The following is a 56,058-nucleotide window of genomic DNA, read 5'->3' on the forward strand; positions in this document are numbered from 1 at the left end:
GCAGCAAGCGGGCCAGCGTCGTCACCGACCACATCGAGACGTTCACCCCCGACGGCATCCGCCTCACCTCCGGCCGCGAGCTGCGGGCCGACGTCATCGTCACCGCCACCGGCCTGAAGATGGTCGCCGTCGGCGGGCTGCGGCTCACCGTCGACGGCAAGCCCGTCGACCCGAGCAATGCCACCGTCTACAAGGGAATGATGCTCAGCGGCGTGCCCAACTTCGCCTGGTGCGTCGGCTACGCCAACAACTCCTGGACGCTGCGCGCCGACCTGACCTCGCGCTACGTCTGCCGGCTGCTCAACCACATGGACCGCCGGCACTACACGATCTGCACCCCGACCCTGTCCCCGCGCGACTCCGGCGGCGGCCGCCCGATCCTCGACCTGACCTCCGGCTACATCAAGCGCGCCGAGGCCATCCTGCCCAAGCAGGGCGCACGCCGCCCGTGGCGGTCACGTCAGACCTACATCCTCGACCACCTCGACCTGACCTACACCCCGGTCGCCGACGGCGTCATGCGCTTCGCGAGGGCGTGAGCAACCTCAGCCCGAAACCAGCGGACGGTCGTCGCCGACCCGGCGCCTCCGCAGCAGCAGCACACCCGCCGCGGCCAGCACGATGCCGATCATGTTGACCACCAGCTGCACGACCGAGCCGAGACAGCGGTCCCACTCGCCGAGCACCGCGGCCACCACCGCGTAGCCGGCCGCCGGCACGGTCGTCACCGACACGAACACCCCGACCAGCGCCGCGGACTTGGCCGAGGTCATGGCCAGCATCCCGGCCGCACCGGCCAACAGAGCCACGATCAGCGAGTACGGCCCGACCTGGTAGACGAACTCGACCTGGTGGGCCGACAACACGGCCGTGCGATCGAACAAGCCGACGAATTCGGCCAGAACCGTGACACCGGCCGTGACCAGCATCGCGACCGGGAATCCGAGGGCCAGGGCCAGGCCGGCTCGTCGGAGCAGGTCACCGCGCCGGCGCACCAGCCCGACGGCGAGCGCGGCCAACGGGCCGAACTCGGGCCCCACGATCATCGCGCCGACGATGGTGACCGGCGAGTTGGTGACCACGCCGACCGACGCGAGCACGCAGGCCAGCGTGAGGAAAGCTTGGAAGGTGACACTCGGCTTGGCCTCCTCGCCGGTCTTGGCCAGCAGTTCCTCCCACACCACGGCGTCGGCGCCATCGCCGGGCGCCGCATGCTCGGCGCGGTCGACGGCGTCGGACAGCACCGTGTCCACCGCCTCCAGGGTGATCCCGCCGACGTGATCGACGTCGAGCCGACACAGCTCGGCGACGACCGCGTCGGCCGCCTCCCGCGCCACGGCAGCCTCGACGACGTCACCGGCGCCGTCCATCGCGACGCCGCGCAGCAGCACCACGTGCGCGGCGCCGACCTGCCGCCGCAGGGCCTCGAGCACGGCGTCGGTCCGTCCGTTCGGGACGATCACTCTCAAATGGAACACGTTCCGACGATATCGCCGAGGGCCTGCTACCAACGGTCGACGTGCAGAACCTCGTCGAGGGGCTGGCGCGGGGCGGGCTTGAAGTCGGTGCCGGTGTAGTAGGCGGTGGGGATGAGGGCCGCCTGGTGCACGTCGGCGGGGAGGCCGAGGATGTCGGCGACCTCGGACTCATAGCTGAGGTGCAGCGTGGTCCAGGCGGTGCCGAGGCCACGGGTGCGGGCGGCGAGCATGTAGCTCCAGGCGGCGGGCAGGAGCGAACCCCACAGCCCGGCCTGGTTGCCGGACGGGAGCCCGCCGGCGACGCGAAGGCAGGGCAGCACGAGCACGGGGACCTGCCCCATGGTGTCGGCCAGGGCGGCGACGGAGGAGTGCACCCGTTGCTGCACGGCGGAACGGTCGGGGTCGTCGGCGAACAACTTGCCGGCCGCGCCGGCGGATTCCAGGTACTCGTGGCAGGCGCGCCGGTACACGTCGCCGATCGCGGCCCGCTGCGCCTCGTCGGTGACGACGATCCACTGCCACTGCTGGCGGTTGGAGCCGCTGGGCGCCTGCAAGGCGATGGTGAGGCATTCCCGAACCACGGCCAGGTCCACGGGCCGGGTCAGGTCCAGCCGCTTGCGCACGGACCTGGTCGTGGTCAGGACGGCCTCCGCCGACATCTCGCTCATGCGGTTATGACTACCAGCGGCGTCCAGGCACCGCTGCTTCGAACGACCTGTAGCGGAGCTTCACAACAGCTTGTCGAGGGTGATCGGCAGGTCGCGGACGCGCTTGCCGGTGGCGTTGTGCACGGCGTTGGCGACGGCCCCGGCCACGCCGACGATGCCGAGCTCGCCGATGCCGCGGGCCCCGAGCGGGCTGAAGACCGTGTCGGGGTAGTTGAGGAACCGGACGTCGATGGGCGGGATGTCGGCGTTGACGGGCACGAGGTAGGCGGCCATGTTGGCGCCGGCGTAGCGACCGGTGTCGGGCTCGACCCGGCTGTCCTCCAGCAGCGCGCCGCCGATGCCCATCACGACGGCCCCGAGCACCTGGCTGCGCGCGGTCTTCTCGTTGACGATGGTGCCGCCGTCGATCACCGACAGCCATCGCGTCACCCGCGGCTCGCCGGTCCACCGGTTGACGCGGACCTCGCAGAAGTGCGCCCCGAACGACATGTAGCCGTAGCCCTTGGTGGTGCCGCTGGGCAGCGCGGACGTGCCCTCGACGGCCGGCATGTCCAGCGCGGTCAGCAGGCTGCCGAAGCTCATCGACACGCCGTCGGCGCTGACCATGCCGGCGTTGTAGACCGGTGTCTTGCCGTAGAAGGGCGATTGCGGATTCTGTGCGGCCTGCGCAAGCAAGGCGGACTTCGCGGCGTCGGCGGCAACCATCAATGACGGCCCGTTGCTGGATGTCGACGTGGAACCACCGGCCGGTGTGGCGGGCGGCAGCAAGGAGTCGCCCAGCTCGGCGCGGACGGAGCCCACCGGGATGCCCAGGGCCTGCGAGCCGAGGATGGCGAACACCGTGAGCTGGCCGGTGCCGAGGTCGGCACCGGTGCCGGAGACGACGGCGGTGCCGTCGGCCTGCAGCCGGACCTTCATAGACGACTTCGACCGCGAGGCCGGATAGGTGGCGGTGGCCATGCCGAGGCCGACGAACCAGTCGCCGTCACGCACCGAGCCCGGCACGGGATTGCGTTCGGCCCAACCGAAAGCGTTTGCGCCGACCTGGTAGCACTCGTCCAGGTGCTTGCTGGACCAGGGGTTCCCGCTGTTGGGCACCTTGGCCGCGTAGTTCTTCTGCCGCAGCGCCAACGGGTCCACGCCGAGCTTGACCGCCAGCTCGTCCATGGCGCTTTCCAGCGCGAACGCCCCGTGCGTCTCGCCCGGCGCCCGCATCGGCGTCATCGCCGACACGTCCAGCGGCACGAACGCCCGCGTGATGTGCAGGTTCGGCGACGCGTAGGCGGTGAGGGAATGGTTGGCCACGTTCTCCATGGACGGCCCGGACTGCGACTTGCCGGAGATGCCCTCGTGCTTGATCGCCACGAGCGTGCCGTCCTTGGCCGCGCCCAGCGTCACGGTCTGGTGCGACGGCGGCCGATGACCCGACACGGCAAAGGTCTGCTCCCGGGTCAGCGCGACCTTCACCGGCCGGCTCAGGGCCCGAGCCGCCGCGGCGGCCAGCGGGACGTGGGCCCAGTTGCCGATCTTGCCGCCGAAGGCCCCGCCGACGTAGGGATTCACGACGTGCACTTTGGACTGATCGACACCGAGCGCCCGCGCGATGTGGCTGGCGACGTTCATCACGCCCTGCGTCGCCGTGTACAGCGTGAGCCGGTCGTCTGTCCACACCGCGACGGCCGCGTGCGGCTCCATCGGATTGTGGTGCTGGTGCGGGGTCGTGTAGACGGCTGAGACCGTGACCTCGCTGGCCGCCAGGGCGGCGTCGATGGAGGTGACGCCGGGGGCCAGGACCTCGGCGACCGGGCTGCTCGTCGGGGTCGCGGTCGCGACACCGGCGGCGAAGTTCACGTTGCCCGGCTTGACGTCGTACGTCGTCGACACGAGCGAGGCGGCGTCCCGGGCGTGCTCGAAGGTGTCGGCGACGACCATGCCGATCACCTGGCCGTTGTACCGCACGTTGTTGTCCTGCAACACCGGCGCGGTCTCGTCCGTGGAGCCGTCGCCGTACCCGTAGAGCTTCAACGGGCTGAACGGCGTGTACACGGCGAAGACACCCGGCGCGGCCTGCGCGGCGGTGACGTCCATCGCGGTTACGGCGCCGAGGGCGATGGTGCTCGTCAGCAGGTATCCGTAGGCAGTGGCGGCATTGTCGGCCGCGTAGACGGCACCGCCGGTGACCTTGAGGTGAGACTCCACACGGGACAGTGAGACGGTCATCGCGCACCTGCCAACGCCCGTGCGATGGTCCGCTGCACCAGCGGCACCTTGAAGCCGTTGCCCGCCAACGGCTGAGCCCCCACGACCGCCAACTTCGCCGCCTCCAGGTAACTGTCCTCGGTCGCCGGCTTGCCGCGCAGCGCCTTCTCCACGGCCTGCAGCCGCCACGGCCGCGTGCCGACGCCGCCGACCGCGACCCGTGCGTCCCGCACCACTCCCCCGTGCACGTCCACCGCGACAGCGGCCGACGCCAGGGCGAACTCGTACGACGACCGGTCGCGCACCTTGACGTAGGTCTGCGGCCAGTCGCAGGCCGGCACGATCACCTCGGTGATCAGCTCCCCCGGCCGCAGCTGGTTCTCCACCGACGGCGTGTCGCCGGGCAGCCGGTAGAAGTCGGCCAGCCGGACGACCCGCTCGCCGTGCCGGTCCTGCAGCCGGATCGAGGCGTCCAGCGCGACCAGCGCCACCGCGAGGTCGCTGGCGTGGGTGGCGACACAGGACGCGCTGGTGCCGAGAATGGCGTGCATCCGGTTGTCCCCATGGACGGCGGGACAGCCGCTGCCCGGTTTGCGCTTGTTGCACGGCATGCGCACGTCACGGAAGTAGTCGCAACGGGTTCGCTGCAACAGGTTGCCACCGATGCTGGCCATGTTGCGCAGCTGCGGCGAAGCGCTCAGCTGCAACGCCGTGGACACCATGGACCAGCGCGCGGCCACCTCGTGGTGCACGGCGACGTCGGCCATCCGCTCCAGCGCGCCGATCCGCAGGCCCAGCGGCGTGCACTGGATCCCGCGCAGCGGCAGGGAGTTGATGTCGACGACGTGCGCCGGCGTCATCACCTCCAGCTTCATCAGGTCCACCAGCGTGGTGCCGCCGGCCAGATAGGACGTGCCGTCGCCGCCGTGGGAAAGCGCTTGCCGAACGGTGCCGGCGGAGCCGAAGTCGTACGCCTTCATCGGCGGTCACCCCGATTTTGATCGGCACGGCACTGCTTGATGGCGTCCACGATGTTCGAGTAGGCGCCGCACCGGCAGATGTTGCCGGACATCGCCTCCCGGATGTCCTCGTCGGTACGGGCGGAGCCCTGGCTCACGACCTCGACGGCCGACATGATCTGCCCGGACGTGCAGAAGCCGCACTGGAATCCGTCGCAGTCGACGAAGGCCTGTTGCACGGGATGCAACGAATCGCCGTCGGCGATCCCTTCGATCGTCGTGACCTTCTTGCCCACACAGGCAATCGCCAGCGTCAGGCAGGACACCACGCGACGGCCGTCCACATGGACGGTGCAGGCCCCGCACTGGCCGCGGTCGCAGCCCTTCTTGGTGCCGGTCAGCCCGAGCCGCTCACGCAGCGCATCCAGCAGCGTGACCGTCGGGTCTGCGTCGATCTCGTACACCTTGCCGTTGACGCTCAACCGGATCCGGTCCGGCGGCGTTGTGTCGGCCCAGGCCCGACCGGGTGCCAGCGTCACCGTGCCGGCGACGGAGGCGGCCGCCGCGCCGCCCAGAAAACCGCGCCGGGACACACTTCCTGCCATGCGACCTCCCAGATAGGTGGTCGACGCGGCGGAGTCGACGTCACTGTCGGTGAGGCTAGCAGCACGCGCGATTGACAGTCACCGACGTGCGTAGTGAGATGACTCCACCGCCGCGTCCCCGTGATCGAGGAGGACGACATGAGGGTCGCTGCGACGTTGGTCGCCAGTCTGACCTTGAGCACGACCGTGTTGGTCGGACAGGCATCGGCCGACACGGTGCCCGCAGCCTGCCCGGTCGTCGCGCCGATGTACACCGCCGCCGACTACTGGCTCGCGCATGGCACCGACCTGGCCTCCGCCAGCTGGCGCAATGCCGTCTTCCACGTCGGCAACCTGGCCATGGTGTTGACCAGCGGCCAGTCCAACCACAAGACCCTGCCGTGGGCGCAGGCGCTGAAGTACCAGCTGGACACCGATCCGGCCAACGAGTTCAACCCCGCGAACGAGGCCGCCGGGGAGGCCTATCTCGACCTCTACACCTACTTCCACCCGGACCCGCCGATCCTGGCCGCGCTGCGCCAGCGCGTCGCCGACGAGGTGGCCAGCGTGCAGCAGGGCCACGTCAAGTACTGGAACACGGTCGACGCCCTGAACCAGGCGTGGCCCCAGTTCGTTCGGCTGGGCGTGCTGGACAACAAGCCGGAGAACATCCAGGCGGCGCAGGAGCTGTTCCACTACACGGAGAAGCGCGCCGGCGGCTTCGGCCTGTTCAACGAGCTCACCGGCCTCTGGTACCACGACGCGAGCCAGGTCGGCTCGCTGCAGTTCTGGTCCCGTGGCAACGGCGAGGCCCTCGCGGCGCTGGCGACCGTGCTGCAGTGGCTGCCGAAGGACGACCCGAACCGTCCGGAGTACGTGCGGGTGTTCCAGAAGATGGCCAACACCCTTCGGCTGGTTCAGCGATCCGACGGTTTCTGGAACGTGGACCTGCTCAACCCCTTCGACCACCCGGGCCCGGAGAGCAGCGGCACCGCGTTCTTCACCTACGCGCTGGGCTGGGGCGTCAACAACGGGATTTTGGACGCCAAGAAGTTCACGCCGACCGTGACCAAGGGCTGGAACGCGCTGACCACCAAGGCGTTGCAGCCCAGCGGCCTGTTCGGCTACGCGCAGGGCGACGCGACCGGCCCGCGCGGCGCGCAGCCGGTCAAGGCGACCGACACGGCTGCCTACGCGGTCGGGGCGTACCTGATGGCGGGGCAATAGGTGGCGAAGCTGACCCCCGGCTGCTGATCTTGCCGCTACTCTGCGCGGTATGACCGCGTTTGCCGCTTTGGACGTGCCCGGCGGGTTGTTCCCGCCGGGCACGCTCTGCTGATGGGGGCGCGTAGAGCGCTGATCGTGGCCACCGGCTCCTACGAGCACCGGGGGCTGCGCCGGTTGGCCGCGCCGGCGCACGACGCCGACGCGCTGCGGGCCGTGCTGGCCGACCCGGAGCTCGGCGGCTTCGAGGTGGACGTGGCGCGGGACCTGCCGTCGCACCAGATCCAGCGCCGGGTGGCGGACTTCCTCGCCGGCGCCGGCCGGGACGACGTGCTGCTGCTGCACTTCTCCTGTCACGGGCTGAAGAACGCCGCCGGCGAGTTGTTCCTGGCCGGCACGGACACGGTGCCGAACCGGCTGTCCGCGACGGCGGTGCCGGCCCGGTTCGTGAACGACGAGCTGGCCGAGTGCCGGGCCGCGCACGTGGCAGTGCTGCTGGACTGCTGCTTCGGCGGCGCGTTCGCCAAGGGCACGGTGTCACGGGCGGTCGACGAGGTCGATGTCGAGCAGTCGTTCCCGCTGCGGCCGGGGCGCAGCCGCGTGGTGATCACGGCTTCGTCGGCGACGGAGTACGCCTTCGAGGGCGAGGAGCTGGCGGAGTCGGGCCGGTTACGGCCGTCGCTGTTCACCGAGGCCGTCGTGGAGGGCCTGCGGACCGGCGACGCCGATCTCAACGGCGACGGCTCGGTGGACCTGGACGAGCTCTACAAGTACGTCTACGCAAGGGTTGTCGCGGCGACGGCGCATCAGACGCCGCATCAGTCCGGCGGCGGTCACGGCGCTTCGCTGCTGGTCGCCCGTACTCCGCTGGCGCGCCGGATCGCGCCGGTCGACGTGCCGGAATCCCTTTCCGCGCGGGCGAAGGATCTTGACGCTGGCATCCGTTTGGCGGCGGTCGGCGAGCTGCGGACGTTACTGGTCGGCGACGACGTGGCCGTTGCCGCGGGCGCGCTGACGGTGTTGCAGACGTTGACCGGCGACGACAGCGTGACCGTGCGCACCGCCGCCGTGGAGGCGTTGGCGGTGGCGCAGTTGCGGGCGTCGCCGTCGGTGGTCGAGCTCGGCGAAGCCACGGAACAGGTCGTGGCCTTGGCCGGTGCGCCGCTGGCGCGGATCTTCCACGTGACGACCGGAACCCGCTGGCTGCGGGTGTCGCAGGAGGGTGCTTCGGTGGTCGTGCGCGCCGATCCGGCCGCCTACCCCGAGGGCTACGGCGAGCTGCGCGGCGACTTCACGGTGACCAGCCGGCTCGGGCCGATCGTGGTGCCGGTGGTGTGCCGGCCGGCGGGGCGGTTGTGGGCGACGCGGGCGACGATTCCGGCGCCGGACCTGACGTGGTTCCGGGACTGGCGCGTGCTTTTCGGCGTCGCGGTGGCGCTGCTGGTGGTCGTGCTCGGGGCGGCCGGCGACATGCTGGGCCACTCGACCTTCCTCGGCTTCGTCTACGAGGCGCTGCGCTGGGGGCCGCTGCTCATCAGCATCCCGCTGCTGGAGCGGTCGGGACCGCAGCGCGTCGTCGGCCACGGCGTGGTGACCGCCAACGCCGTGTTTCTGCTGGTCGACGGCCTGGGCAGCGTGCACTCCGTGGGCAACGTGTGGTCCTGGCTGCAACTGGCCCTGGCGGCGACGCTGGTGGTGGTGCTGGCGATCCGGCTGTGGCCGTTCGACCAGGTGCCGCGTCGGGTGACACTGGTGCCGCCGACACAGCGGCCCCTGGCCTGGGTGACCATCGGCGCTACCGTGGTCGAGCTGATCCTGCTGTTCGCGGCCGTGCCGTACGTGGATGCCGCGGGCTTCGACAGCTCGTTCACCATCGGTGGCGTGCTCGGGCTGGTCGCCGGCCTGCTCGCGGTCGTGCCGTGGGCCGGGTTGTGCCTGCTGGCCGTCCTGGCGCGGACGGTGACCGCGCCGCAGCGCCTGTTCCTCACCACCGCGATCGTCGCGTACGCCGGGCCCGAGGTGTTCTTCATGCTCGGGTCGCTGCTGCTCGGCGCCAACTTCACCTACGTCGGTGACGACGTGTGGGGGCCCGATGTCACCGCCCCGTGGTTCGCGCTGCTGCACGGCGTCGTCACGGCCGCGCTGGCCGGCTCCGCCGTGGCGAGAGTTTACAGGCGGGTGTGACCCGGGTTACCTTCTGGAAGCGCTTCCAGAATCCGTGGGCCGCCACCCGCCCCTGCGAAAGGCCCCTCCATGTCCGGAGCACAGCTGCGACGGCTGGCCGTGGCGGCGCTGGTCGGCGCGGCGGCGATGCTGCTGCCCGCCGCCACCGCGCACGCCGCGACCACGACCTGCGAGCCCCAGGGCTCGATCAGCGCGAACGGCGGCGAGTACACCATCCAGGCCAACGAGTGGAACTCGTCCGACCGGCAGTGCATCACCTACACCGGCGGCACCGCATGGTCGGTGAGCACCGCGAACTTCACCCTGTCCGGCGGCGCACCGGCCACGTACCCGTCGATCTACAAGGGCTGCCACTGGGGCGCCTGCACCGCCAACAGCGGCATGCCGATCCAGGTCAGCAAGATCGCCAGCTCCACGTCGTCGTGGAGCACCACGCAGCCGGCCAGCGGCGCCTACGACGTGGCCTACGACCTGTGGACCAACTCGGCGCCCACCACCGGCGGCCAGCCCGACGGCAGCGAGATCATGATCTGGCTGAACAGCCGCGGCGGCGTCTCCCCGTTCGGCGCCAAGGTCGCGTCGGCGAACATCGCCGGCCTCAACTGGGACGTGTGGACCGGGCGGCAGACGTCCTGGAACATCGTCTCCTACGTGCTGCAGGGCGGCGGCACGGCCTTCAACGGCCTGAACGTGAAGGCGCTGATCGACGACTCGGTGGCCCGCGGCGTCACCAACGCCAACCACTACCTGCTCGACGCCGAGGCCGGCTTCGAGATCTGGAAGGGCGGGCAGGGGCTGGCCACCAACAGCTTCTCCTTCAACGCCACCGCCGGCACCGGAGGCGGCGGCGGTTCCCTGCTGTCGCAGGGCCGGCCGGTGACCGCGTCGTCGCAGGAGAACGCCTCCTATCCGCCGGCCAACGCCGTCGACGGCAACACCTCGACCCGGTGGAGCAGCGCCTTCCAGGACGGGCAGTGGATCGACGTCGACCTCGGCTCGGCGCACCAGATCACCAAGGTCGTGCTGAACTGGGAAGCCGCCTATGCCAGGCAGTTCCGCGTCCAGGCGTCCAACGATCCCAGTTTCGCCACGTCGACGGATCTTTACGCCACATCGGCCGGGACCGGCGGCGTGAACACCCTGACCGTGTCCGGCAGCGGCCGCTACGTCCGCGTGCTCGGCCAGACCCGGGCCACCCCGTACGGCGTCTCGCTGTGGGAATTCCAGGTCTTCGGCAGCTGAAGTTACGGTGGTCGGGTGCGAGCAGTCGTGTACGAGTCGTTCGGCGGTCGACCGCAGGTCCGGCCGGTTCCCGATCCCCTGCCCAAGCGGGAGGGGGTGGTGATCGAGGTCCGCGCGACCGGGCTGTGCCGCAGCGACTGGCACGGCTGGCAGGGGCACGACTCCGACATCACCGAACTGCCCCACGTGCCGGGGCATGAGCTGGCCGGGGAGGTGCGCGCGGTCGGCGGCGACGTCACTCGGTGGCGGGTCGGCGACCGCGTCACCGTGCCGTTCATCTGCGCGTGCGGGCGATGCCCGTCGTGCGCCGCCGGCGATCAGCAGGTGTGCTCCCAGCAGACCCAGCCAGGTTTCACGCACTGGGGATCGTTCGCCGAGTACGTCGCCATCGACCACGCCGACGTCAATCTCGTTGCCCTGCCCGAGGAGATGACCTACGAGACCGCCGCAGCGCTCGGCTGCCGTTTCGCCACGGCGTTTCGATCCGTTGTGTCCCAAGGGCGGGTGCGTCCCGGCGAGTGGGTTGCCGTGCACGGCTGCGGCGGCGTCGGCCTCTCCGCGGTCATGATCGCCGCCGCCAGCGGCGCCCAGGTCGTCGCCGTCGACGTCAACCCCGCGGCCCTCGACCTGGCCAAGCAGTTCGGCGCCGCAGTGTGCCTGGAAGCGTGTCCAGAAGTGGTCTCCGGCGTTGTCGAGGCGACCGGCGGCGGCGCTCACCTGTCCTTGGACGCCCTCGGCCATCCCGTGACGGCCGCCAACTCGGTGTTGTCCCTACGCCGGCGCGGCCGCCACGTCCAGGTCGGCCTCCTGCCGTCGGGGCCCACTCCCCTGCCGATGGACCGGGTCATCGGCTGGGAACTGGAGATCCTCGGCAGCCACGGCATGCCCGCCCACGCCTACGGCACGATGATGGACCTTGTCGCTTCGGGGGCGTTGCGTCCGGACCGGCTGGTGGCCCGCACCATCGGGTTGGCGGAGGCGGCCGACGCGCTGGCGGAGATGGACCGGTCCACGGCCGCCGGCATGACCATGATCAAGCCGTAGGTGGCCGCCCCCTACAGCTTGTACTCGCTGGTGCCGCCCAGGCCGTGCAGCTTGTTCAGCTCCTCGGCCACCTTCTTGTACTCCCCCGCCCGGCGCGAGCCGTAGGCGTCGTCGGCGCCGGGCTTGTCGCCCAGCGGCAGGATCGGGTCGGTGACGCCGTGCTCCAGGCGGTAGACCAACAGGTTGTGGGCGGCCTTGGCCCACGGCTCGGGATTGGGCTTGGGCACCGCGCCGACGGCGCTGGTCAGCCAGGCCGGGAGCGGGTCGCCGGCGGCGATGGCGTCGTTGAGGCGCTGCTTGGCCACGACGCTGATGCGGGCCTTGGCGGCGGCGATCTGGTCCTTGTCGGGGCCGCCGCCGAGGCCGGCCTCCTCCAGTTTCTGCCGGTCGGCCTCGATCATGCGCTGGGCCGCCTCGACGGTGGCCCACTTGGCCTGGACCTGCTTGGGCGTGAGGTTGATGTAGTTGTCCCCGCCCGGCCGCCGGCTCGGCGGCTTGGCCAGCTGGGTCTGCACGTCGGCGATCCGCTTGCGCAGGGCGTTGGCCTGCTCGGCGGTCAGCTGCCGGCGCTCGGCGTCGTGTGCCTGGGCGAGGGTCTTGACGGCGTCGGCCAGGTCCTCGTTCACGTCGTCCAGCCCGGGCCGCACGCGGCCGCCGCGCTGCACGAGCGCGGCGAGTTGCTCCCTGACTTCCGTGATCTGCTGCTGGAGCTGGTCGATCGTCCCGGTCACGGGCCTACCTCGCCAACGCTCGGAACACGAAGGTCCGCGACCACGGTCGCAGTGCTGGATGGTTCCCTCGCAAGCTCGGTCACTGCTCCTCCTCAACTCGACCTGATCTTGCCGGACATCACGGCGGCGTGGGGCGCGAGTTGGCCGCCCGTTCGGGGGAAGCTGGCCGATGCGATGCTGGTGCGCGTGAGCAGGGACGCGACCGGGCTGCGCCGGGGATGGACGACCGGCGCGTGCGCGACGGCCGCCACCAAGGCCGCCTACGCGGCCCTGCTGACCGGCTCGTTCCCGGATCCGGTGGAGATCACCCTGCCCAAGGGCCAGCGGCCGGCCTTCGCCCTCGCGGTGGAGTCGCTGGCCGACGGCGCGGCGACGGCCGGCATCGTCAAGGACGCGGGCGACGACCCCGACGTCACCCACGGGGCGTTGATCCGCGCCACGGTCCGGCACGGCGACGCCGGCTCGGGCGTGGTGTTCCGGGCCGGGCCCGGCGTCGGCACCGTGACGAAGCCGGGGCTGCCGCTGGCCGTCGGCGAGCCGGCGATCAATCCCGTGCCTCGCCAGCTGATGCGGGACGTGGTGGCCGAGATCGCGGGGCAGTTCGGCGGCTCAGGGGACGTCGTGGTCGAGATCTCCGTCGACAACGGCGCGGAGATCGCCCGGCACACCTGGAATCCGCGGCTCGGCATTCTCGGCGGGCTGTCCATTCTCGGCACCACCGGCGTTGTCGTGCCGTACTCGTGCTCGGCGTGGATCGACAGCATCCGGCGCGGCATCGACGTCGCCCGCGCCGCCGGACACCGGCACGTCGCCGGCTGCACCGGCAGCACGTCCGAACGGGTGGTCACCGAGCTGTACGGGCTGCCCGAGGACGCCCTGCTCGACATGGGCGACTTCGTCGGCGCCATGCTCAAGCACCTGCGCCGGCACCCGGTGCCGCGGCTGACCATCGCCGGCGGCGTCGGCAAGCTGGCCAAGTTCGCCGACGGCCACCTCGACCTGCACTCAGGTCGTTCGCAAGTCGACCACGAGCTGCTGGCGTCGCTCGTGTCCTCCGCCGGCGGCTCCGCCGAGCTCGTCGAGGCCGTGCGGACGGCCAACACCGCCCTCGGCGCTCTGCAGCTGTGCCAACGGGACGGGCTGCCGCTGGCCGACCTGATCGCCGACCGCTGCCTGGCCACCGCCGACGAGATCCTGCGCGGCTCCGGGATCGAGGTCGACATCGTGGTGATCGATCGGGCCGGGACCGTGGTCGGTCGTTCCGGGCATCCGGCATGATCCGTCCCATGCCCAACTTCCGTGAGAAACCCGTGCTCGCCGGCGAGTCGGTGCTGCTCCGCCCGGTCATCGCCGACGACGCGGTCGCCATGCTGGAGGTGCTGGCCGACGGCGACGTGCTGCGGCTGACCGGGTCGCACGGCACCCTGTCGCCCGACGACCTGGAGCCGATGCGCCAGTGGTACGGCAGCCGCGCCGACCACGAGGACCGCCTCGACCTGGCCGCCGTCGACCGCGCCACCGGCAAGTACGTCGGTGAGGTCGTGCTCAACGAGCTGGACGTGAACAACAACTCCTGCTCGTTCCGCATCGCTCTGGGGGCGCCCGGGCAGAACCGGGGGCTGGGCACCGAGGCCACCCGGCTGGTGCTCGGCTACGCGTTCGAGCGGGTCGGGCTGCACCGGATCAGCCTGGAGGTCTACTCCTTCAACCCCCGGGCGCGGCGGGTGTACGAGAAGGTCGGCTTCCAGCACGAGGGCGTGCTGCGGGACGCGTTGCTGTGGGAGGGCGAACGCTTCGACGCGCACGTGATGTCGATCCTGGCCCCGGAATGGGCCGAGCACCGCGGCTACCCCGAGGCCGTGGCCTCACGGGAAGCGGTCTGATGCGGCCCGAGCCCTTCGACGCGCATGCCATGTCCACCTTGGCCCTGCATTGGGTGAAACACCGCACCCGCCCCAAAGCCGTCGCCTCACGGGAAGCGGTCTAGCGCAGCCCGAGTTGCCCGCGCAGCGTGTGGACGGCGGTGGCGAGTGATGGTCCGTACCAGGTCAGCACTCGCCCACTGACCAGCCGCACCCGGTCGGCGTCGAAGCACTCGGGTCCGTCGGTGGCCGTGAACACATACGGCTCGTCCGGCAGCACGATCAGGTCGGCGCCGGCCGCCCGGAGCTGGTCCAGCTCCAGCTTCGGGTACCGGTCGGGGTGCTCGGCGTAGACGTTGGCGACCCCGACCCGGGCCAGCAGGTCGGTGGCGAAGGTGCGGCTGCCGACCACCATCCACGGATCCCGCCAGATGCACACCAGCGCCGACTTCTCCGGCGCCGGGACCGGTCCGTCGAGCTGCCGGTGCGCTTCGTCCAGCCATGCCGGCGCCTCGCGGTTCAGCGCCACGGCGATCAGCCGGTCCAGCGAGGTCAGCGCGCTCTCGACGTCCTCGACAACGGTCACCCACACGGGAACGCCGGCCTGCTCGAGCCGCCGGACGTCGATCTCCCGGTTCTCCTCCTTGTTGACCACCACAAGGTCGGGCCGCAGCTCGGCGATCCGCCGCGTGTCCGGGTTCTTGGTGCCACGGACCCGCTCGACGTCGAGGTCGGCCGGGTGGGTGCACCAGTCCGTGGCGGCCACCAGCAGTTCGCGGTCGGTCGCGGCGATGGCCTCGGTCAGCGACGGCACCAGCGACACGACTCGCCGCACCTCGTCCGGCAGCGTCACCTCCCGGCCGAGGTCGTCACGTTCCGTGCGGGCCACCCGGTCAGGCTATCGTGCGCCCGTGGGCAGGACCGTGCTCGTGCTGGGCGGCACCGCCGAGGCACGCCGACTGGCGGAGACGCTGGTCGGCGGCGATGTGCCGGGCCTGCGCGTCGTCACCTCCCTGGCCGGGCGCGTGAGCAGCCCTCACCTGCCGCCGGGCGAGGTCCGGATCGGCGGCTTCGACGGCGTCGAGGGCCTGACCGCGTGGCTACGTGACGAGCGCGTGGACGCCGTCGTCGACGCCACGCATCCGTTCGCGGCCCGCATCACCGCCTCGGCCGCCACGGCGACCACGGCGCTCGGGCTGCCGTTCCTCGTGCTGCGCCGTCCCGGCTGGCAGCAGGTCGACGGCGACGACTGGCGTTGGGTCGACTCCGTGGCCGATGCCGCGGCGCTGCTGCCCACGGTCGGCACCCGGGCCCTGCTCACCGTGGGCCGCCAGGAGCTGGCGCCCTTCGTCCGTCTCAGTGATGTGTGGCTGCTCGCAAGGTCGATCGAGCAATCGAACGTGCCCATCGACGCAATCCTCGCCCGTGGTCCGTTCAGCGTCGATTCGGAGCTCGCGCTGCTGCGTGATCACCGCATCGACGTGCTCGTCACCAAGGACAGCGGCGGCGACGACGCGAAACTGGTCGCCGCCCGCCGGCTCGACATCCCCGTGGTGATCGTCCGACGACCCCCCTCACCTGCGGTTACCGTGGTGTCCACAGTGGATCAAGCCGCCAACTGGGTGATCTAGGGACACGCTACGGTTGCGTAAGCCAGCGCAGCGGGTACCCATGCCCTACGCTTCGGGCTCGCGCGGCGAACGCAGTAAGCAGGGCGGCCCCGAATTCCCTCAGCAATTGACTACGACCGTCTCAGCGTCCTCACAGGCGAGTCCGCGAACCTGGTCGTGTGCGGTGGGCTGTCGCCTACCGCCGAGTTCGGGGAGGAGATCGCCGTGCACCACGATCTCGACATCCGCTGGGACACCGCCAGCGAGCGCAACCTTCGCGCGGTCAACGCCGACGCCGTCGCCACCCGGCGCGACCCGGCCAGCGGCGAGCTGGTGTTCGCCGTCGCCGACGGCATCGGCGACACGCCGCGGTCCGCCGAGGCCGCCCGCAAGGCCGTCACCGCCGCCGTCGCCACGCCCGTCGCCCAGGGGGCCATCCAGGCGATGCTCGCCGCCCAGCAGGCCCTGCTGCTCGACGAGGACGACTGCGTGCTGATCGTGGCCATGCCCTTCACCGACCGGGTCAGCAGCGGCTACCGGATCGCCTGGGTCGGCGACTGCCGGGCGTACCTGTGGGACGACCGGACCCTGCACCAGCTCACCTCCGACCAGACCGTCGCCGCCTACCTCCGTTCCCAGCTGCGGCCCACCACGCCACGGATGGAGCACATCGTCACCAACACCGTGCGCACCACCTCCACCGACCAGATCGGCTGGACCCAGGTCCGCACCAACGGCTCGGGTTTGCTACTCGCGACCGACGGCGTGCACAAGGTCGTGCCGGCCATCGCCATGCACCGCGAGCTCACCACCTCCGCCCGCCCCGCCCAGGCCCTCACCGACGCCGCCGGCGCCCTCGGCGGCCGCGACAACGCCAGCGCCGTGGTGGTGGACTGGTCCGCCGTCCGCCGCGAGCCGCCGCCGGTCCCCCGCCTCGGCACCCCACCGCTGGTGCACCAGTAGCCCTCTCACTTCCCTCCGGAACCACTGCCACACAAGGCAATTCGCGCCGCCACATCCGCCGGGTCGGCTGAATGGCTTGGGACACCGGCAAATCCGCCGCAGCAAGGTCGTCCGATCGGAAGGCCGGCCGAGTCGGAGCCGCAGAACCTGTAGCCGCACCGGAGCGAACTCCGGCCACAACGGACCGCCCCTGGCCTTCCACCCGGGGCCCGGGACGCGGGGTGCGACTCGGGCCCCAACCCGCTACGGGACGGCAACGGCGCCGATGACCACCTGGCCCTTTGTCGGGTCCAGTTGGGATGCGGGCACGGTGTCGACAGCCTTGGCGGCGGTGGCGGGGTCGATGGCGCAGATGGCTTCCGTGCCGCCGGCGGGGCAGATGCCGAACTGGTAGCCCTGGGGAGTGGGGGCGAAGGAGCGGGCCTGGTCGGCATTGAAACCGTCCTGGCCGGTGAGGACCACGGAGAAGGTCCAGCCGGCGGTGGGGGTGCCGAAAGCGGCCTTGGGTAAGGCGACGGTGATGGTCTTGGTGTCGACGGAGGCGACGGCGGCGGTGGGGGTGCCCACCTGGTGTCCGGCGGCGTCGCCCCAGGCCGGGGAAGCGAAGCCCTGGAGTTCGATGCGTTGGGACCACGGCGAGACCTGGTAGTTGCGGGAGGGGAAAGGAGCCGCGGTGGAGGTGGGCTTGTCCGGGGTGCGGACGAAGATGTCCAGGAGCTGGGCGCCCATGGTGTTGCCGAAGGTGGGGACGAGGTTCCGAAGAGTGGTCCGAAGGTAGACGGTGTCGCCGAGGGTGACCACCTGGAACCGGGTCAGGTCGAAGGAACCGGGGGCGAAGTCGGGGGCGGTGGGGTACTGGTACGTGCCGGGCCCGTTGTCGTCGCCGGAGGGATCAGTGGTGTCCAGGACGGTGGTGCCGCCGACCAGGTCGCCGGTGACGGTGGTGTGGGCGTAGCCGGTCCGGTTGCCGGCGGCGGAAACGCCCACGGTGATGGAGTTGGAGCCGAAGCCGATGGGGACGGTCACCGAGTAGGTGCCGTCGGAACCGGCCGTGGTGCTGACGGTGGAGGCCTTGCCGGCGGTGTCGGTGTCGACGGCCTGAACGCTGACGTCGGCGTGAGGTGAAGTCGTTCCGGTCACCGAAGCGGTAGCGCCAGTTGCCGCAGCGGAGACGGTGACGCCTGCCTTGCCGGGGGCGGCATGGGAAACGTAGCGGTCGGTGGTGATGGACGGGCGGTCGAGAACATGCCCGGCGCGGAGGTCGGCGGCGAGGCGGAGGCGTTGGGCCTGGGCCCAGGTCAGCGGCGAGGCGGAGCCGGCGGCGTGGCCGTTGGCGAAGCCGATGGACGCGACGGTGGGATCGGTGCCGTAAGGGGAAGCGGGCAGGTCGGGGTTCTCCCACGCCTGCTCGGGCACCAGGCCGACGCCGGAGGCGGAGCCGAACATGCTGTCCAGCAACGACTTCGCGGTGCGGTGATCGCCGACGGACAGGGCGGACTCGGCGCGTTCACCGGACAGCACGGGCCACAGGTGCCCGGTGCCGGTGTCGGTGGTGGGCCAAGGCTGCCCCTGTCCGGTGCAGGTGCTCTGGCTGGGCTGGTAGCAGTCGCCGTAGCCGTCGGCGCTGCCGGCGGCCGCCGAAGTGCCGTAACGGTAGTAGCCGACGCCGGTGGCGGTCCGCACCGAGATCTGCTTGTCCAGCACGGCGAGCGAGGCGGTGAAGTCCTTGTCCCACGCGGGAAGCTCACCGAGCCGGACCAGTTCCTGGAAGCCGCCGTCGACCACGGCCCGCTGGTCGACGGTCGGTCCGCCGTTGCCGAGGTTGTAGCTGACGGCCGAGTTCGGATCGCCGTTCTTGGTCAGACGCACGAAGTACGACGGCGCGTACGGCCCGGAGGTGGTCACGGTCCACGACTTCACGTTGCGCTGGAAGTCGTCGGCGGCGGCGCGGTAGATCCGCGCGTCGGCGTGGTCGCCGTGCTGGTCGGCGAGCACCCCGGCGGCGACGAGGCCGGCGATCTCGGCGGCGATGGTGGACGGTGAATACCCGGACTGCTCCTCCCAGCGCTCGACGCCGAACGACGGCCCGTGCGACAGGAGATAGTCGGCGGCGGGCTTGATGTGCTGTGCCCACAAAGCATTGTCGTTCAGGCCGGTCAGCTGGGCCATCAGGATCGGGTACGCGGTCTCGTCGAGCTGGTCGCCGCCGGTGTCCGGCGCGGTCTTGCCGTTGACGAGCGAGTTCCGGGGCAGTTCGCCGGTCAGCAGCTGCTGCTTGGCGAGCAGGAAGGTGGCGATGGCCCGGGCGGTGGATTTGTCGCCCGCGGCAAGGAAGCCGGTGAACGCCTCGTAGGCGTCGCGGGCGAACACCTCGCGGTAGGAACCGAAGTACGTCGGCTTGTCGGCCTTCACCGCCTGACCCCACGGACTGGCCAGCGAGGCGACGACCGCACCGGGGAACGTCTTGTCCTCGCTGGCCTTCAGCACGTTGGCGTCCAGCGGCAGGGTGCCGTGAACGAGGCTCGAGTCGTAGTCCCGCCAGCCGTCGGCGTAGTCGTCCCGCATCCGGTCGAACCACGAGTGGGCGGACGCACGGGCCGTGCCGACGGCCTGGGCCTGGCTGCGGCCGAAGCCGAGGGCGAGCGTGAACTCCCGGCCGGTCACGTCCTCGGTGGCGGTGACGTGGCCGTTGGTGGCCGTCGAATAGCGAGTGAGGGAGCGGTTGGCGTCGAGCTGGGTCAGGCCGTCGCTGGCCGTGCCGGCATAGCCCACGGTCGCCGATCTCGTTGTGGTGCCGGCAAGTGCCATGAAGGTCGGCACGGCGTAGTCGCGGTTGGTGGCCTGGCTGACGGTGTCGGTGTCGTAGAGCACCGGCACGTCACCGGCGACCACGGCGCTGTCCCCGCTGTTGCCGTTCACGTGCCCGTCGAGGCGGGCGTACACGTGCAGGTTCGGCGGGCCGTCGACGGTGGTGTGCATGACCACCGAGTCACGGGCCGGGTCGGTGATGTACGTCGTGGTGAGCCGGTATCGGTGCTTGGCGCTGGTCGACGTGACCGTGCAGACCATGCCGGTGTTGTCGGCGCGGACGGTGTAGGTGGTGTCCCTGGTCTGCAGGTCGGTGAACGTGCGGCCGTCGGTCACGACGTACTGCAGGGTGCCGACGTTGGTGTTGTCGATCGTCGGCGAGTACACGTCCGACAGGACGCCGTCCGCGACCGTGTACCAGACCTTCGATCTTGTGTTCCGGGCCGTGCCCAGACAGTCCTTCCGCCCGGTGTCGAAGTACGCCGTCACACCGGGCGCGCCTGGCGTCACCGGGTCGGCCGTCGCCGGTACCGCCGTTGCCACCAGAGACGCCAGGATCACCGGTGTCAGTCCCCGCAGCATGTGTTGCCCCCTTGCCGTTGGATCGGCCATCGGAACGACCATAGCGAGGGTTCACTTCAATTGGCACTGAAGCTATCGTGCCTTGAGAAGAGGAAGCAGGGCACGGGTCGCCGCGGTGATGGACGCCGCCTCGTCGGCGGCGTTTGTGCTGCTGGGAGCGCTGCTGAGGATGACTACCACATAACGCTGGCCGCTGCCGACGAGTCCGGTCGTGTGCAGGACTCGATCAGGCCGGCAGCATCCCCAGCCCTGTTTCACCCACCAGTCGCCGACGCCCAGGGATGGGATGCCGAAGGACTGGTCGAAGCCGTCCGCGGCGGTCGCCGGGGCGTGGTGGAGGGCGTTGACGATCGTCTGCTGCCCCGCCGACTCCAGGTACCTGTAGATCCGCACCACGTCGTCGGCGGTGGTCGTCGTGTCGCCCCAGCGGGCGGAGTCCTGGGGCGCAGTCGTGTGCTGCAGATGGAGTTCCGCGGCGAGACTCGTGACGATCTTCGGGCCGCCACCGCTCGCCCAGAGCGCGTTCGCGATGGAATCGTCGCTGCGGGCCAGCATTTGCGTGACCTTCGCGACGGAGCCGGTGTGGTGCCTCAGGGCGTCGATGGCGATCAACAACTTTACGACGGATTCCGCCGGGAAAGGCCGGTCCGCGCCGGACGCGAGCAGCGTACTGTCGGCCGTGCGGTCGTAGACCTCCATGCCCAGCGTCGCCTGCGGCGCGGCCTGCTGCGCCGCCGACGCGACGTCCCCGATCAGGCCCCTGATCAACACGAACACGCACACCACCGCCGCCACCACCGCGAACCACAGCGGCACCGACCCCCGATTCCCCAGCCTCATGTAGAAGAAGGTGTTCGATCACGGCCATCGGTTGCAATCAGCGAGGTCACAGCTGTATTTCGACGGGATGTGAACCGCGGCCGGCAGCACCGCGTATCGACTCCTGACGCCCCTGCGAAGGAGACACCGGCGAAGTGAAGAACCCGTACAAGCACGTGCTCGGCGCGCTCGGCGTGACCTTGGCGGTCATCAGCCTCACCCCGGCCTCGGCCCAGGCGGATCCCCCGACCAACGCCAACGACGCCCTGGCCCAGCTGCACGACGCGAGCCAGAAGCAGGAATCGCTCGGCGAGCAGTACAACGCGGCGCAGCTGACCTACCAGGCCCGGCAGGCCGACGCGCAGAAGGCGAACGCTGAGCTGGCCGCCGACCAGCAGGCCGAGAAGCAGGCCCAGGCCGACGAGGACCGCTACCGCGCGGACGTGGACCGGTGGGTGTCGGCCACCACCGAGGGCGCGGACCTGAGCAGCATGTCGGCCCTGCTCACCGGCCAGTCCCCCAGCGACTTCCTGGACCGTGCCTGGATGCTGCAGGAAGTCAGCAAGTTCAACGGCGACGCGATGGACGGCCTGAGCCGGTCGCTGGACAAGGCCAGCGCGGCGAGCAAGCAGGCGCAGCAGGCCCAGAAGAAGGCCGACGACGCGGCGGCGCAGGCCAAGCAGGTCGCCGACGGCCTGCAGGCGCAGAAGGACGCCGCGACGAAGGCCCAGCAGGCCGCGCAGGAGGCGTACAACCGGCTGACCGGCGCGCAGAAGACGGCGCTGAAGTCCGACAAGGGCCTCCCGTTCGACACCAGCAACGTGCCGGCGGGCGCGGCGGGCATCGCCGTCAAGGCGGCGTTGGGGCAGGTCGGCACGCCGTACGTCTACGGCGGCAACACGCCGGGCGTCGGTCTCGACTGCTCCTCGCTGGTGCAGTACGCCTACCGGCAGGCCGGCGTGAGCCTGCCGCGCGTCACCACGGAGCAGGTCCAGGTCGGCCGGTACGTGGCGAAGGCCGACATGATCCCCGGCGACCTGCTGTTCTTCGGCACCGCGAGCAACGTCCACCACGTCGCGATGTACATCGGCAACGGCAACATCGTGCACGCCCCGGACGTCGGCCAGGTCGTCAAGGTGGTGCCGATCAGCGGCGGCGGCAGCGACTACTACACCTCGCGGCGCATCGTCGGCTGAGGCCCGTCGGTTCCCATGTTCAACTGCGCCGTTCTCACTGATCCTGCGCCTACCTTGCGCCTGCGCGAGATCAGTGAGAACGGCGGTCTCAACTCATGCGCCGCCGCGCTGCGGTCAGACGGCCTCCAGGACGAAGAACAGGAAGCTCAGGAAGGCCCCTGAGGGAAACCTCGCCATCTCGTCGGGAAAGAGTTCGCGGGCATCCGGCGCCGGGGGCGGCTCGCTGATGACGGCCGTGCGGAAGCCGGCCGCGGTGAAGGCGTCGGTCATCGCATGCAGCGGCCGGTGCCAGTAGGTGAGCACGGCCTTCTGGCCGTTGAAGGTGTACTCGTCGGACCACTTACTGGTCGCGAAGTAGTCGGCCTCGCGGTACACCATTTTGAAGATGATGGGGTGGTTGACGACCACGATCAGACGGCCGCCGGGCTTCAGCACCCGCCGCAATTCGGCCAGTGGTGCCGTCCAGTCCTTCAGGTAGTGCAGGACCAGGGAGGCGATGACATCGTCGAACGCGCCGTCGGGGTACGGCAGCGGACCGGCTATGTCGGCGACCCGCAGGTCCACGTCGGCGCCGAGCCGCTGCCGGGCCAGCTCCACCATCTTGGCGCTGAAGTCGAAGCCGGCCACGACGGCGCCCCGGTCGCGTAGCGCCGCGGACACCGCGCCGGCACCGCAGCCGGCGTCGAGAATGCGCCGACCGGCCACCTCACCGGCCAAGTTCACGATCGCGGGTCGTGCGTAGTAGGCGTTGATGAGGCTGGTCTCGTTCTCGACCGTGTACGCCTCGGCGAAGCTGTCGTAGTCGTTTTCCACAGCGACGTCGGCGGCTTCGGCAGAACTCTCGGGATCGGCAGGCATCTTCCCATACTGCCGACTGATCAATCAGCGAGTGGCCGCCTACCGCGATGGCGGCGAGCCCGCTCTGGTTGGCGATCGCCGCCGCCGCTGGTGATCCCGGAGGCCGCGTCCGCCGTGCGGCTACCGCTTCCGGACGGCGTAGGTCAGGTGCGTCACCCTCGGGGCAGGCTCCGCATGGACCGGCTCCAGGGCCACGCGGCTCGCGTCCACGCCTTCGAACAGGCGGATTCCGGCGCCGAACAGCACGGGCGACAGCGCGATCGAGAACTCGTCGACCAGGCCGGCGTTGACGTACTCGAGGATCGTCGCGCCGCCGCCCGCGATGCGGACGTCGCGGTCGCCGGCGGCCTCGCGGGCCTGGTCGAGCGCGGACCCGATGCCGTCGTTGACGAAGTGGAAGGTGGTCCCGCCCGGCCGCTCCCAGGGGTCACGCTTCTCGTGCGTCACGACGAAGACCGGCGTGTGGAACGGCGCCTCCTCCGGCCAGGCGTGCTCGCCGGCGTCGAACATGCGCTTGCCCATGACGCTCGCGCCGGTGCGCTCGAACGTCTCCCGCAGGATGTCGTTGTCGCGCCCCTCCTCGCCGCCCGCGCCCAACTTCAGGTTCTCCCGGAAGAACCGCTGCGGGAAGACCCACTGCTGTAGTTCCATCCACTGCTGCCCCATCAAGTCCGCCGTGGACTCGGGCGCGATGAACCCGTCCAGCGACATCGACACGCTGAAGAACACCGTCCCGGCCATCAGCGCTGCGCTCCCTTCCGAACGATCTCGGTGACGTAGGCAGCCAGGTTGCTCAGGGTCTGCTGGCCGCCCTCGATCGCGTGGTACTTCTCGACCGCCTCGTCGCGCAGTTGCCTGGTGGGGAACACCGTGTGCATCTCGATGCGGGTCGCGGCGCCGTCGGGCTCGAACGTCAGGACCGACTCGAAGGCGTTCGGGTCGCCGCGGGACTCACCGTGCAGCAACGCGATCCGCTCCGGCGGGGCGATCTCGGTCCAGGTGATCCACTCGGTGTAGTCCGTCCCGTCCGGCCCGTGCATCACGAAGTCCCACTCCCCGCCGACGCGGAACTCGAAGGACTGCGTCGTCGTGGTGAACCCGTCCGGTCCCCACCACCGCGACAGGTGCCGGACCTCGGTGAACGCCTCGAACACCAACTCCCGTGGGGCGTCGATGACCCGGGAGATGACGATCTCGCGGTCGGCCGTCGCGCTCATCAGCTACTCCTCCTGCCTTGCCTGCTTCAGGTCCCGCACGTATGCGTCCAGCCGGTCGAAGCTCTCGTTCCAGAACCGCTCGAACCCGCCGGTCCACTCGTGGACCGGCCGCAGCCCGCGGGCGTCGAGGCCGTACAGGCGCTGCTTGCCCGCCTTGCGGTCCCGCACCAGCCCGACCTCCCGGAGCACCCGCAGGTGCTTGGACGCCCCCGGCTGGGTCATCCCCAGCTCCCGGGCCAGCTCGGTCACCGGTCGCTCACCCGCCCGCAGCAGCACCAGGATCTCCCGGCGCTGCGGCTCGGCGATCGCGTTGAAGACGTCCGACGTCGTCGCTGCCCGTGCCATGGCCGCAATCATATGCCCATATCGGTATGCGTCAAGCCGGGCCGCCCTGTGCTTGTATTGATCATGGCGGTGACGAATCCCTGGCTGGCGGGCCCGGCCCCCACGCGCCGACTCGACCGGGAGCGGCTCGAGGAGCGCATCCTCAACCTGCTGTCCTCGCAGAACATGTGCGTGCTGGCCACCAGCGGCCCGGACGGACCGCTGGCCACGCCGGTGCGCTACTACCACCTCGACCTGGCCCTGATGTTCACGGCGATGCCGACATCGCCGAAGATGCGCAACATCGCCGCCGATCCCCGGGTGTCGATCGGCGTGTTCGCGCCGCTGGTCGGCCAGGCGAGCAGCCGGGGCGCGCAGGTCTTCGGCCGGGCCCGGGTGCTGGCGGACGATCACCCCGAGTTCCCGCACTACTGGTCGGCCTTCCGGTGGCAGTCCGACCATGTGGAGCGGTCACGGTCACTGGACGAGCCGCCGACCGGGCCGCTGGTCGTCGTGGCGGCGGACCGGATCGTCTACACGGAGCACTGGCTGCGCCGTGACGGCTACGCCCCACGCCAGTTCTGGACGGCCAAGTAGCCTCAACACGTGGCGATCCTGCTGTTCAACGATGCCCCGATCCGCACGGCGGTGCCCGGGGACGAGGACGTCGTGCTCGACCTGCTGGCGGGCGCGGCGTCGTGGCTGCGCGGGCGGGGCATCGAGCAGTGGCCGGAACGCTTCCCGATGGAGTCGGTACGGGACCAGATCGCTGCGGGAGAAGCGCTGCTGGTGGGCGATCCCGCGGTGGCGTCGGTCGTGGTGACGGACAGCGAGCCGGAGCTGTGGGGCGACAACGCGGTGCCGGCGTACTACATCTCACGGCTCGTCGTCGCCCGGGAGGCGGCGGGGCGCGGCCTGGGCTACCGGATCCTGGACTGGGTGCAGGCGGCGGCGTTCGCGAAGGGCTGGCGGTACGTGCGCTTGGCGGCGTCGAAGGACAACCCGGGGCTGCGCCGCTACTACGAGAAGGCCGGCTTCATGCACGTCGGTGACCCCGAGGACGCGCGCTGGCCGACCAGCCTGTACGAGCGTTACCGCTGAATCGGAGGGGAGGGTGGATGGCGACCTGGGAGGACGTGCGGCGGATCGCGCTGGCGCTGCCGGAGACCGGCGAGAAGCTGTCGTGGGGAACGCCGCAGTGGCACGTCAGGGGCAAGGGCTTCGTCTGGGACCGCCCGCTGCGCAAGTCCGACCTCGACGCCCTCGGCATCGCCGAGCAGGAGGGGCCGATCCTCGGTGTCCGGGTCGCCGACGAGGGCGTCAAGCGGGCCCTGATCGCCGACGACCCCGACGTCTACTTCACCATCCCGCACTTCGACGGCTACCCGGCGGTGCTGCTGAGGCTGGACCGGATCGGCGTGCCGGAGTTGGAGGAAGTCGTCACCGAGGCGTGGCTGCTGAAGGCGCCGAAGAGGCTGGCTCAGGCGTACCTGGCCGAGCACTGACCGACCGGTGGGCCAGGTGCCGGCCCAGCGCCGCCAGCGCGGCCAACGCGATCAGGCCGGTGACCGCGCCCCAGCCGAACAGGTCGTACGCCTGCACGCCCAGCCACGAGCCGAGGGTTCCGCCGAGGAACGTGCACGTCATGTACGCGGTGTTGAGCCGGCTGCGTGCCTCGGGCAGCAGGGCGAAGATGCGCGACTGGTTGGCGACCTGGTTGCACTGCACGGCAACGTCCAGCAGCACCAGGCCCCCGATCAGGAGCACCAGCCCGGCGACACCGCCGAGCAGCCCGAACGCGAGCACCCCCGAGGCGGCGATCACGCCGATGATGGCGATCATGCTGACCGGATCGGGGCCCTTGCGGTCGATCCACCGCCCGGCGATCGGCGTGACGAACACGCTCACCGCGCCGGCGAGGCCGATCAGGCCGACGGTCTGCGCGCCGAGCCCGTAGCGGGGACCGCTGATCAGCAGCGCCAGGCACGTCCACGCGGCGCTGAAGCCGCCGAACAGCAGCACCTGGTACAGCGCCGACCTCCGCAGCTCGGACTCGCTGCGCAGCAGCCGCAGCGCCTCCGCCAGCAGCGAGGGGTAGTTGTGCTGCGCGGACGGTTCGGTGCGCGGGACCGTCACGGCCAGCACGGCCGCCAGCACCAGGATGATCACGGCGGCCACGACGTACGGGGCCCGCCAGCCCAGCCACTCGCCGAGGACGCCGCCGAACGTGCGGGCCAGCAGGATGCCGGCCAGCACCCCGCCGAGCAGCATGCCGACGACGGCGCCGCGGCGGTTGTCCGGCACCAGCCCGGCGACCATCGGGATGATCACCTGCGGCACGACCGTGAACACGCCGGCGAGCGTGCCGGCGACGAGCAGCAGCGGCAGGTTCGTGGCCGAGGCGGCGGTCAGCATGGCGGCCGCGGTGAGCACCATCAGCACCACGATCAGCGGCCGGGCCCGCAACCGATCCCCCAGCGGGACCAGCAGGAACACGCCGAGGGCGTAGCCGAGCTGGGCGCCGGTCGCGGTCTGCGCGGCGGCGCTGGGCGTCACGTGCAGGTCGGCGGCGATCAGCGGGCTGATGGCCTGCGGAAAGTAGATCGTGGCCACGCAGACCGCGCAGGCCAGCGTGAGCAGCGGAATCATCCAGCGGTTCGGCACGGCTCCCCTTCCAAACGAACCAACTGGTTCGATCGTAACGGACGAGCGGCAGCCGAGCGAACCAGTTCGTTACCCTGGCCACGTGGGGTATGACTCAAAGGCGACAAAGGAACGCATTCTTGCCGCCGCGACCACGGAGTTCGCCGCGCACGGCGTCGCGGGGGCCCGGGTCGACCGGATCGCCGAGGCGGCGGAGGCCAACAAGCGGGCCATCTACGACTACTTCGGCGACAAGAAGGCGCTGTTCGCGGCCGTGCTGGAGCGCATGCTGTCGCGCTGCGCGGACGCCGTGCCCGTGGAGCCCGACCTCGCCAACTACGCGCGCAAGCTGTTCGACTACCACGCCGCCAACCCGGAGGCGCTGCGCCTGCTGATGTGGGAGGCGCTGGAGATGGGCGGCCGCGAGGTGCCGGCGGAGGACGTGCGCACCGCCGAGTACCAGAAGCGGGTCACGGCGATCGAGGACGAGGTGCCGAACGCCGCGATGATCTACTTCTTCACGTTGGGCCTGGTCAACTGGGGCAAGGCCATGCCGCAGCTGCGCCGCATGGTGCTCGGCGCCGACTTCCCGCAGGAGAAGCTGGTCGAGGCGACGGTGGCCGCGGTCAGGACCCTGTCGGAACGATGACCTGGCGCACGGCCTCGCCGCCGGCCAGCTGGTCGAAGCCCTCGTTGACCTGGTCCAGGCGCAGCCGTCCGGACACCAGCTCGGCCACCGGCAGCAGGCCGGCCTGGTAGAGCTGCACGAACCGCGGGATGTCCCGGCGCGGCACGCTCGACCCCAGGTAGCTGCCGCGCAGGGTGCGCTCCTCGGCGACCAGGCTCAGCGCCGGCAGCACCAGCTGGCGGTCCGGGTGCGGCAGGCCGACGGTCACCGTGGTGCCGCCGATCCGGGTCGCGTTGTACGCCTGCGCCAGCACGTGCTCGCTGCCGGTGGTGTCGATGACCTTGTCCGCGCCGCCCTGGGTGAGGTCGCGGACCTCCATGACGGCGTCCGAGCCGCCGGCGACGACGTGACTTGCTCCCAACCGGGCAGCCAAGTCGCGTTTTGCTCGCACGATGTCGACCGCCACGATGCGGCCGGCGCCAGCCGCCCGCGCGGCCAGCAGCGCCGCCAGGCCGACGCCGCCGAGCCCGAACACCGCGACCGTCTCCCCCGGCTTGATCTCGGCGCTGTGGAACGCCGCGCCCGCGCCCGTCAGCACGGCACAGCCGAACAGCGCCGCCAGCTCCAGCGGCAGCGACGGGTCCACCCGCACCGCGGACTTGCTGGACACGACGGCGTACTCCGCGAACGCCGACACCCCGAGGTGGTGGTGTTCGCCGCCCCGCCAGCGTCGTTCCCCGCTCAGCAGCGTGCCGGCGCGGTTGGCGACCGCCCCCGGCTCGCACAGCGCCGGCCGCCCGGCCAGGCACATCCGGCACGAGCCGCAGGCCGGCACGAACGCCAGCACCACGTGATCCCCGACGGCGAACTCCGCATCCGGGCCGACCTCGACGACCTCGCCGGCCGCCTCGTGGCCCAGCACCATCGGCAGCGGCCGCGGCCGGGAGCCGTTGATCACCGACAGGTCGGAGTGGCACAGCCCGGCCGCGCCGATCCGCACCAGGAGCTCGCCGCGGCCCGGCGGATCCAGCTCCAGCTCGGTCACCCGCAGCGGCCGCGAGTCGGCGTACGGCCGCTCGACGCCGGAGGCCACCAGCACCGCCGCGTTCACCTTCATGCGTTCACCAGCTTCTCCAACTCGCCCCGCATCGGTTCCGCGATGGGCACCGGCCGGCGGGTGTTCCGGTCCACGAACACGTGCGTGAAGGTCCCCTCGGCGACCAGCGTCCGCCGGTCGCTGCGGTACAGGCCGGTCTCGTAGCGGACGCTGCTGGTGCCCAGATGCCCGACGCGCAGGCCGACCGCGATGACCTCGGGGAACGACACCGACGCCTTGTACACGCAGTGCGACTCGACGCAGAGCCCGATCGGGCCGTCGCCGTCCAGCTCCAGGCCGGCCCGCTCGATCAGCCAGGTGTTGATCACGGTGTCCATCACCGAGTAGTGCACCGCGTTGTTCACGTGCCCGTAGTGGTCGTTGTCCTTCCACCTGGTCGGCACGTCCTGCCAGTACCCGTACTCGGTCATGCCCCCATCTAACCGGAAAGCACGTCCAGGGCGATCCGGCGCAGTTCGACCCGGTCCAGGCCGGCATAGTCGGCGACGGCCTGCTCGTACGCGGCCCTGTCGGCGTCCATGGCGAGCCGCCTGATCTGGTCGATGTCCACGAACGTCTTGGTGTAGCGCCACTTCTCGGCGATGGCGACGAGCCGCGCGGCCCGGGCCGGGGTCCGCTCGGCGTCGGTGGCGGCGACGGCCAGCAGCAGCGCGCCCGGCACGGGATAGCCGCCGATCGACAGCTGCGACATCATCGGCGGGGTCACCAGCATCGCCGCCAGCCGCTCGGTCTGCCCCCGGGTGACGGACTCGACCTCGGCGACCCGCCCGTGCAGCGCGTGCGCGATGACCGCAGCGGCCTCGTTCTCCAGCGCCCACACGTCGAAGCCGGGCAGGTTCTGCCGCACGAGCTCCTCGTCCTGCAGTCGGGCCAGGGGCTCCCGCCACAGGGCGAGGCCGCCGTCGACGTCGCCGCGGGTCAGCTGGATCGCCGCCCGCAGGCCGAGGTCCGGCGAAGCACGTCCGCCTCGACGTAGTCCGGCGCGACCGCGGTGAACCACCGCTCCGCCGCGTCGGCGTCGCCGAGTTGCAGGCAGGCGATCACCGCGCCCCATCGGATGCCGGCCTCGGTCGGCCAGCGCGGACAGCGGATCACCGTTGGCCTCGGCATCGGGCTCACCGTCCCAGCAGGCCAGGCCCTGTTCGGCCGCCTTGAGCGCCGGCGGCGTCGATGGATCGGGCGTTGCGGGCGTGCAGCAGAACCAGGGAGGCGTCGACCTGCTCCTCGGTCAGGGTGAGCCGGTATCCGGTGGCGGTGTTGGCTATCAGGTCGGCGCCGAGCTGCGCGCGGAGCCGGGAGACCAGAACCTGCACCGCCTTCGTCGGGTTCTCCGGCCGCGCGTCCGGCCACAGTCCGTCGACCAGCGCCGGCACGCCGCAACCGGCGCGCAGGCTGCCGGCCAGCAGCGCCAACAGGCCGCGCAGCCGTGGCCCGGTGACCTCCTGGCCGCGGCAGCACACCCGCGACAGCAAGGTCAGCACGGTGCTCACGCCATCAGATTACGGTCGGATCGCTTGCGGAAAGGCGAAAACGCCGTCGGGATCGTAGCGGCGCGCGATCTCGGCCAGCCGCGGCGCGTTGGCACCGTAGTACGCCTGCCGCCAGTCCGGCATGTCCGGGTCGATGTAGTTCACAAAACCGTTGACACCGAACCATTCCCCGAGCTGTTCCCGCACCGGCGCGAGCTCCCGCCGGGCCTTGTCGATCGTGGTGGTGACCTGGTTGGTCACCTGGATGCTGGCGATGGCGTCGCGGTGCGGGAAGGCGCCTTCGCCACGGGTGATCGCGCCGCCGAAGCTGTCGATGAGGCAGAGCATCTCCGGCCCGGCGGTGACCAGGTCGACCATCGCCTGCGGGTCCATCGGGCCGGTGAGCATGCGGGAGACCGACACGAACGCCGCCCGCTCCCCGATCGGATCCGCGTAGTGGTCCATCGTCGCGAGGAAGTCGAGTTTCCGTTGCCGGCGTTCGGGGTTGCCGCCGATGCGGCGGACCAGGTCGTCGATCAGGCTGGTGTCCGTGCCCACCAGGCAGCCGGCGGCCTGGCTGATGGTGAGCGAGGTGCCGACGCGGCACTGCGACCACATCTCGTCCGGCACGTCCTGCTGCCACTCCGGCCAGGCGTCCAGGATCGCCGGCCGGTAGTCCGGGGAGTAGTCCAGCGACCACACCGTCAGCGGCTCGGCCGGCGTCGTGCGGAACGTGAACGACGTGACGACACCGAAGTTGCCGCCACCACCGCCCCGTAGGGCCCAGAACAGGTCCGGCTCCCGGGTTTCGGAGACCGCGCGGAGGACGCCGTCCGCGGTGACGATCCTGGCCGCGACGAGTTGATCGCTGGCGAGGCCGCACTTGCGGCCCAGGACGCCGATGCCACCGCCCAGGGTCAGGCCGGCCACGCCGACGGTCGGGCAGGTGCCGGCCGACAGCATCCGGCCGGCGCGCCCGATTCCGTCGTAGACGGCGGCCATTCGCGCTCCGGCGCCGACAGTCGCCGTGCCGTCGGGATGGACCTTGACCGTGTCCAGCCGCGAGACGTCGATGATCAGGCCGCCGTCCGGGGTGGAGTAGCCGGCGTAGCTGTGGCCGCCGCTGCGCGCCGCGACCGGAATCCCTTGCGTGGCGGCGAACTCCACGCACCGCTGGACGTCGGCCTCGGACTCGCACAGCGCCACCGCCGCCGGCCGGCGGTCGTCGTACAGCGTGAGGAAGGCGAGCTTGGCCCGCGCGTAGTCGGCGTCCGCCGGGAGCAGCAGCCGTCCCGTCAGCGCGCGGGCCAAGGTGTCCACCCGCCAACGCTACTTGCGGCGAAACGACACGCCCAAGTCCTTTTGCAGGTAGACCTCGATGAACACCCGCAGGTACGGGTCCTGCGCCATCGTCGTGAACACGTCCAGCAGGCGCTGGTCGACGTGCTCGGTGAGCAGCACGATCCGCCACCGGTTCAGCGGCCGGTCCTCGGCGCCGGCCACCGAGTGCTCCACGTGGAAGATCGGCTGGTCGGTGGTCGCGGTCCGGGTGTCGCCGTCGGGCGTGACGAAGTCCGCGGCGCCGACGAAAAACGCCCGCTGGTTGTCGTGGTCGAGCCGGACGTGCTCGATGATCGTGCCGAATCGGGCCGGGTCCGCCCACAGCCGCTGGTCCGAGACCCGGGTGAAGTCCTCCAGCCCCTCGTGCCGGACGCTGGGGAACTTCGTCGCACTGCCGGCCGCGACGACCGTCGGGATGTAGATGTCCGGGGCGGCCGCCTTGCGGGCCTCCATGTCCCACAGCATCTCTCGGGTGAACGTCACGTCCCGGTCCAGCTGGTAGCGGTCGGCCAGCACCCGGTTGACGTCCACCGGCGGCAGGTCGATCGCGGTGACGCCCGGCGTGCGCCAGGCCTCGTCCAACACCTTCTCGTGATCCATCTCAGGCCGATCGCTCGGCGAGCCAGTCGCGGACGACGCGCCAGCTCGGGTGGTTCGGGTCGATGACGTCGAAGTGGTTGGCGCCCGGGATCTCGACCGGGTCGCCGGCGTATTTCGCGGCCACGATGTCGTCGGTGGTGCCGTGGATCGTCAGCAGCGGCACGGTGACCGGCGGCGTCACCTGGGCGTACCGCTCGGGCACCTCGTCGTGGTGGCCGCCGAGCAGCCAGCGCGGGATGCCGTCGGCCGCGTTGGCGGCGATCACCGGCGCGAACTCGGGGTTCGACGCCGGTGGGGCGCCCGCGGGTTCCGGGGCGTTCGGGTCCGCCAGCGCCGAGCCGAGCCGGTCGGCGTCGGCCGCGACGAGGTCGAGGACACCCGAGATGGAGACGGCGGCGCGTAGTCGCACCTTCGCGTCGGTGCGGCCGGCGGCGTAGGCGGCGAGCTGCCCGCCGGCGGAGTGGCCGACGACCTGCACGTTCGTGAGGTCGAGGGCGGTGTCCAGGCCGTCGAGCTGGTCGACTGCGGCGGCGATGTCGTCGAAGGTGCCGGGCCAGCCGCCGCCCTCCTCGCCGAGCCGCCGGTACTCGATGTTCCACACCGCATAGCCGTCGCCGACCAGCGCGTCGGCCAGCGGCGTGACCTGTCGGCGGTCGAACATCGCCGTCCAGAAGCCGCCGTGGATGAGCACGACCACGGGGAACGGGCCGTCGCCTTCGGGCAGGTACAGCTCGCCGACCTGCGACGGGTGCGGGCCGTAGGCGATGGTCCGCACCGTGCGGCGGCCGTCCTCGGCGTCGTCGTAGCGGACGCCCCGCTCGGAGCTGACCAGCGTGTCGATCGTGGCGAAGAAGGCCGCGATCTCGGGCTGGTTGCCGCCCTTGGCCCTGGACTCGTCCCAGGCGGTGTCGTCCGTCCACTCGACGAGATCCAGCCAGGTGTCCTCGGCGACGCGGATCAGCCGCGCGGCGAGGAAACCGCGGCGGTCGCGGCGGAACGCGTCCACCATGCCCGGCCGCGCGGCCAGCATCTCGGCCGTCCTGTCCGGTTTGACGGTGAAGGTGGTCAGTTCGATGACCGACATCGGGCGCCTCCTCGGTTCGTGTAGTCAAGATTAGTGACTATCACGGTTATTGACCAATCCGGGGTGGCTAGGATCACCGCATGGCACTTCCCGACGGTCTGCTCGACCTGCTCCGCAAGCCCAGCCCGTGCTTCGTGGCCACGTCCAACCCGGACGGATCGCCGCAGCTCACCCAGACCTGGGTGGACACCGACGGTGAGCACGTGCTCGTCAACACCGTCGAGGGCTTCCAGAAGGTGCGGAACATGCGGCGGGACCCGCGGGTGGCGCTCAACGTCGCCGACCCCGACAACCCGTTCCGCTACTACCGCGTGCGCGGGCGGGTCGTCGACATCACCGCCGACGGCGGCGCCGAGCACATCGACGTGCTGGCCAAGCGCTACACCGGCGCGCCGTACGCCTGGTACGGCGGGCGGGACCAGGTGCGGCTCATCGTCACCATCGAGGCTGACGACGTCAGCGGCATGGGCTGAGGTCTGGTAGGCAAGAGGTCGTGGATCCGGTCCGGGCATTGGAGCAGGTCGCGTTCGAGCTGGAACGCGCCGGTGAGCCGAGCTACCGGGTGCGGGCGTTTCGCAAGGCCGCCCAGGTCATCGGCGGTGTGCCCGCCGACAAGCTCGACCACATGGTGCGGATGGGGACGCTGACCAAGCTGCCCGGCATCGGCAAGGCCACCGCCGGCGTCGTCGAGAACGCCGTGCGGGGCGAGGCCATCTCGTACCTGGAGAAGGTCCAGGCGACCCCCGGGCCCGACCTCTCCGGCGGCGCCGCCCTGCGGGCGTTGCTCCGCGGCGACTGCCACACCCATTCCGACTGGTCCGACGGCGGCAGCCCGCCCGACGTCATGGCCCGCGCCGCCCGCGAACTCGGGCACGACTGGGTCGCCCTCACCGACCACTCGCCCCGGCTCACCGTCGCCAACGGCCTCTCCGCCGAGCGGCTGCGCCGTCAGCTCGACCTCGTCGCCGCCCTGAACGCTGAGCTGGCCCCGTTCCGGATCCTCACCGGCATCGAGGTCGACATCAACCTCGACGGCTCTCTCGACCAGTCCGACGAGCTGCTGTCCCGCCTCGACGTCGTCGTCGCCAGCGTCCACTCCAAGCTGCGCATGCCCGCCGCCGAGATGACCCCTCGCATGCTCGCCGCCATCGCCAACCCCCGCGTCACCGTGCTCGGCCACTGCACCGGGCGGCTCGTCACCGGCCGTGGCCGTCCCGAGTCGGAGTTCGACGCCGAAGCCGTCTTCTCCGCCTGCCGCGACCACGGCGTCGCCGTCGAGATCAACTCCCGTCCCGAGCGCCTCGACCCGCCCCGCCGCCTCCTCCGCCTCGCCGCCGACCTCGGCTGCATGTTCGCCATCGACACCGACGCCCACGCCCCCGGCCAGCTCACCTGGCAGTCCATCGGCTGCGCCCGCGCCGAGGAAGCCGGCATCGGGGCGGACCGCGTCATCAACACCTGGCCGGCGGACGAGTTGCTGGCCTGGTCGTCACGGTCGTGAGTAGTTGAACTCAAGACGCCGGGCCGCAGGACCGGCAATGCTGCCCGGGTGCGGGAAACGAAGACGGGGCGCGCCGTGCTGGTGGTGCTCGGCTGGCATGTGGTGATCGCGGCGGGACTGTTGATCTGGATCGCCAACCAGCACTCGACGACCGGCAGCCGCGGGTTCTCGATCTCGACGCAGACGCTGCTGTGGCTGGGCGTGTTCGTGTACGGCATCCCGGCCTGGCTGATGTCGTTGGGGGTCGGCAGTGTGAGCGTGCTACTGCTGAACCGCCGACTGGGACATCGCCCCGTCCCGGTGGGAACGCTCGCGACCCTGCTCGGCCTGCTGGCCGTGGCCGCCTGCACGTTCGTGCTGATCGCGCTCAGGAACTAGACGGGGATCAGCCGTGACACCAGCGCGCCGAGTTGGCGGGCGTTGCGGCATTCGTGCATCTCGACGACCTGGGCGTACTCGTGGGCGGCGGAGTCGCCGGTGGACCAGAGGGAACGGCGTTCCGGGTTGAGCCAGAAGGCGCGGCGGGCGGGGGCGAGGAGGTGGGCGAGGGTGGCGAGGCGGGGGTCGCCGTGGTTGTTGCGGGCGTCGCCGAGGATGAGCACGGAGGTCTTGGGGCCGATGACATCGGGGTAGCGGTCGGCGAACTCGTCGAGGGAGCGGCCGTAGTCGCTGTGCCCGTCCCAACGGATGATGGAGGCCTCGCTGAAGATCCGGGCCCCGAGGGCGGAGGGGTCGGCCACGCCGGTGGTGACGAGGTGGGTGACCTCGTCGATCCCGTCGACGAAGGCGAAGACCCGGACCTTGCTGAACTGGTCGCGCAGCGCCTGCACGAGAAGCATGGTGAAGTTGGCGAAAGAGGCCACGGAGCCGGACATGTCGCACAGCAGGACGATCTCGGGACGACCGGGGCGGTGCTTGCGGAAAACGGGAGTCATGGGGACGCCGCCGGTGGAAAGGGAGCGCCGAAGGGTCCGGCGGAGATCGATCTGGCCCCGGGCGGCGCGGCGGCGACGGGCGGCGAGACGAGTGGCGAGCTTGCGGGCCAGGGGTTGCACCATGCGCCGCATCTCGGCGACCTGAACCCGCCCGGCCTGAAGGAAGTCGACCTGGTCGGGAGTGGGCGGAACGGCGCTGCGAGAAAGGCGTTCCCGGCCGCGAAGCTCGGCGACACGGCGGAGGGCCTCGCCCCGCACGAGTTCCCGGAAGCGTTCGATGCGACGGCGGATCTCGTCGCGGTCGAGGCGTTCGGTGAAGCCGGCCTGGGCCTGCATGGCGGCAAGCACCCGTACGAGCAGGGTCTGGGGCTGCACCCGGTCCAAGGTCTGGTGCGCGGACCAACCGCTGGTGCCGGAGCCGCCCTGCCCGTACTGGCCGAAGGCGTCGACGGCGAGCCCGGCCAGCCGCAGCAGCTCGGCCTCGTCGTCGGAGGCAAGAGCGGCCACCAGCCGGTCGTTCAACTCGTCGAGGGTGACGTGCTCGTGCCGTGCCTGCTCGGGAACGCCTACGCCCAAAGGGAAAAACAGGTCGAAGGTGGAGTCGAAGACCGCCCGCTGACCGTCCCGGCGGATCAGGCAGGCGGCGAGGCCCTCACGGGTGCGCTCGCGGTCGTCGAAGCCGAGCACCTCCAGCGCGGCGGCGGCGTCGATGGTCTCCCCCGGCCCGGCCTGGATTCCCTTGGCCCGCAACGCATGCACGAACTCGGTGAGACGGTCCGAGACGCTCACCGCGGCACCTCGCCAGCGCTCGGCGTCCGCGTTCGCGGGCGCTCTGCGTTCAACGGTTCGCTCGCAAGCTCGCTCACAGCTTGTCCAGCTCCAGCCGCTGACCGGCCTTGACCACGTCCTCCTGGTGCTTGAGGATCACGCCGAGGCTGTCCCGCACGAGCTCCTCGGTCAGGCTCTCGGCGCCGAGTTCGAGCAGCGTCCGCGCCCAGTCGATGGTCTCGGCGACGGACGGGGACTTGCGCAGTTCCATGGCCCGCAAGGCATTGATCACCCGAACCAACGACGTCGCGAGCGTGTCGTCGACGCCGGGCACGCGGGCCAGCACGATCCGCTTCTCCAGGTCCTCGTCGGGGAAGTCGATGTGCAGGAACAGGCAGCGCCGCCGCAGCGCCTCGGACAGCTCACGGGTGGCGTTGGACGTGAGCACGGCGAACGGCCGCTGGGTGGCGGTGATGGTGCCGAGTTCGGGCACGGTGACCTGGAAGTCGCCGAGCACCTCCAGCAGCAGGCCCTCCACCTCGACGTCGGCCTTGTCGGTCTCGTCGATCAGCAGCACGGTCGGCTCGTCGCCGCGGATCGCCGTGAGCAGCGGCCGGGACAGCAGGAACTCCTCGCTGAAGATGTCGTTGCGGGTCTGGTCCCAGGTCTCGTCCCGGCCGGCGGTGATGCGCAGCAGCTGCTTGGCGTGGTTCCACTCGTAGAGGGCGCGGGACTCGTCGACGCCCTCGTAGCACTGCAGCCGCACCAGCCGCGAGCCGGTGACCTGCGCGACCGCCTTGGCCAGCTCCGTCTTGCCGACGCCGGCCGGCCCCTCCACCAGCAGCGGCTTGCCCAACCGGTCGGCGAGGAACACGGTGGTGGCGACCGCGTTCGACGCCAGGTAGCCGGCCTCGGCCAGCCGGGCGGCCACCTCGTCGACGGACGTGAAGAACCCGGTCACGCGTGCCTCTTCTCAGCTCGGCAAAGTCCCTCCGGTAGATGAACTTAGCTGTTCCAGCTCCTGATCGACACGGGCCTGGTGCTCGGCGAGGTCGGCCCGGGCCCGGCTCGGCCGCCACCGCCCGACCATCACGAAGATCAACGGCAGGAACACGGCCTCGCCGCCGACGCACACCCACCACCAGTTCTGCCACTGGCCGGGCGTGGCCGCGGCGGCGGCCTGCACCTCGGCGGCGTGCTCCTGCAGGAACGCCAGGTCGTCCTTCGGCACGGCCGCGGCGGCCTTGAGCCGTTGCACCGCGGTGGCCTGGTCGACGTTCTGGGCCTGCATGATCTCGGCGACAGCCTTGGTGCCGGCCTCGGGATCGGCGGGGTTGCGGCCCAGCGTGCCCAGCGTCGCCGGGTCGACGACGCCGAGGGTCTTGATCTCCGCGTCGTACTTGGCGGCGAGCGCCGAGACCTCGGTGCCGTACTGCACGAGCGGCGTCATGGACGTGACGACGAACGGCAGCGCGAAGATCGACAGCGCCACCACGGCCCGGATGATCCAGCCCCACACCGCCAGGCCGGTCGCGGTCAGCGCCGGATTGATACGCTCGACGGTCTCGGTGAAGCTCGCCATCCACGGCGCGTACGCGACGGCCATGAACACGGCCAGCACGCTGATGATCCAGACGAAGGTGTAGTAGCCGGTGTCCGGCGCCGTGGCACGGCTCAGGAACACGATCGTCATCACGATCGCGCCCAGCGCGCCGACCAGCATGAACGGCTTGCGCACGCCCAGCCGGTCGGAGATCACGCCGACCACGATCAGCGACAGCGCGTCGATGCCCCAGAACCAGTTCCCGATGCCGTTGGCCTGGGCCAGGCTGAAGCCGTAGATGGTGGTGAAGTAGATGGTGAAGAAGCCGACCGCGGTGTAGTAGATGATCAGGAACACCGCGATGGCGAACGCGCTGCCGATCACCCGCACGGTCATCATCTGCCGCCACGGGCGTTCGATCGCCTTGTTCACGTCGATGCCGGCGGCCCGCGCCTCGACCAGCGCCCGGTCGCGCAGGCTGACCATCAGCTGGTCGCGCAGGTTCGGCGACAGCTCGCGCAGGCCGAACAGGGCGATGACGAACACGACCAGCCCGACGATGCCGCAGATGACGAACTGGGACCGCCAGTCCGGCAGCACGCTGATCGTGTTGCTGGAGACCTCGGACAGCACGAGGCTGCCGACCACGGGTCCGAGCGTCCAGAAACCCATGGCGGAGGCGCGGCCCAGCTGCGGCGAGAAGTCCCGCACCAGCGCGGGCGTGGCCACCAGGATGATCCCCTCGACGAAGCTGACCAGCGCGAAAAGCACGCCGAAGGTGAACTGGTCGGGGGCGTTGGGCAGGCCGAACAGGGTGAGCAGGCCGGTCACGCCGAGGCCGTAGGCGACGAGGTTGGCGCGGCCCCAGCGGTCGGCGAGGCCGGCCAGCAGCGAGGAGAAGGCGCCGACGGCGTTGCCGACGACGGAGATGTAGACGTAGTACGGGAAGGTCATGTGGTACTGGGCGATGATCTCGGTGGCGACCGCGCCCGGCACGTACAGCTCGTAGTAGAGGACCACGGTCGCGACGACCACGATCGCCAGGTACCAGAGGCGCTGGCGGGTTTCGGGGTAGTGGTCGAGGCGACGCTGCCACAGGACGCTCATGGCGCCTCCTTCGGACTACGTTGTCCGTAGCGATAACCTGTGTCACAGGTCACAGGTACGCGGCCGTACTTTAGGGGTTGGCGGACGGTGGGACAAGAGGGCTCCCTGGCCAGACGGCACGACGACGCCCCGGGTCTGCCCCGGGGACGCTCCAGCCTGCCGGCCGACGAGGTGCGGGCCGCGCAGCGGCAGCGGTTGCTGACCGCCACCGTGGCGGCGGTGGCCGCCGCCGGTTTCCACAGCATCACCGTCGCCGACATCGTCCGGGGCGCTCGCGTGTCGCGGGCCGCCTTCTACGCCCACTTCCGGGACAAGGAGGACTGCTTCCTCGCCGCCACCGCGTACGGCGGCAACCTCCTCGTGGACGCCGTTGTCGGCGCCACGCGGGCCTTGCCGCCCGATTCCGCGCCGGAGGAGATCCTTCGCGCCGCCTGCCGGGCGTTTCTCCGCTTTCTCGCCGACGAGCCGGCCTTCGCCCGCGTCTTCTACATCGACATGCCCGCCGCCGGGGCCGGGGCCGTGAACCGGATGGACGCCGCGCAGCACCGGTTCGCCGAGCTCAACCGGACGTGGCACCGGCATGCGCTCACTCATCATCCCGAGTGGCCGACCGTGCCCTACGACGCGTACCTGGCGTTGGCCGGCGCGACCACGGAGTTGGTCAGCGTCCGGGTTCGGCACAATCGGGCCGCCGAGCTGCCGGAGCTGGAGGACACGCTCGTGGCCCTGCATCTGGCGGTGCTGGCCGGCCGGCGATGGCCCGCCAGTGCAAAGCCAAATGCCACATGAGCGCCACACCTCCCGGCGTCACATGGGCACGTTGATATCGCGCCGGCGGCCACATGGACGGCCTCTTGTGTCGGACGCCTGACGTGCCCAATCCTGAGAAGGCCGACAGGTGCCCGGACCTATGTCGACTCCAGGACAGTTTGAAGAACAGGAGTTCGGCCCCGACCGCTTGAGGCGATCATCGCGCGAAGACGACACTCCACCGCGAGAAGGCAGGGAACTTGTGCTCAGCGTGCAAGCGGAACTCGTGTGGCAGGGGCGACTGCACCTAGGCGATGAACCCGGTGTGTACGGCGACGCGGCGTACAGCGGAATCACTCTCGATCTTCCGTTGACGCTACGAAAGACCAATCCGCACGGCCCCGACACCACCGTGCTGGCCTTGCTGACCGAAGGCGTGGAGACCTACCCAGGATATCCGGGACATCTTGTCGGCATAACTGCCCATCGGGCGCAACCTGGTGACCCGACGCAGTTCGCCGTCGCCGAGCTGACAACGGCGAGGCTTACGTCGGCCGACAACAACAGCAAGGAGATGACCGTCGATCTCACCCGCATCGCCTCGCCCGTTTTCCTCAGCGTACGAGTGCAGGTCGACACCGCCGTGCCACCGGGCCTCTACGACGACTTCGTGGTGACCAGACTGTCGAACAGGTCGACCAACTACACCTGGGTCGCTTCATTCGGCTTCAGCACCTGATTGGCATTCTGCGCATCCTTGTCATCGTTGGGCATCATCGCCGGGGGCGGTCGGTGTCGCCCGGATGAGCAACACCGCCAGGCAGCGGGTGGTCGCCCCGGTGGGGATCCCGCTGCTGGCGGCGGTCCTGTTCGGCGGAATCGAGACCGCCGCCTTGGTGACGTCCTAGGCGGAACGCTCGTACGGCGTCTTCTCGCCGGCCTCGACGGCGAACGGCAGCCGGTTGCCCTCGGGCGGCAGCGGGCAGGTCGCGAAGTCGGTGAAAGCGCAGGGCAGGTTGACGGCCCGGTTGAAGTCGACCGTCACGGCGCCGTCGGCGGTCGGGGAAGCCACGGCGAGCGACCGGTTGGCGGCGTAGGTGGTGACGCCGCTGGTCTCGTCGGTGAACAGGATGCTCAGTCCGCCATCCTTGCCGTTGAAGGCGGTGAGCGTGTGCTCGACGCCGTCCCGTTCGAACCGCACGATGCCGGGCGCGGTGTACACGTGGCTGAGGCCCTCGACGACGGCGCCGACGGTGGTGGGCCGGGGCTGGTCGAACGGCTCGAAGACGCCGTCGAACACGAACGACTCGTCGGGTTCGTACGTCGGCACGCCCCGGAAGTCACGCAGCACGGACGCCTTCGGATCGTGCACGCGGATCAGGTAGCCGGAGCGCCGCGCGACCTCGATCTCCACGTCGCCGGCGAGCACCCGCACGCCGGGACCGCTGTTGACCAGCTCCAGCCGCAGCACCTCGGTGACGGGCTTGCCCTCGTAGGTGGCGGAGTCGCCCTGCGGATCGAAGTAGGCGGCCTCGGTGTCCTGCCACCACTGGCCGGGCAGCCCGGGATAGGACCGCGGGCTGTCCTCCAACCAGTCCAGGGAGACAAGTGCCAGCCAGCCGTACGGGTCGGCCAGCCCCTGCTCGCGTTCGGTGTGCCAATCCTGCCACTCGCCGACGAAAGTCATGCCGACCACAACGCTTCCGCGGACCACGGCATTTCCCGTCTCACCAGGTGGACACGGGCGTGAGGTCCGGGTCGGGCATGTCCGGGTCGAACGGGAACATCGGCCGCACGATGCCCCGATGCCCGAGCCGCGGCAGGTCCTGGTCGACGCCGCCGGGCGTGAGCGCGAGCAGCCAGTCGGCGGCCATCTCGTACAGTTCCGGCTCCAGATAGCCGATCTTCACGATGACCAGGTCGGCGGTGCGCGGGGACAACCCGAGCGCCAGGAAGTCCGATTCGAGGTGGTACGGCTTGCGCCGCTCGGTGACGATCACCTTGAGCCCGCCGACGGCCAGCACCACGGCCGTTCCGGCGACCGGATCATCGGAGTCGACGGCTTCCACCACGGCGTTCAGCGGCACCGGCCCGCACGGCCCGGAGTCGACATGCCCGCCGACGGACACCTCGACCTTCTGCCCGATGCCGGCACGAACGGCGGCGGCGGTGGCGGCCGGATCGACGATCTGGGCGTAGATCGTGGTGTGCTGCAGGACTTCGGGCATGCCGAGCAGTTCGCGTAGGGTCCACGAGGTGTCACCAGCGCCGCCGGCGGTCGGATTGTCGCCGGAGTCGCTGATGAAGAACGGCCTCGCCGGGCTGGCAAGCGCTTGCGCGACACAGGAAGCCAGACTTCCGGTGGGGGCGACGAAGGCGAAGTCGCGGCGGGCGTCCCAGTAGGCACGAGCGAGCCGGTGAGCCTGAGCGGTGATCACGTCGAGATCGTCGCCGGTGACGACGACCGCCGCCTGGCAACGGGGTTCGTCGGCCCAGGCGTAGCCGACCCAGATGGCGGCGTCCAGGACTCCGGGCAGGGCCTCGACTTCGTCCACGAGGGCGTAGACGCTGCGGGCGGGTTCGATGCGGGTGCTGGTCTTCTCACCGGGCAGCAGCACCGGCACCTGCACCCACGCCTTCAGTGGCTTTCCGCCGTCGCGCAAGCGTTTCACCAGGTTCCGGACCGCCCGTTCACGGGTGTCCCAGGCGTCGGTGTGCGGGGCCTTGCGGTAGCAGGTGATCAGGTCCAGGGCACGGGCCAGGCGCCAGGAGACGTTGCCGTGCAAGTCCATCGACGCCGACACCAGAACATCGGGGCCGATGACGGCGCGGATGCCCTCGATCAGGTCGGCTTCGACGTCCACCCGGCCGAGCACGCTCATCGCGCCGTGGATGTCGAAGAACAGCCCGTCGAGCGGGCCGGCCTCACGCAGCCGGGCGTAGATCTCCTCGGACAGCGCGGCGTACGTCTCCTCCGTGACGGCCCCGCCGGGCAGCGACACGGCGTGCAGCAGCGGCACCCACTCCACGTCCGGAAAGTCGAGAAACGAGTAGCGAGCCAGCAGATCGTCCCCACGGGTGACGCGGAAATCGTCCACAGTGGTCCGATGCGGCGAGAAGGTGCTGGACTCGATGGCGATGCCGGCGATCCCGATGCGTGTCATCGACGCGTCTCCCCTCTGATGGCCTCGTCCAGGACGGATTCCAGGGCCAGCGAGCCGGCGCCGAGCAGCCCCGCGTCGGCCCCGCCGAGCACCGTGTCGATCCGCAGCCGCCGCGTGGCCAACGGCAGGCATCGCTCGTACAGAGCGCCGCGCGCAGCGGCGACGAAGGCCTCGGAGCCGGCCAGTGCGCCGCCGAGCAGCACAGCGTCGGGGTTGGCGAAGTTGACCACCGTGGCCAGCACTTCGCCCAGCAAACCGCCCGCACGCCGAACGGCCGTGATCACAGTGGCGTTGGCATCCTCGGTGGCGGCCAGGACATCGGCGGTGCTGGCGACGCCGAGCTGCGCCACCAGGGCCGCGCCGCTGGCCACCGTCTCCAGGCAACCATGGTTGCCGCAGCTACACGGCCGATCACCGCCGGCCGGGATCCGCACATGGCTGATGTCACCGGAGGCCCCGTCCCGGCCGCGATGCAGGCGGCCCTCGACGACCAGCCCGGCGCCGATGCCGGTACCGGCCTTGACCACCACCAAGGTCTCGCCCGGCGCACCGCGACGGGCCTGCCCCAGGGCCATGAGGTTGGCGTCGTTGTCGATGACCACCGGCGCCTCGAACAACCGTTGCAGCGCCTCGTGAGCCGGGAACCCGCGCCAGCCGGGCATTCTGGACGGCAGCGTCACCGTGCCGGCCACGACGTCCACCGGCCCCGGCAACCCCACCCCGACCCCGAGCCACCGTCCGGCCGGCCGTTCCGACAACGCCAGGTCGTGCACCGCCGCGGAGATTTCGCCCAGCACCACAACCGGATCCGTGTCGATGGTGATCGACAGCTCGTGCGTGCTGATCAACGCGCCGGTCATGTCCATCGGCCCGAGGCGCACGTGCCGGGACCCGATGTCGATGGTCCAGACGTGCCCGAAGTCCGGGTTCACGGTGAGCAGCCGCGGCCGCCGGCCGCCCTGCGAGCGGCCTTCACCCTGCTCCACCAACACACCGGCGGCAAGCAGAGCCTGCACGCGAAGGTTCACTGTGGACGGTGGCAGCCCGAGCGCCGTGGCGAGGTCGTTGCGGGAGGTGGCGCGGCCGGCGGCGACCAGCTCCACCACGCGGGCGGCGCTGGCCTCAAGCCCGTGCATCGTTGACACATTTCTGGTGCAAGTGTCGAGAATCCTCGCTCGCCGGACATTCACCTGCTGGCCGTCCTGAGTATAGTCGGCCGAAAAATCCCAGCAAGAGGACTTACAACAGCTTTGTTGGAAGTGAGGCGGGATGCGACGAAGGCTCGGCCGCTTGGCCGCCCTGGTGTGTTGTCTCGTGCTGACGGCGTGCGCCGGCGGCCAGGTGCGACACGGCGTCGGCGGCCCGAACACCGTGAGCTTCGCGCTGCCGCCCTCGGCCACCCCGAACTGGATCCTGCCCCTGGCCGTTCCGGGCTACACCGCCAGCTACAACGGCGTCGTCCAGTCGGTGCTGTTCGTGCCGCTCTACGCCTACGACGGCTCGTCCGGCGCCGTCGGCCGCGACGACAAGGCCAGCGCCGCACAGCCACCCGTGTACGCCCCGGACGGCAAGTCCGTCACCATCACGCTCAAGCCGCTGACCTGGTCCGACGGCACGCCGCTGACCAGCAGGGACGTCCAGTTCTGGTTCGACCTGGTGCGCTCGGCCAAGGACGACTGGGGCGCCTACACCAAGGGCCTGATGCCCGACGACGTCACCGACTTCCGCGTCGTCGACGACCACACCTTCACGCTCACCCTGGACAAGACGTACAACCCGGGCTGGTTCACGGCCAACCAACTGGCGCTGATCACGCCGCTGCCGCAGCACGCCTGGGCCCACGACCCGGATCCCCGCAAGACCTTCGACTACCTGGTGTCGCAGGCCAAGAACCTCGGCGGCTACAACGCCGATCCACTGTGGAAGGTCGTGGACGGCCCGTTCGCGCTGGAGTCGTTCTCCCCCACCGGACAGGTCACGCTGGTCAAGAACCCGCACTACACCGGCGAGGACGCCGCCCACCTGGACAAGATCACGTTCCTGACCTTCACCAGTTCCGCCGCCGAGTACAACGTGCTGCTCGCGGGCGGCGTCGACTACGGCTACGTGCCGACGACGAACCTGGGCCAGAAGGCGAAGCTGGAGTCGCTGGGCTACCGGATCGAGCCGTGGAACGGCTGGTCCATCACCTACATCCCGTACAACTTCAACAATCCCACGCTGGGCAAAGTGTTCCAGCAACTCTATGTCAGACAGGCGATCCAGCACGCGGTCGACCAGAAGGCGATCTCGCAGGTGATCTGGCGCGGCACCGCCACTCCCGGCTACGGCCCGGTGCCGCAGGACAACGACCCGACCTACCTGTCCGACACGCAGAAGAACAATCCCTACCCGTTCGACCTGAACGCGGCGAAGGCGCTGCTCGCGAACCACGGCTGGCGGCCCGATCCGGACGGCGTGCTGGCCTGCCGGGAGCCCGAGAAGTGCGGGCCGGGAGTCGAGGCCGGCACCCGGCTGTCGATGACGCTGCTGACCGAATCCGGATCCGACGAGACGGACGGCACCATGCAGGAGCTCAAGTCGGAGCTGTCACGGATCGGCATCGAGCTGCGGATCAACGCGCAGCCGCTGAACACCGTGCTGGCCAACGGAACCACGTGCGAGCCGAGCAGCCCGGCCTGCGCCTGGCAGCTGTCCTACTTCGGCACGCAGGGCAGCTGGTACTTCCCGGCCTACCCCAGCGGCGAGCAGCTGTTCGCCACCGGCGCCAGCGTGAACTTCGGCAACTACCAGGACAAGCCGACCGACGACCTGATCGCCGCGTCCACGCTGTCCACCTCGCCGCAGTCCATGGTGGACTACAGCGCCCGGCTCGCCGAGCAGCTGCCGGTGATCTGGATGCCGAACCCGCCGTACCAGGTGTCGGCGATCGACACCTCGCTGGGCGGCGTGACGCAGGACCCGTTGGCCGGCCTGCAACCCCAGCGCTGGTACCGGAGGTGACGCCATGACCCGATTCCTGGCCCGCCGACTGCTGTTGGCCCTGCTCGTCGTCTTCCTGGTCACCGTGGTGACGTTCGTGATCCTGCACCTGCTGCCCGGCGGCCCCGCGCGCGGCGTGCTCGGTGTGAAGGCGACGCCGGAGCAGATCGAGGCGTTCAACCGGAGCCAGGGCTTCGACCAGCCACTTCCCGTGCAGTACTGGGATTACCTGCTCCGGCTGCTGCACGGCGACCTCGGCGCCTCGTACACGCTCAACACCGACGTCAGCACGCTGCTGGCCGAGCGACTGCCGAAAACCCTGGTCCTGACGGCGACATCGACGATCCTGGGCATCGTCGTCGCGCTGCCGCTGGGCGTGTGGCAGGCGACCCGGCGCGGCCGGGCGTTCGACGTGGTCAGCACCGGGCTGGCGTTCGTGCTGTACGCGACGCCGGTGTTCTTCCTGTCGCTGATCCTGATCATCCTGTTCGCGCAGGTCTGGCCGGTCTTCCCGGCGCAGGCCGCACAGGGCGACGACATCGCCTCCCTGCTGTCCCAGCCGGCCTCGCTGGTGCTGCCGGTGGTCGCCGGGGCCGCCGGCACGGCCGTGGCGTACAGCCGGTACATGCGCTCGTCCACAGTGGACAACCTGGCCGAGGACTACGTCCGCACCGCGCGGGCCAAGGGCACGCCGGAGCGCACGATCCTGTGGCGGCACGTCTGGCCGAACTCGCTGACCTCGGTGGTGTCGCTGATCGGCTACTCGGTGCCGGTGGTGTTCGGCGGCTCGCTGGTGGTGGAGTCGATGTTCAACTATCCCGGCGTCGGGCTGCTGTTCTGGACCGCCGCCCGCAACGCCGACTTCCCCGTGCTGCTCGGTGTGGTGCTGGTGATCGCGGTGACCACCGTGCTCGGCTCGCTGCTCGCCGACGTCGTCCAACTGCTGATCGACCCGCGGGTCCGGGTGCCGGGAGCGAAGTCATGACCACCATCGCACTGCCCACCCGGTTCCGGCTGCGCAGCAACCGGCTCGCCCTGGCCGGCGCGGTGATCCTGGTCCTGGTGGTGGCGTTCTGCCTGGCCGGGCCGCTGCTGTACCAGACCGACCAGGTGCACACCGCACTCGACGCCGCCCGGCTGTCCCCGGGCCAGCAGGGGCATCCGCTCGGCACCGACGATCTCGGCTACGACGTGCTGGGCCGGCTCATGGTCGCCGGCCGGACGTCGCTGGCGATCGGCGTGCTCGCCGGCCTGCTGGCCACGGCGATCGGCGCGATCTGGGGAGCGCTGGCCGGTTACGCGGGCGGCTGGCTGGACGCGGTGCTGATGCGGATCGTCGACACCGGCGTGGCGATTCCCGCGCTGTTCCTGCTGCTGGTGGCGGCGACACTCATCACCCCCACGATCCCGGTGCTGTCGCTGGTGATCGGCTGCGTGTCGTGGCTGGTGCCGGCACGGCTGATGCGTGCCGAGGCGGCGACGCTGCGGGAGCGTGACTTCGTCAAGGCGATCACGGTGATGGGCGCCGGGCGGCTGCGGGTGGTGTTCCAGCACCTGCTGCCGAACGCCGTCGGCACGCTGGTGGTGGCCGGCACCTTCCAGATCGCGGACGCGATCCTGCTGGTGGCGTACGTGAGCTTCCTCGGGCTCGGCGTGCCGCCGCCGGCCACCGACTGGGGCGCGATGCTGAGCAAGGGCATCACGTACACCTATGACGGCGCGTGGTGGCTGATCCTGCCGCCCGGCATCGCGATCGTGCTCGTCGTGTGCGCGATCAACTTCGTCGGCGACGGGCTGCGCGACGCGTTCGCGGCGAGGGGGCGGGCATGAGTGAGCTTGCGAGCGAATCGTTCAACGCGGACACCGAGCGCCGGCGAGGTGCCGCAGTGAGCGTGCTGGAGATCACCGACCTGCGGGTCGGCTACGGTTCCGCCGTCGCTGTGGACGGCCTGTCGGTGACCGTGTCCAGGGGTGAGATCGTCGCCCTCGTCGGCGAGTCCGGCTCCGGCAAGAGCACGGTCGCGCTGGCGGCGCTCGGCCTGCTCCCCCGGTCCGCCCGCGTCGAGGGCACGATCACCTTGGCCGGCAAGGACGTCCGGAAGGCGACCGGCGAGGAGCTGCGGCAGCTGCGCGGGCGTGGCGCCGGCATGGTGTTCCAGGAGCCGATGACGGCGCTGAACCCGTTGCACACCATCGGCTTCCAGGTCGCCGAGGCGATACGCAACCACGATCCCGAGCCCCGCAGGCACAAGCACTACCACGGCCGTTGCGTGGAGTTGCTGGAGCGGGTCGGCGTGCCGGACGCGCCGAAGCGGCTCAAGCAGTACCCGCACCAGCTCTCCGGCGGCCTGCGGCAGCGGGTGCTGATCGCCATCGCCATCGCCGCCGGGCCGGGGCTGATCCTCGCCGACGAGCCGACCACCTCGCTGGACGTCACCGTGCAGCAGCAGATCCTGGACCTGCTCCGGGACATCCGCGACACCGAGGGCACCGGCACGCTGCTGATCACGCACAACCTCGGCGTGGTGGCGGACATCGCCGATCGGGTCCTGGTGCTGCGCAACGGAAAGGTCGTCGAGGAGGCCGACACCGACACGCTGTTCGCCAACCCGCAGGCCGACTACACGCGTCAACTGCTGGCCGCGGTGCCCAAGCTCGGCGACACCCCGCACGAGGAGCAGCCCGAAATCGAATCCCCGGTGCTGAGCCTCAAGGACATCGTCGTCGAGTACCACGGCCGCCGGGTCGTCGACACCGTGTCGCTCAGCGTCGGCCCCGGCGAGATCGTCGGCCTGGTCGGCGAATCCGGTTCGGGCAAGACCACCCTGGCCCAGTGCGCCCTCGGCCTCGTCACGCCGAGATCGGGCGCGGTCGAGGTCTTCGGCGGCAAGCTCGACCGCCGAGCACGCCGCCGGCTCGGCGTCGTGTTCCAGGACCCGGCATCCTCTCTGGATCCGACCAAGACCGTGGAGCAGACGATCGCCGAGCCGCTGGTGATCCACACCCGGGTCGGGAAGGCCGAGCGGCGGCGCAAGGTGCGGGAGCTGATGGATGCCGTCGAGCTGCCGCAGTCGTTGCTGGAGCGCCGCGGCCACGAGTTGTCCGGTGGCCAGCGGCAACGGGTCAGTCTGGCGCGGGCCGTGGTGTTGGGGCCGGATCTGTTGATCGCCGACGAGCCGACGAGCGCGTTGGACGTCTCCGTGCAGGCGGCGGTGCTGGACGTGCTGGAGCGGCTCCATGTCGAGTTCGGCTTCGGCTGCCTGTTCATCAGCCACGATCTCGCGGTCGTCGACCGGGTCTGCTCGCGGGTGGCGGTGTTGCGGGCCGGGCAACTCGTGGAGCAGGGCCCCTGTGCGACGGTCCTGCACTCCCCCTCGCATCCGTACACGCAAGCGCTGTTGCTCGCCTCCCCCGTGCCGGATCCGGCCGCGCAGCGTGACCGTCGTCGACTGGCGAGCGCCTGAACGGGGTGATGGGGACCATTCCGGGCGGTAGCCCGAACGTGCAGAGATGTTGGTGCCCGAAGGGACTTGTGCGTGACGGCCGACTGACTCCGGGCAACGCGCTGACGCATGCTGGCCCGGCAGTCCACTGCGGGGAGGGGGACGGGCATGGGCGTCACGGTCGGAGTTGTGCTGCACCCGAGACATCGGCACGTGTTCGCGGAGGGAGCCGCCGGCATCGCGGACCTGACGCTGCGCTGGGCGGAGTACACGCACGACGCTGGTGTGCCGGAGGCGGTGGCCGAGTTGCTGCGGGACCCGCTGGACGGGCTGCTGCTCGGCCGACTCCCTTACGACGCTTGCCGGCACCTGTTGCCCGACGAGCTGCCGGTGACGGTGCTGCGGCCGGCGCCGCTGGCGCTGGCGCTGGCGTTCTCCACCGCGCAGGCCAAGCATCTCAGCCCGCCGGTGTCGATCGACAGCTTCGATCACGACGCCGTCGCCGAGGTCACCGCGGCGCTCAACGTGAAGTCGGCTCAGGTGACCGCGCTGCCGTATCAGCCGGGCCAGCCGGCCAGCGAGGTCGTGGACCACCACCTGCGCACGGTGAAGCGCTCCGGTTACGTGATCAGCGCACGGGTCGAGGTGGCCAACCGGCTACGCGGCAAGCTGCCGGTGGTGCAGACCCGAACGATCCCGTCCGCGGTCCGGGCGGGACTCTTCGACCTGCGGCAACGCATCCGGGCCCGGCGCGCCGACGAGTTCCGGTTCGCCGCCGGTGTGTTCCTCGTCGCCGAGCAGAGCCGCGACCAGGACGTGGACCGGGCGCGGGTCGGCCTGATGAACCTGCTGGTGAACACCCCGGAGTTCGCCGACGCGCTGATCGAGAACCGGGGCCGGCGCGGGCTGCTCGTGCTGGCGCACAAGGCGCTGTTCGACGAGGTGACGCACGACTGGGCGACCGTGCCGGTGCTCGACCGCGCCGAGGAGGAACTGGGTATCCGGGTCGCGGCCGGCTTCGGCATCGGCGGTTCCGCTCGTACGTGCGTGACGCTGGCCGAGCGGGCGGCGGCGCGCGCCGAGGCGGAGGGACGTCCGTCCGGATACCTGATCGAGCACTCGGGTGTCGTGGTCGGACCGATGGGCCGGGACGGCCGGCCGGCCGAGTTCACCGTGCGGGACCACGGCCCGCGGCTCGAACGACTTGCCCGATCGGTCGGGCTGAGCCCGGCGACGCTGTCCCGGCTGGTGTCGGTGGAGCGCCGGCAACAGGGCCGCACGCTCTCGCCGAGCGAACTGGCCAACGCGCTGGGCATCACCGACCCGAGTGGACGGCGGCTGCTGCGCAAGCTGCTGGCGGGCGGGCTGGTGGAGCCGGACGGCAGCGCGCAGACGCACCGCAAGGGCCGCCCGAGCACGCTCTACCGGTTGCGCATCGAAACGAACCTGGATACATGAATCGGAAACCGTTGACCCGGGTCACGGGCTCGTTGCATGCTCCCATTGCGGGGCGAGAAACGGGCCATTTCCGAGCGCAGGGGACAGCCGTGACGGTGACTGTGGCGCAGCCGCGCCTCGGCGTCAACCACCCGCCCGTCAACCGGCCGGATCCCGTGCGCCATCCGGAGTCCCGACGGCGGCGAGGGGAGAGATCGTCGTGAAACGGCCGTCACCGCGGCTGGGCACGAGCTGGCTCGGCGTGAACTTCTGGTCGCGCACCGGCGGTCCGCTGATGTGGCGCAACTACGACCCGGCCGTGCTGCGGGACGAGCTGGCGACGTTGGCCCGGCACCGGGTCACCGTGACCCGCTCGTTCTGCTACTGGCCGGACTTCCACCCGGAGCCCGACCGCGTCGACGAGCAGATGGTCGACAAGCTGGCCGACTTCCTCGACGCCCATGTGGAACTCGGGATGACCTCGGTGCCGACCTTCCTGGTCGGCCACATGTCCGGCGAGAACTGGGATCCGGCCTGGCGGCACGGCCGCGACCTCTACGCGGACGTGGAGCTGGTGAGCCGGCAGGCGTGGTTCGTCGAGCGGATCACCCGCCGCTTCCACGACCATCCGGCCGTCGCGGCGTGGCTGATCAGCAACGAGATGCCGATCTACGGGCGGCGCCGCGGCGAGCCGCCCGCGCCGCGGGAACACGTGACGGCGTGGGCACGGCTGATGGTGCAGGCTGTGCGGGCCGGCGGCGCGACCCAGCCGGTGTCGATCGGCGACGGCGCCTGGGGCATCGAGGTGACCGGTGTCGAGAACGGCTTCTCCGTGCGGGAACTGGCCGGCCTCACGGACTTCGTCGGGCCGCACGTCTATCCGACCGACTCCGATCCGGTGCGGCAGAACCTGAACGCGGCGTTCCTGTGCGAGCTGGCCGCGGTCGGCGGGAAACCCGTTGTGCTGGAGGAGTTCGGGCTGTCCGGGGACTGGGCGTCCGAGGAGAACACCGCCCAGTACTACCGGCAGGTGCTGCACACCACCATGCTGGCCGGCGCGACCGGCTGGCTGGCGTGGAACAACACCGACTTCGACGACCTGGCCGACCAGGACCCGTACCGGCACCATCCGTTCGAGATGCACTTCGGCGTGACCGACTCGGCCGGGCAGCCCAAGGCGGCGCTGCGGGAGCTGGAAGGCTTCGCCCGAACACTGTCCGAAGTGGACTTCGAGCGGACCCACCGAGCCGACACCGACGTGGCACTGGTGGTCTCGTCCTATTTGGAGCGCAGCTATCCCGTCACGGTGGTCGAGGACGACCGGCGGCTGGTGTTCGATTCCCTGCGGCAGGCCTATGTCGCCGCGCGCGAGGCGGATCTGGCTCCGGGCTTCACGCGCGAGGAGGACGGTATCGCCGACGACGCGCTGCTCTACCTGCTGCCGTCGACCCGCCAGCTGATGGCGCCGACGTTCCGGCGGCTCGGGGAACTCGCCCGCGGTGGGGCGACGGTGTACCTGTCGTACTGCTCAGGTACGCACGGCGGCAACCGCGGGCCGTGGTTCCCGGGGCTGGGCGACTTCTTCGGCGTGCGACCGGAACTCCGGTACGGGCTGGTGGCGCCGATCCTCGAGGACATCGTCTCGATGCGGTTCGTGGAGGATCTCGGCTACCTGCGGGCGGATCAGGTGCTCCGGTTCCACGCCGGCGGCAACGAGCACGGCCGGGCGTTCCTGCCGGTGACGCCGACCACCGCCGAGGTGCTGGCCGTCGACGACTACGGCCGGCCGTTCCTGCTGCGCAACCGGGTCGGCGACGGCTGGGCGGTGCTGTGCACGTACCCGCTGGAGTACATGGCCTCCACGCAGCCCGACGTCAACCCGGAGGCCACCTACCGGCTGTACCAGGCGCTCGCCGCGGCCGCCGGCGTGCGGCGCGAAGCCACAGTGGACGATCCACTGGTGTTCGCCGACGTGCTCGTGCACGAGGACGGCCGCCGGTTCCAGGTGCTGGTCAGCCAGCACGACAGCGCCGTGGAGGTGTCGCTGCTGGGGAGAACCGGGCAGCATGCCGGGGACAAGGGGACGCGCTGACGGCCGGGCGGGCTCGACCGGCTACAGTCTGAGCCCATGAACACGCTGGTGTGGCTGGCGTTCGGCCTCGGCTGGGCCGCGGTGTTCCTGGTCAGCTTCCTCATCGACCGCAGGCGCCTGCGCAACGGCGTCTACCTCGTGTTCGCGCTGTTCTTCCTCGGCTTCGGCGCGCTGGGCTCGCTCGGCTCGCTGGCGGTGATCCCGTTGGTGCTGCTGGCGATCGCCGTGCCGCTGACCACGGTGGCGCTGACCGTGTTCCTGTTCGTCAACGGTCTCACCATGATCCGGCGCGAGGGGCTGCGGCCGTCGTCGGTGCTGACCACGCTGGCCGGCCTGGTGATCGTCGGCTTCTTCGTGCTGGCGCTGACCGCGCTCGGCACCCGCAACCAGGTCCTGGTCTCCGTCATGATCAGCATCGCCGGCATGCTGTTCTACATCTCGTTCGTGTTCTGCTGCTTCCTCGCCTACTCGGTGTTCTACGGCCGGGTGCGGCAGCGCCGGGACGTGGACTTCGTGGTGGTGCTGGGCGCCGGGCTGATCCGCGGCGAGGTGTCCAGGCTGCTGGCCGGGCGACTGGACCGCGGCCGGCAGGTGTGGGAGCAGGTGCGCGGCCGCGGCGGCGCACCGCTGATGATCACCTCCGGCGGCCAGGGCCCGGACGAGCCGGTGTCCGAGGCGCGGGCGATGGCCGACTATCTGATCTCCACCGGCGTTCCGGCCGAGGCCGTCCTGCTGGAGGACAAGTCCACCACCACGCTGGAGAACCTCACCTTCAGCCGGCAGATCATGCTCAAGGACAAGCCCGACTACCGCTGCACCATCGTCACGAGCAACTATCACGTGCTGCGAGCGGCGCTGTACGCCCGGCGGGCCAAGGTGAACGGGCAGGTGCTCGGCGCTCCGACCGCCCGCTACTTCTGGCCCAACGCGTTCCTGCGCGAGTTCGTCGCCGTGCTGGTGGAGCACCGGGTGAAGAACATCGTGCTGTGCCTGATGTTCGGCGCCGTCGGCCTGCTGGGATTGATCAAGGGCGCCTAGGGGCAACCGCCCAGGCCAGCGGCCTCGGGTGTTGTGCTCATGACCATCAGGAAGCCGAGCGACCCGAGCACCTTCGCGCTGTGCGTGGGTGACCCCGGCCGGAAGTTCCCGGCGGCGCGACTTTGACATAGCGCTCACTATCCGAGTAGCGTCCGCTATGTGACGAGGCTGACCAGGGCGGAGGCCAAGGCGCGCACCCGCGAGCGGCTGCTGGACGCGGCGGCCCGGGTGTTCGCGCAGAAGGGCCTCGCCGGCGCGTCGGTGGACGAGATCGCCGAGGCGGCCGGCTACTCGATCGGGGCGGTGTACTCGAACTTCGGCAGCAAGGAGCAGCTCTTCGTCGAGCTGCTCAAGGAGAAGGCCAACGACCGGGTCATCCGGGCCGCCGAGATCATGGCCGACGCGGAGCCCGACGAGGCGCGGCGGGCGTTCAGCCAGCTCGTGATCGAGGTCGCCGACAAGGACGCCGACTTCGCCCCGCTGCAGGCCGAGTTCTGGCTGTACGCCGTGCGCAACCCGGAGCTGATGGAGACCTACGCCGAGCGGATGCGCGAGCCGCGGGACCTGCTCACCGAGCTGGTCGGCCGGTCGGTGCCCGACCCCGACCGGGCCGGCGAGCTGTCCGCCATCGTCATCGCGCTGTTCCAGGGGCTGGTGCGGATGCGCCGGGTGGACCCCGACAGCGTGCCCGACGAGCTGTTCGGCCGGGCGCTGCGCTGGCTGTTCACCGGCGCCGAGGCAGATGAGGAGCAGAAATGACCGCACCGTCCATGCTCGCGCTGCTCGACCCCGTGCTCCGGCAGGACCCGTACCCGACCTACCGGCAGTGGCGGGAGACCGCGCCGATCTCCGGCGGCGACGGGCAGCCGTTCATCGTGACCCGTCAGCAGGACTGCTCGAACGTCCTGCGGGACCCCAGGTTCGGGCACGCGGAGGCCGACCAGACCGGCCCGCTGAACAGCACCCCGCCGCAGCAGCGCAGCTTCCTCGGCATGAACCCGCCCGACCACACGCGGCTGCGCGGCCTGGTGTCGAAGGCCTTCACCCGCAAGGTCGTCGAGCGGCTGGCGCCGATGATCGAGCAGACCACCGCCGAGCTGATCGAGGCCGCCCTGGCCGAGGGACGTTCGGGCGGCGCCGTCAACCTCATGGACGCCATCGCGCGGCCGCTGCCGGTCGCGGTCATCAGCGAGCTGTTCGACGTGCCGGTCGAGGACCGGGAGCTGATCGTCGCGTGGTCCCACGACATGGCCCGCGGCCTCGACCCCGACTTCCTCATCCCGGAGGGCGTCCGGGAGCGGCAGTTCAAGGCACGCGAGGAGTTCCGGCAGTACATGCTGCGGCTGGCCGACAAGCGCCGCGACAACCCGGGCGAGGACCTGCTGTCCGGGCTGGTGCAGGTGCAGGACGCCGGCGACGTGCTGTCCGAGGCCGAACTGCTGACGACGTGCATCCTGCTGCTGATCGCCGGCCACGAGACCACCGTCAACCTGATCGGCAACGGCACGCTGGCGTTGCTGCGCAACCCCGAGCAGCTGGCCCGGCTGCGGGCCGAGCCGGCGCTGGCCGACCGGGCCGTCGAGGAGTTCCTGCGCTACGACCCGCCGGTGCAGTTCACCGCCCGGATCGCGTTGCAGGACACCACCGTCGGCTCGCTCGACGCGCCCGCCGGCAGCGCCGCGATCCTGCTGTTCGGGGCGGCCAACCGGGATCCCGAGGTGTGCGCGGACCCCGACCGGCTGGACATCGGCCGCGAGCCGTCGCGGCACCTGGCGTTCGGCCACGGGCCGCACTTCTGCCTGGGCGCGCCGCTGGCCCGGCTGGAGGGCCGCATCATGTTCCAGGCGCTGGCCCGGCTGGACGT

General features: G+C 70.6%; 56 protein-coding genes (2 of these 56 running past the window's edge). 28 read left to right on the top strand and 28 right to left on the bottom strand.

Annotated features, from left to right (window positions below):
• Positions 1–539, top strand: the 3' portion of a protein-coding gene (locus BJ998_RS02035) for a flavin-containing monooxygenase (protein WP_184857951.1). The gene continues 916 nt to the left of window position 1, outside the view; only the last 539 of its 1,455 coding nucleotides appear in the window; its start codon lies off the left edge, out of view; its stop codon occupies positions 537–539.
• Positions 540–545: 6 nt separating this feature from the next.
• Here BJ998_RS02035 and BJ998_RS02040 read toward each other — a convergent pair whose 3' ends face one another.
• The 5 genes from BJ998_RS02040 to BJ998_RS02060 all read right to left on the bottom strand — a co-directional run bounded on the left by BJ998_RS02040 (position 546) and on the right by BJ998_RS02060 (position 5,909).
• Entirely contained in the window at positions 546–1,478 is a 933-nt protein-coding gene (locus tag BJ998_RS02040) for a DUF389 domain-containing protein (protein ID WP_184857953.1), read from the bottom strand.
• A gap of 26 nt (positions 1,479–1,504) precedes the next feature.
• Complete coding sequence (locus BJ998_RS02045) at positions 1,505–2,137, bottom strand: nitroreductase family protein (RefSeq protein WP_184868362.1); 633 nt, start codon at positions 2,135–2,137, stop codon at positions 1,505–1,507.
• A gap of 69 nt (positions 2,138–2,206) precedes the next feature.
• Entirely contained in the window at positions 2,207–4,366 is a 2,160-nt protein-coding gene (locus BJ998_RS02050; protein WP_184857955.1) for a xanthine dehydrogenase family protein molybdopterin-binding subunit, read from the bottom strand.
• Complete coding sequence (locus BJ998_RS02055; protein WP_184857956.1) at positions 4,363–5,325, bottom strand: FAD binding domain-containing protein; 963 nt, start codon at positions 5,323–5,325, stop codon at positions 4,363–4,365. The genes BJ998_RS02050 and BJ998_RS02055 overlap by 4 nt, the downstream gene beginning before the upstream one ends.
• A complete protein-coding gene (locus BJ998_RS02060; protein WP_184857958.1) occupies positions 5,322–5,909 on the bottom strand; it encodes a (2Fe-2S)-binding protein in 588 nt (195 codons plus the stop codon). Before BJ998_RS02060 ends, BJ998_RS02055 begins: the two co-directional genes overlap by 4 nt.
• 138 nt (positions 5,910–6,047) lie before the next feature.
• On the opposite strand from BJ998_RS02060, the gene BJ998_RS02065 reads away from it, so the two are divergent.
• The 4 genes from BJ998_RS02065 to BJ998_RS02080 all read left to right on the top strand — a co-directional run bounded on the left by BJ998_RS02065 (position 6,048) and on the right by BJ998_RS02080 (position 11,582).
• Positions 6,048–7,115, top strand: coding sequence for a glycoside hydrolase family 88 protein (locus BJ998_RS02065; protein ID WP_184857960.1), 1,068 nt, complete (start codon positions 6,048–6,050; stop codon positions 7,113–7,115).
• A 111-nt stretch (positions 7,116–7,226) separates the two neighbouring features.
• Complete coding sequence (locus tag BJ998_RS02070; protein ID WP_184857963.1) at positions 7,227–9,296, top strand: caspase family protein; 2,070 nt, start codon at positions 7,227–7,229, stop codon at positions 9,294–9,296.
• Between the two features lie 69 nt (positions 9,297–9,365).
• Positions 9,366–10,538, top strand: coding sequence for a GH12 family glycosyl hydrolase domain-containing protein (locus BJ998_RS02075; protein ID WP_184857966.1), 1,173 nt, complete (start codon positions 9,366–9,368; stop codon positions 10,536–10,538).
• 15 nt (positions 10,539–10,553) lie between these two features.
• The gene (locus BJ998_RS02080; protein ID WP_184857968.1) at positions 10,554–11,582 is read left to right on the top strand and encodes a zinc-dependent alcohol dehydrogenase family protein; all 1,029 of its coding nucleotides are present in this window, start codon (positions 10,554–10,556) and stop codon (positions 11,580–11,582) included.
• 11 nt (positions 11,583–11,593) lie between these two features.
• On the opposite strand, the gene BJ998_RS02085 is transcribed toward BJ998_RS02080, so the two are convergent.
• Positions 11,594–12,313: a BAR domain-containing protein gene (locus tag BJ998_RS02085; protein WP_184857970.1), complete on the bottom strand. Its 720-nt coding sequence runs from the start codon at positions 12,311–12,313 to the stop codon at positions 11,594–11,596.
• Between the two features lie 174 nt (positions 12,314–12,487).
• On the opposite strand from BJ998_RS02085, the gene BJ998_RS02090 reads away from it, so the two are divergent.
• Together BJ998_RS02090 and BJ998_RS02095 are read left to right on the top strand one after the other, a co-directional pair.
• A complete protein-coding gene (locus BJ998_RS02090) occupies positions 12,488–13,591 on the top strand; it encodes a cobalt-precorrin-5B (C(1))-methyltransferase (protein ID WP_184868363.1) in 1,104 nt (367 codons plus the stop codon).
• Positions 13,592–13,599: 8 nt separating this feature from the next.
• Positions 13,600–14,196: a GNAT family N-acetyltransferase gene (locus BJ998_RS02095; RefSeq protein ID WP_184857972.1), complete on the top strand. Its 597-nt coding sequence runs from the start codon at positions 13,600–13,602 to the stop codon at positions 14,194–14,196.
• A 100-nt stretch (positions 14,197–14,296) separates the two neighbouring features.
• Here BJ998_RS02095 and BJ998_RS02100 read toward each other — a convergent pair whose 3' ends face one another.
• The gene (locus tag BJ998_RS02100) at positions 14,297–15,064 is read right to left on the bottom strand and encodes a helical backbone metal receptor (protein ID WP_184857974.1); all 768 of its coding nucleotides are present in this window, start codon (positions 15,062–15,064) and stop codon (positions 14,297–14,299) included.
• Between the two features lie 22 nt (positions 15,065–15,086).
• On the opposite strand from BJ998_RS02100, the gene BJ998_RS02105 reads away from it, so the two are divergent.
• Positions 15,087–15,806 (top strand): cobalt-precorrin-6A reductase, encoded by a 720-nt coding sequence (locus BJ998_RS02105; protein WP_312889874.1) that lies wholly within the window; start codon positions 15,087–15,089, stop codon positions 15,804–15,806.
• Between the two features lie 204 nt (positions 15,807–16,010).
• Complete coding sequence (locus tag BJ998_RS02110; protein WP_312889875.1) at positions 16,011–16,748, top strand: PP2C family protein-serine/threonine phosphatase; 738 nt, start codon at positions 16,011–16,013, stop codon at positions 16,746–16,748.
• Positions 16,749–16,991: 243 nt separating this feature from the next.
• Here the strand turns inward: BJ998_RS02110 and BJ998_RS02115 are convergent, their stop codons facing one another.
• Both BJ998_RS02115 and BJ998_RS02120 read right to left on the bottom strand, forming a co-directional pair.
• Positions 16,992–20,138: a glucodextranase DOMON-like domain-containing protein gene (locus BJ998_RS02115; RefSeq protein WP_184857978.1), complete on the bottom strand. Its 3,147-nt coding sequence runs from the start codon at positions 20,136–20,138 to the stop codon at positions 16,992–16,994.
• Between the two features lie 72 nt (positions 20,139–20,210).
• Positions 20,211–20,978 (bottom strand): serine hydrolase, encoded by a 768-nt coding sequence (locus BJ998_RS02120; RefSeq protein ID WP_184857980.1) that lies wholly within the window; start codon positions 20,976–20,978, stop codon positions 20,211–20,213.
• Between the two features lie 134 nt (positions 20,979–21,112).
• Here BJ998_RS02120 and BJ998_RS48960 point away from each other — a divergent pair, with 134 nt between their 5' ends.
• On the top strand, positions 21,113–22,153 hold the full coding sequence (locus BJ998_RS48960; RefSeq protein ID WP_184857982.1) for a C40 family peptidase: 1,041 nt from the start codon (positions 21,113–21,115) through the stop codon (positions 22,151–22,153).
• A 114-nt stretch (positions 22,154–22,267) separates the two neighbouring features.
• Here BJ998_RS48960 and BJ998_RS02130 read toward each other — a convergent pair whose 3' ends face one another.
• The 4 genes from BJ998_RS02130 to BJ998_RS02145 all read right to left on the bottom strand — a co-directional run bounded on the left by BJ998_RS02130 (position 22,268) and on the right by BJ998_RS02145 (position 24,573).
• Complete coding sequence (locus BJ998_RS02130; protein WP_184857984.1) at positions 22,268–23,011, bottom strand: class I SAM-dependent methyltransferase; 744 nt, start codon at positions 23,009–23,011, stop codon at positions 22,268–22,270.
• A gap of 120 nt (positions 23,012–23,131) precedes the next feature.
• Complete coding sequence (locus BJ998_RS02135; RefSeq protein ID WP_184857986.1) at positions 23,132–23,752, bottom strand: dihydrofolate reductase family protein; 621 nt, start codon at positions 23,750–23,752, stop codon at positions 23,132–23,134.
• Positions 23,752–24,228: an SRPBCC family protein gene (locus tag BJ998_RS02140; protein ID WP_184857988.1), complete on the bottom strand. Its 477-nt coding sequence runs from the start codon at positions 24,226–24,228 to the stop codon at positions 23,752–23,754. Before BJ998_RS02140 ends, BJ998_RS02135 begins: the two co-directional genes overlap by 1 nt.
• Before the next feature lie 3 nt (positions 24,229–24,231).
• Complete coding sequence (locus BJ998_RS02145) at positions 24,232–24,573, bottom strand: ArsR/SmtB family transcription factor (RefSeq protein ID WP_184857990.1); 342 nt, start codon at positions 24,571–24,573, stop codon at positions 24,232–24,234.
• Between the two features lie 69 nt (positions 24,574–24,642).
• On the opposite strand from BJ998_RS02145, the gene BJ998_RS02150 reads away from it, so the two are divergent.
• From BJ998_RS02150 to BJ998_RS02160, 3 genes are read left to right on the top strand one after another with little or no spacing between them, the layout of a single operon-like run.
• Positions 24,643–25,149, top strand: coding sequence for a pyridoxamine 5'-phosphate oxidase family protein (locus BJ998_RS02150; RefSeq protein ID WP_221337847.1), 507 nt, complete (start codon positions 24,643–24,645; stop codon positions 25,147–25,149).
• A gap of 9 nt (positions 25,150–25,158) precedes the next feature.
• Positions 25,159–25,653, top strand: coding sequence for a GNAT family N-acetyltransferase (locus tag BJ998_RS02155; RefSeq protein ID WP_184857994.1), 495 nt, complete (start codon positions 25,159–25,161; stop codon positions 25,651–25,653).
• 17 nt (positions 25,654–25,670) lie between these two features.
• Positions 25,671–26,057, top strand: a complete 387-nt coding sequence (locus tag BJ998_RS02160; RefSeq protein WP_184857996.1) for an MmcQ/YjbR family DNA-binding protein — start codon at positions 25,671–25,673, stop codon at positions 26,055–26,057.
• Here BJ998_RS02160 and BJ998_RS02165 read toward each other — a convergent pair.
• Positions 25,993–27,216 carry an MFS transporter gene (locus tag BJ998_RS02165; RefSeq protein WP_312889876.1) on the bottom strand — a complete coding sequence of 408 codons (1,224 nt, stop codon included), beginning with the start codon at positions 27,214–27,216 and terminating at the stop codon, positions 25,993–25,995. The genes BJ998_RS02160 and BJ998_RS02165 overlap by 65 nt on opposite strands.
• Positions 27,217–27,298: 82 nt before the next feature.
• Here BJ998_RS02165 and BJ998_RS02170 point away from each other — a divergent pair, with 82 nt between their 5' ends.
• Positions 27,299–27,844, top strand: coding sequence for a TetR/AcrR family transcriptional regulator (locus BJ998_RS02170; protein WP_184857998.1), 546 nt, complete (start codon positions 27,299–27,301; stop codon positions 27,842–27,844).
• On the opposite strand, the gene BJ998_RS02175 is transcribed toward BJ998_RS02170, so the two are convergent.
• Genes BJ998_RS02175 through BJ998_RS02210 form a run of 8 tightly spaced genes read right to left on the bottom strand, consistent with a single transcriptional unit; the run spans position 27,822 to position 33,434 of the window.
• Positions 27,822–28,940 (bottom strand): zinc-binding dehydrogenase, encoded by a 1,119-nt coding sequence (locus BJ998_RS02175; protein ID WP_184858000.1) that lies wholly within the window; start codon positions 28,938–28,940, stop codon positions 27,822–27,824. The two genes, BJ998_RS02170 and BJ998_RS02175, sit on opposite strands and share 23 nt — an antisense overlap.
• Complete coding sequence (locus tag BJ998_RS02180; protein ID WP_184858002.1) at positions 28,937–29,350, bottom strand: acyl-CoA thioesterase; 414 nt, start codon at positions 29,348–29,350, stop codon at positions 28,937–28,939. The genes BJ998_RS02175 and BJ998_RS02180 overlap by 4 nt, the downstream gene beginning before the upstream one ends.
• A gap of 8 nt (positions 29,351–29,358) precedes the next feature.
• Positions 29,359–29,940, bottom strand: coding sequence for a hypothetical protein (locus BJ998_RS02185; RefSeq protein ID WP_184858004.1), 582 nt, complete (start codon positions 29,938–29,940; stop codon positions 29,359–29,361).
• Positions 29,859–30,050 (bottom strand): hypothetical protein, encoded by a 192-nt coding sequence (locus tag BJ998_RS02190; RefSeq protein ID WP_184858006.1) that lies wholly within the window; start codon positions 30,048–30,050, stop codon positions 29,859–29,861. The genes BJ998_RS02185 and BJ998_RS02190 overlap by 82 nt, the downstream gene beginning before the upstream one ends.
• Before the next feature lie 5 nt (positions 30,051–30,055).
• The gene (locus BJ998_RS02195; RefSeq protein WP_184858008.1) at positions 30,056–30,430 is read right to left on the bottom strand and encodes an AfsR/SARP family transcriptional regulator; all 375 of its coding nucleotides are present in this window, start codon (positions 30,428–30,430) and stop codon (positions 30,056–30,058) included.
• Between the two features lie 9 nt (positions 30,431–30,439).
• A complete protein-coding gene (locus BJ998_RS02200) occupies positions 30,440–31,729 on the bottom strand; it encodes an FAD-binding oxidoreductase (RefSeq protein ID WP_184858010.1) in 1,290 nt (429 codons plus the stop codon).
• A gap of 9 nt (positions 31,730–31,738) precedes the next feature.
• A complete protein-coding gene (locus BJ998_RS02205; RefSeq protein WP_184858012.1) occupies positions 31,739–32,350 on the bottom strand; it encodes a hypothetical protein in 612 nt (203 codons plus the stop codon).
• Position 32,351: 1 nt separating this feature from the next.
• On the bottom strand, positions 32,352–33,434 hold the full coding sequence (locus BJ998_RS02210; RefSeq protein ID WP_184858014.1) for an alpha/beta hydrolase: 1,083 nt from the start codon (positions 33,432–33,434) through the stop codon (positions 32,352–32,354).
• Between the two features lie 80 nt (positions 33,435–33,514).
• On the opposite strand from BJ998_RS02210, the gene BJ998_RS02215 reads away from it, so the two are divergent.
• From BJ998_RS02215 to BJ998_RS02225, 3 genes are read left to right on the top strand one after another with little or no spacing between them, the layout of a single operon-like run.
• Positions 33,515–33,907: a PPOX class F420-dependent oxidoreductase gene (locus BJ998_RS02215; RefSeq protein ID WP_184858016.1), complete on the top strand. Its 393-nt coding sequence runs from the start codon at positions 33,515–33,517 to the stop codon at positions 33,905–33,907.
• Between the two features lie 20 nt (positions 33,908–33,927).
• Entirely contained in the window at positions 33,928–34,935 is a 1,008-nt protein-coding gene (locus BJ998_RS02220; protein ID WP_184858018.1) for a PHP domain-containing protein, read from the top strand.
• 48 nt (positions 34,936–34,983) lie between these two features.
• Positions 34,984–35,313: a hypothetical protein gene (locus BJ998_RS02225; RefSeq protein WP_184858020.1), complete on the top strand. Its 330-nt coding sequence runs from the start codon at positions 34,984–34,986 to the stop codon at positions 35,311–35,313.
• On the opposite strand, the gene BJ998_RS02230 is transcribed toward BJ998_RS02225, so the two are convergent.
• The 3 genes from BJ998_RS02230 to BJ998_RS02240 form a co-directional block, all read right to left on the bottom strand.
• Complete coding sequence (locus tag BJ998_RS02230) at positions 35,310–36,659, bottom strand: vWA domain-containing protein (protein WP_184858022.1); 1,350 nt, start codon at positions 36,657–36,659, stop codon at positions 35,310–35,312. The genes BJ998_RS02225 and BJ998_RS02230 overlap by 4 nt on opposite strands.
• 73 nt (positions 36,660–36,732) lie before the next feature.
• On the bottom strand, positions 36,733–37,599 hold the full coding sequence (locus tag BJ998_RS02235) for an AAA family ATPase (protein WP_184858024.1): 867 nt from the start codon (positions 37,597–37,599) through the stop codon (positions 36,733–36,735).
• A gap of 12 nt (positions 37,600–37,611) precedes the next feature.
• The gene (locus tag BJ998_RS02240; protein ID WP_184858026.1) at positions 37,612–39,288 is read right to left on the bottom strand and encodes an MFS transporter; all 1,677 of its coding nucleotides are present in this window, start codon (positions 39,286–39,288) and stop codon (positions 37,612–37,614) included.
• An 87-nt stretch (positions 39,289–39,375) separates the two neighbouring features.
• Between BJ998_RS02240 and BJ998_RS02245 the strand changes: the two genes are divergently transcribed.
• Together BJ998_RS02245 and BJ998_RS02250 are read left to right on the top strand one after the other, a co-directional pair.
• Complete coding sequence (locus BJ998_RS02245) at positions 39,376–40,077, top strand: TetR/AcrR family transcriptional regulator (protein ID WP_184858028.1); 702 nt, start codon at positions 39,376–39,378, stop codon at positions 40,075–40,077.
• Positions 40,078–40,198: 121 nt separating this feature from the next.
• Positions 40,199–40,777, top strand: coding sequence for a hypothetical protein (locus tag BJ998_RS02250; protein ID WP_221337848.1), 579 nt, complete (start codon positions 40,199–40,201; stop codon positions 40,775–40,777).
• Between the two features lie 165 nt (positions 40,778–40,942).
• Here BJ998_RS02250 and BJ998_RS02255 read toward each other — a convergent pair whose 3' ends face one another.
• From BJ998_RS02255 to BJ998_RS02265, 3 genes are read right to left on the bottom strand one after another with little or no spacing between them, the layout of a single operon-like run.
• Positions 40,943–41,725 (bottom strand): DUF1684 domain-containing protein, encoded by a 783-nt coding sequence (locus BJ998_RS02255; protein ID WP_184858030.1) that lies wholly within the window; start codon positions 41,723–41,725, stop codon positions 40,943–40,945.
• Between the two features lie 40 nt (positions 41,726–41,765).
• Positions 41,766–43,202, bottom strand: coding sequence for a M81 family metallopeptidase (locus BJ998_RS02260; protein ID WP_184858032.1), 1,437 nt, complete (start codon positions 43,200–43,202; stop codon positions 41,766–41,768).
• A complete protein-coding gene (locus BJ998_RS02265) occupies positions 43,199–44,338 on the bottom strand; it encodes an ROK family transcriptional regulator (protein WP_184858034.1) in 1,140 nt (379 codons plus the stop codon). The genes BJ998_RS02260 and BJ998_RS02265 overlap by 4 nt, the downstream gene beginning before the upstream one ends.
• A 133-nt stretch (positions 44,339–44,471) precedes the next feature.
• On the opposite strand from BJ998_RS02265, the gene BJ998_RS02270 reads away from it, so the two are divergent.
• The 9 genes from BJ998_RS02270 to BJ998_RS02310 form a co-directional block, all read left to right on the top strand.
• A complete protein-coding gene (locus BJ998_RS02270; RefSeq protein ID WP_184858036.1) occupies positions 44,472–46,205 on the top strand; it encodes a peptide ABC transporter substrate-binding protein in 1,734 nt (577 codons plus the stop codon).
• A 4-nt stretch (positions 46,206–46,209) separates the two neighbouring features.
• Positions 46,210–47,169, top strand: a complete 960-nt coding sequence (locus BJ998_RS02275; RefSeq protein ID WP_184858038.1) for an ABC transporter permease — start codon at positions 46,210–46,212, stop codon at positions 47,167–47,169.
• Positions 47,166–48,014 (top strand): ABC transporter permease, encoded by an 849-nt coding sequence (locus BJ998_RS02280; protein WP_184858040.1) that lies wholly within the window; start codon positions 47,166–47,168, stop codon positions 48,012–48,014. The genes BJ998_RS02275 and BJ998_RS02280 overlap by 4 nt, the downstream gene beginning before the upstream one ends.
• A complete protein-coding gene (locus tag BJ998_RS02285) occupies positions 48,011–49,648 on the top strand; it encodes a dipeptide ABC transporter ATP-binding protein (RefSeq protein ID WP_184858042.1) in 1,638 nt (545 codons plus the stop codon). Before BJ998_RS02280 ends, BJ998_RS02285 begins: the two co-directional genes overlap by 4 nt.
• Before the next feature lie 147 nt (positions 49,649–49,795).
• Positions 49,796–51,085 carry a helix-turn-helix domain-containing protein gene (locus BJ998_RS02290; protein WP_184858043.1) on the top strand — a complete coding sequence of 430 codons (1,290 nt, stop codon included), beginning with the start codon at positions 49,796–49,798 and terminating at the stop codon, positions 51,083–51,085.
• Positions 51,086–51,284: 199 nt separating this feature from the next.
• A complete protein-coding gene (locus BJ998_RS02295) occupies positions 51,285–53,156 on the top strand; it encodes a cellulase family glycosylhydrolase (RefSeq protein ID WP_312889877.1) in 1,872 nt (623 codons plus the stop codon).
• 36 nt (positions 53,157–53,192) lie between these two features.
• Entirely contained in the window at positions 53,193–54,194 is a 1,002-nt protein-coding gene (locus tag BJ998_RS02300; RefSeq protein ID WP_184858045.1) for a YdcF family protein, read from the top strand.
• A gap of 159 nt (positions 54,195–54,353) precedes the next feature.
• Positions 54,354–54,953, top strand: a complete 600-nt coding sequence (locus BJ998_RS02305; protein ID WP_312889878.1) for a TetR/AcrR family transcriptional regulator — start codon at positions 54,354–54,356, stop codon at positions 54,951–54,953.
• Positions 54,950–56,058, top strand: partial view of a cytochrome P450 gene (locus BJ998_RS02310; RefSeq protein ID WP_184858047.1) — the 5' portion only. Its footprint extends 82 nt past the window's final position; 1,109 of the gene's 1,191 nt are visible here — the first part of the coding sequence; the start codon lies at positions 54,950–54,952; the stop codon falls past the right edge of the window. The genes BJ998_RS02305 and BJ998_RS02310 overlap by 4 nt, the downstream gene beginning before the upstream one ends.

The organism is Kutzneria kofuensis (assembly GCF_014203355.1).
GTDB classification, from domain to species: Bacteria; Actinomycetota; Actinomycetes; order Mycobacteriales; family Pseudonocardiaceae; genus Kutzneria; species Kutzneria kofuensis.

Coding starts and splice junctions, on each gene's coding strand:
- BJ998_RS02045 (WP_184868362.1), bottom strand. CDS start 2,137: ATGTCGGCGGAGGCCGTCCTGACCACGACCAGGTCCGTGCGCAAGCGG.
- BJ998_RS02050 (WP_184857955.1), bottom strand. CDS start 4,366: ATGACCGTCTCACTGTCCCGTGTGGAGTCTCACCTCAAGGTCACCGGC.
- BJ998_RS02055 (WP_184857956.1), bottom strand. CDS start 5,325: ATGAAGGCGTACGACTTCGGCTCCGCCGGCACCGTTCGGCAAGCGCTT.
- BJ998_RS02060 (WP_184857958.1), bottom strand. CDS start 5,909: ATGGCAGGAAGTGTGTCCCGGCGCGGTTTTCTGGGCGGCGCGGCGGCC.
- BJ998_RS02065 (WP_184857960.1), top strand. CDS start 6,048: ATGAGGGTCGCTGCGACGTTGGTCGCCAGTCTGACCTTGAGCACGACC.
- BJ998_RS02070 (WP_184857963.1), top strand. CDS start 7,227: ATGGGGGCGCGTAGAGCGCTGATCGTGGCCACCGGCTCCTACGAGCAC.
- BJ998_RS02075 (WP_184857966.1), top strand. CDS start 9,366: ATGTCCGGAGCACAGCTGCGACGGCTGGCCGTGGCGGCGCTGGTCGGC.
- BJ998_RS02090 (WP_184868363.1), top strand. CDS start 12,488: ATGCTGGTGCGCGTGAGCAGGGACGCGACCGGGCTGCGCCGGGGATGG.
- BJ998_RS02095 (WP_184857972.1), top strand. CDS start 13,600: ATGCCCAACTTCCGTGAGAAACCCGTGCTCGCCGGCGAGTCGGTGCTG.
- BJ998_RS02115 (WP_184857978.1), bottom strand. CDS start 20,138: ATGCTGCGGGGACTGACACCGGTGATCCTGGCGTCTCTGGTGGCAACG.
- BJ998_RS02120 (WP_184857980.1), bottom strand. CDS start 20,978: ATGAGGCTGGGGAATCGGGGGTCGGTGCCGCTGTGGTTCGCGGTGGTG.
- BJ998_RS02130 (WP_184857984.1), bottom strand. CDS start 23,011: ATGCCTGCCGATCCCGAGAGTTCTGCCGAAGCCGCCGACGTCGCTGTG.
- BJ998_RS02135 (WP_184857986.1), bottom strand. CDS start 23,752: ATGGCCGGGACGGTGTTCTTCAGCGTGTCGATGTCGCTGGACGGGTTC.
- BJ998_RS02140 (WP_184857988.1), bottom strand. CDS start 24,228: ATGAGCGCGACGGCCGACCGCGAGATCGTCATCTCCCGGGTCATCGAC.
- BJ998_RS02145 (WP_184857990.1), bottom strand. CDS start 24,573: ATGGCACGGGCAGCGACGACGTCGGACGTCTTCAACGCGATCGCCGAG.
- BJ998_RS02160 (WP_184857996.1), top strand. CDS start 25,671: ATGGCGACCTGGGAGGACGTGCGGCGGATCGCGCTGGCGCTGCCGGAG.
- BJ998_RS02175 (WP_184858000.1), bottom strand. CDS start 28,940: ATGAAGGTGAACGCGGCGGTGCTGGTGGCCTCCGGCGTCGAGCGGCCG.
- BJ998_RS02180 (WP_184858002.1), bottom strand. CDS start 29,350: ATGACCGAGTACGGGTACTGGCAGGACGTGCCGACCAGGTGGAAGGAC.
- BJ998_RS02190 (WP_184858006.1), bottom strand. CDS start 30,050: ATGCCGAGGCCAACGGTGATCCGCTGTCCGCGCTGGCCGACCGAGGCC.
- BJ998_RS02205 (WP_184858012.1), bottom strand. CDS start 32,350: ATGGATCACGAGAAGGTGTTGGACGAGGCCTGGCGCACGCCGGGCGTC.
- BJ998_RS02210 (WP_184858014.1), bottom strand. CDS start 33,434: ATGTCGGTCATCGAACTGACCACCTTCACCGTCAAACCGGACAGGACG.
- BJ998_RS02215 (WP_184858016.1), top strand. CDS start 33,515: ATGGCACTTCCCGACGGTCTGCTCGACCTGCTCCGCAAGCCCAGCCCG.
- BJ998_RS02240 (WP_184858026.1), bottom strand. CDS start 39,288: ATGAGCGTCCTGTGGCAGCGTCGCCTCGACCACTACCCCGAAACCCGC.
- BJ998_RS02250 (WP_221337848.1), top strand. CDS start 40,199: ATGTCGACTCCAGGACAGTTTGAAGAACAGGAGTTCGGCCCCGACCGC.
- BJ998_RS02255 (WP_184858030.1), bottom strand. CDS start 41,725: ATGACTTTCGTCGGCGAGTGGCAGGATTGGCACACCGAACGCGAGCAG.
- BJ998_RS02260 (WP_184858032.1), bottom strand. CDS start 43,202: ATGACACGCATCGGGATCGCCGGCATCGCCATCGAGTCCAGCACCTTC.
- BJ998_RS02265 (WP_184858034.1), bottom strand. CDS start 44,338: ATGCACGGGCTTGAGGCCAGCGCCGCCCGCGTGGTGGAGCTGGTCGCC.
- BJ998_RS02270 (WP_184858036.1), top strand. CDS start 44,472: ATGCGACGAAGGCTCGGCCGCTTGGCCGCCCTGGTGTGTTGTCTCGTG.
- BJ998_RS02275 (WP_184858038.1), top strand. CDS start 46,210: ATGACCCGATTCCTGGCCCGCCGACTGCTGTTGGCCCTGCTCGTCGTC.
- BJ998_RS02280 (WP_184858040.1), top strand. CDS start 47,166: ATGACCACCATCGCACTGCCCACCCGGTTCCGGCTGCGCAGCAACCGG.
- BJ998_RS02285 (WP_184858042.1), top strand. CDS start 48,011: ATGAGTGAGCTTGCGAGCGAATCGTTCAACGCGGACACCGAGCGCCGG.
- BJ998_RS02290 (WP_184858043.1), top strand. CDS start 49,796: ATGGGCGTCACGGTCGGAGTTGTGCTGCACCCGAGACATCGGCACGTG.
- BJ998_RS02300 (WP_184858045.1), top strand. CDS start 53,193: ATGAACACGCTGGTGTGGCTGGCGTTCGGCCTCGGCTGGGCCGCGGTG.